Genomic DNA, 56532 nt, shown 5'->3' with positions numbered 1-56532 from the left:
CCGATATTTGGGTTTCCATGGGCGAGCCGGATGAAGTGTGGGCCTCGCGTATCGCGGAGCTGGAAGCCTACCGCGTCACCCAGGAACTCATGGACAAGGCCGATCCGGAAGCGATCTTCATGCACTGCCTGCCCTCCTTCCACGACACCAACACCACCATCGGCGCGGAAATCGCCAAGAAGTTCGGGGTGACGGAAATGGAAGTGGAAGACCGGGTCTTCGAAGGTCCGCGCTCGCGCGTCTTCGACGAAGCCGAGAACCGCATGCACACCATTAAGGCCGTTATGTACGCAACCCTCTCCTAGGAGGGTTCAGGCACGTGCCCGCGCGGCCGTGCCCAGGTAGCGCGGGCGACGATGCCGGGGAGCTGGCTGCAGGTAGCAGGGCCACCCCGCGGCGCGTCGCCCGCGCGTGAAAAGGACAGAAGATGACTCAGGAAAATACCCGTACCGCCGGCGAAAAAATTGTGGTTGCGCTGGGCGGCAATGCGCTCGGGAAAACCCCGGAGCAGCAGCTCGAACTTATTAAGGAAACCGCCCGCTCCATCGTGGATTTGGTGGCAACCGGCAATGACGTCGTTGTCACCCACGGGAACGGCCCGCAGGTGGGCATGATCAAGGTCGCGACCGATAATTCCGCGGCCGCCGGGGAAACACCGTCGATTCCCTTCGCCGAATGCGGTGCCATGTCCCAGGGCTATATTGGTTACCACCTCCAGCAGGCCATCGAGGCCGAACTCGCGGCGCGGCAGATTGCCCGCCCGGTTATTTCGGTGGTCACCCAAACGGAGGTCGACGCCGCAGATCCCGCTTTCGGGCGCCCAACCAAGCCGGTGGGGGCTTTCTTCACCGAGGAACAGGCCCGGGTCCTCATGGAGGAAACCGGAAACAAGTACGTGGAGGATGCCGGGCGCGGCTGGCGCTGGGTGGTGGCCTCCCCGCTCCCCGTCTCCATCGTGGAACGCGATGTTATTAGCTCGCTCGTGGAGGCCGGCACCATCGTGATCGCGGCCGGTGGCGGCGGCATCCCGGTGGTCAAGGAAGGTTCGGGATACCGCGGAGTCGCGGCCGTCATCGATAAGGATCGCACCGCCGCGCTGCTGGCGCGGGAGGTCGACGCCGATACTCTCCTCATCCTCACCGCCGTGGACGCGGTCGCCATTGATTTCAACAAACCCACGCAGCGCGATGTGCCCGAGATGACCGTGGCTCAAGCCCGCCAGTACATCGAGGAAGAACAATTCGCCCCCGGGTCCATGCTGCCCAAGGTCGAAGCCTGCCTCGAATTCGTGGACGGAGCGGCCGGCAAACGCGCCATTATTACCTCTCTGGAAAAGGCCGAACAGGGTATTTCCGGGGAGAGCGGCACCGCGATCATCGCCTAAGTCCGAAGGACACAATCATGACAACACGCACAAACGATGCCCCCGTCGGCAATGGGGCCGACGAAGACACCGGCACAACAACACCCCGCAAGAAGCGGCGCGGTATTACCATCCCGGGCGCTTTCACGATTCTCTTCTTCCTGACCATCGTGGCGGCTATCGCCACGTGGCTGGTGCCGGCCGGCTCCTACGCCAAGCTGAGTTACAGCTCGGATACCGGCACCTTCTCCGTGCTCAGCCCGCAGGGGGAAACCAAGGAATACCCCGGCACTCAGGACACCCTGAGCGAATTGGGCATGGATATTGACCTCTCCCAATTCACCTCCGGGGCCCTCAATAAGCCGATCTCGGTGCCGGGATCCTATGAGTCCCTCGAGCAGAATCCGGCCAGCGTCGCCGATATTCCGGTCGCCATGGTGCACGGCACGATCGAAGCGGTGGACATTATGGTCTTCATCTTCGTGCTCGGCGGCCTCATCGGGGTGGTGAGAAAAACAGGTGCATTCGAGTCAGGGCTGATCGCGCTGACGAAGAAAACTAAAGGCCACGAATTCCTCCTCGTCTTCGCGGTATCCGTCTTCATGGTGGTAGGCGGATCGCTGTGCGGCCTGGAAGAAGAAGCGGTGGCCTTCTACCCGATCCTGGTGCCTATATTCCTGGCTATGGGATACGACTCCATTATCTGCGTGGGCGCGATCTTCCTGGCCGGATCCATGGGAACCACCTTCTCTACGATCAACCCCTTCTCCGTGGTGATCGCCTCCAATGCCGCCGGTATCCCCTTCACGGATGGCATTATCTGGCGCGTGGGCGGCTGTATCGTGGGCGCCATCGTGGTGGTGTGGTACCTGCACCGCTACGCAAAAATGATTAAGAAGGACTTCACGAAGTCCTATGTTTACGAAGATCACGAAGCTTTCGAGAAGCAGTGGGCGATGACCACCCACGCCGATGATGTTCCCGCCTTCAACTGGCAGAAGAAAATCATCCTCGTTCTCTTCGTATCCGCCTTCCCGATTATGGTGTGGGGCGTTATGGCCATGGGCTGGTGGTTCCCGACCATGGCGGCCTCCTTCCTCACCATTACCATCGCGGTCATGGCGATTTCCCTCTTCGGGAAAGACCGGCTCAATGAGAAACAGCTGACGGACGCCTTCATTGAAGGCTCCTCCAGCCTGGTGGGCGTCTCGCTCATCATCGGGCTGGCGCGCGGCATCAATATCGTGATGAACGACGGCCTCATTTCCGACTCCCTGCTCCATTCGGCAACGAACCTGGTTTCGGGGATGTCCGGCCCGCTCTTCATCATCATTATGCTGCTGATCTTCTTCGTGCTCGGTTTTGTGGTGCCGTCCTCCTCCGGTTTGGCCGTGCTGGCCATGCCGATTATGGCGCCGCTGGCCGACGCCGTGGGTATCCCGCGGTGGATCATCGTTTGTGCGTATCAATGGGGTCAGTACGCGATGCTCTTCCTGGCACCCACGGGCCTGGTCATGGCAACGCTGCAGATGCTCGATATGAAGTACCAGCATTGGTTCCGCTTCGTGTGGCCGATGGTGCTCTTCGTACTCGGCTTCGGCGGGGTGGCCTGCGTGGCTCAGGTGCTTATCTACGGCGCGTAGGCGCGAAGAATACGGCTAAAAAATAGCCGAAACGCGCGGCTCCGGCGGGCGTGGTACCGCCGGGGCCGCAGCGTGCATTCCGCCGGCCCGGTATTTCGGCGTGGCGGTTAATGCTTTTATAATGTGACGGTGTGGCGCGAGACACTCGCGCTCGCGATCCCGCGTGGCGGGCAACCGTGGCGGAATCGCGTGGTGAAGGCAACGGAGCTATGCAATGACGATAGGACTGTTTTATTACACCTGGATGGTGGGACTCTTTATCCTCATGGGTTCAGCGACGGCGCTTGCGTGTTATCTCGTTTCGCGCCGTCGCATGTTTGTATGTTGCGCCGCCCTTTTCCTCGTGTATTTTTTCGACGTCGCAACCGTGGCCCGCACGGACTTCACCCATCCACGCAATATTGACAGCGTCTACCACATCACCGCGCCCCTGGAATCCATCACCCTGGGGGCGCTGCTCATGGGGCTGATCTGGCTGACCTACGCCACTTTCATGACGGAACCGGAAGCGAAAGTGGAGTGGCACAGCACCCTCATCCCGGCAGGGATTTTTATTGTGGGCAGTGCCGGGGCTTTGCTGATTCCCGATCCGGCCTGGCGGGAATTCGTGTTCTTCTCCATGCGCGGCATCGTGGTGATCGGGATCCTCAGCGTGGCAACGTGGAATTATCTGCATGCCACCACCGGGGTGGAGAAGATCCGCCAGCGCCGCCACCGCTGGCTTTACGTTGCTACCTGGGTGGCGGTACTGGGAACCTTCGCCTGGAATATAACTTTTATTTTCCTCGTGGCTCCCCACGCGGATAGCGCTTCTGCGCTGGCCTTCCTTCCTGAACGCAATTTCTTGGAAAACCTCATGTACATCTGCTGGGTGATCCACGTGATGCGTTTCGGGGTGCGGGTGCTGCGCATCCACTTCGACCGGCCCCCGGAAACCGTTAATCACCTGGAGGAGGATTTCATCGAATCCTCCCTGGTGTTCTATTCTCAGGCCCGGGGGCTATCGAAGCGCGAAGAAGAAGTGCTCGGCTACCTTATGCGCGGGAAAACAAATTCCCAGATTTCCACCGAGCTCTATCTATCGCCCTCCACGGTGAAGGTGCACGTGCACAATATCCTCAAGAAAAGCCAGGTGGCTAACCGCGAAGAGCTGGTCAAAGACTTCTGGCGCTCGGTTTAGCGGGCCGCTCGCGGGTCTCGCGGGCCGGCTGGTACACCCGCGCTATTTCGCGGAGTCCATTCCGGGGCGGTAGTCGATATCGGAGAAATCGAAATCGGCCTCATTGACCTCATCCGAAAAGTCGATATCTTCGTCTTCGTCGGCGTAGTCGTCGAAATCATCGTCCTCGTAGAGTTCGTAATCCTCATCGAGGTTCTCGAGTTCCTCCTCGCCAGCTGCGGCGTCGTCGTACGGATCATCGAATTCATCCGGAACCTCAGACTCTTCGTAGAAACCGAAGGCCTCCGAGGATTGCAGCTGCTCGACGCCCGCTTCGTCCATCTCCACGCGGGCCGCGGCCCCGAGTTCCGGGGAAGTGGGTACGGTGAGGTCGGAAAAAACGCGGGTGCGGAAACCGTTACGGACCGCGTCAATGGCGGTGGCGCGCACGCAATGCGATTCGGCAATACCCACCACATCCACATCCGTGACCTCGGCGGTGCGCAGCACGTCCTCGAGTAGATTACCTTGCGGATCGGTGCCCTCGAAACCGGAATAACCGGAGGCGTACTGGCCCTTCTTGAACTGCACGTCAATAGGAAGCGCCGCGATGGATTCGTGCAGCTCCGCCTCCGGAGTATCGGCCACGCCGTGCGGCGGCCAGCTATCCACAAAATCCGGGTTCTCGGAAAAATGCGGGCCCGGATCAATATGCCAATCCTGGGTGGTGGCGATGAGAGCGTATTCCTCGGCGTTATCGGTGACAAAATCTGCAATGCGTTCGGCAACGGCGTTACCGCCATCTACCCCGAGGCTGCCGCCTTCGCAGAATGTGGGTTGCACGTCAACAATGATGAGTGCGCGGGTCTCATCCATAGTCATCCTCCTGATGAAGCGGGTCATCACGCGGTGCGCGGCGGCCGGCTGGTTTCGCAATGGTGGCGCCGCGCCCTTATAGTTTAGGCGCGGGGATGCGGGCGCGCTAGCGGGCGCGCGTGGTAACCAGCTAGTGGGCGCGCTTGCTAGCCAACCAGCGGGCACGCGCGCCGGCACGCTAGTAGAATGGTGGCCATGACTCATATTCTCTCCGCTGTTGCCTGGCCGTATGCCAACGGCCCGCGCCATATTGGTCACGTTGCTGGATTCGGTGTTCCCTCGGATGTGTTCTCGCGCTATATGCGCATGGTGGGGGAGGATGTCCTCATGGTCTCGGGTACCGATGAACACGGCACCCCAATTTTGGTTTCGGCCGACGCGGAGGGAATCACCCCGGAAGAACTCGCGGACCGCAATAATCGCATTATTGTGGAGGACCTCGTGTCGCTCGGGCTTTCCTACGATCTGTTCACCCGCACCACCACGGTTAATCACGAGCGGGTTGTGCAGCAGATGTTTGAGGTGTGCCGGGATAACGGTTATATGGTGGTGCACTCCGCCCCGGTTGCCTTCGATCCGGAAACCGGGAATACCCTCCCGGATCGCTATATTGAAGGCACCTGCCCGCTGTGCGGTAACACCTCGGCCCGCGGGGACCAGTGTGATAGTTGCGGTAACCAACTCGATCCGCAGGATCTTATCGACCCGGTCTCCAAGGTCTCCGGGAAAACCCCGCAATTCCGCGAAACCGAGCATTATTTCTTGGATTTGCCGGCGCTGGCGGAGCGCCTGGGCCAGTGGCTTGATGAGGTGGAAGAATCTGGGAAGTGGCGCCCGAACGTTATCTCATTTTCCAAGCACCTCCTGGAAGATGTACGCCCGCGTGCCATGAGCCGGGATATTACCTGGGGCATTCCGGTACCCGGGTGGGAAGATCAACCCTCCAAGCGCCTCTACGTATGGTTCGACGCCGTTATCGGCTACCTATCCGCCTCTATTGAATGGGCACGCCGGCGTGAAGCGCGCGGAGTGGGAAGCCGGGAGGATTGGCGGGCCTGGTGGAATGATGCGGATGCCCGCTCCTACTACTTCATGGGGAAGGATAATATTGTTTTCCATTCCCAGATCTGGCCGGCCGAACTCCTCGCCTATAACGGGGAGGGGAGCCGGGGCGGCCAGCCCGGGGATTTGGGCACGCTCAACCTGCCCACCCAGGTGGTGGCTTCGGAATTTCTCACCATGGAAGGTAAGAAGTTCTCCTCGTCCAAGGGCGTGGTGATTTACGTGCGCGATGTGCTTTCGCGCTACCAGCCCGATGCGCTGCGCTACTTTATTTCCATTGCCGGCCCGGAAACTTCCGACGCTGATTTCACCTGGGCGGAATTTGTGCGGCGTAATAATTCCGAGCTGGTGGCCGGCTGGGGGAACCTCGTCAATCGCACCGCGGCCATGATTGCCAAGAACTTCGGGGAAATCCCGGCGGCCGGGCCGCTCGAGGATGTGGACCGGGAGCTCCTGGATGCGGTGGAAGCCGGGTTCGCTACCGTGGGTGATGCCATTGCCGCGCACCGCCAGCGCGCCGCGCTCACGGAAATTATGCGGCTGGTGGGCGAAGCCAATGGTTACGTTTCCGCTACCGAGCCTTTCAAGATGAAGGATCCTTCCCAGCGTGAACGCCTGGGCACGGTGCTCCACACCCTCATCCAGGTGGTTTCTGATCTTAATACCATGATGAGCGTATTCCTTCCGCATTCTTCGAATGCGGTGGACCGGGTGCTGGGCGGGGCCGGTGATATTGCCCCGATGCCGCGCCTGGAAGAAGTCACCGACCTGGATTCCGGTAAGCCCTACCCGATTATTACCGGGGATTATTCCGATCCGCACCCGTGGGCGCGGGTGGACGTGGCGGTTGGCAGCCCGATCTCGAAGCCGTCCCCGGTTTTCACCAAGCTGGATACCAGCGTGGTTGATGAGGAACTGGAGCGTCTCGATGCGGTGTTGAGGGCTAAGCGTGCGCAATGAATCGGTACGAGACGGGGCCGCGCGTGACGCGGCGCCGAATGGTGCGGTGCCGAACGGTGCCGTGCGCAATGAATTAGCGCCGGAAGAATTCGCGGCCCTCTCCGCGAAGGAGAAAAAGCGGGCCCGCCGCTGGTACCTGCCCGATGCCCCGGCCCAGCTTGCCGGTCCGGTCATCGATAATCACACCCATATTTGGGTGCCGGCGGGGGAGGCGCAGGCCGGCGGCTCGGGTTCGGCGCTCACCCCGCCGCGCGGGCGGATGCTGCCGAACGAGGAAGCCGCTGCCATGGACGCCGCCGGGGTATGCCACGCCATTACCTGCGCCTGCGAGGTCCCGGATCTGCTGCCGACGGTTGCGGTGGCAGAAGCGGACCGTGCGCATTTTTCCGCCGCGCTCGCGATTCACCCCAATGAGGCCGCCCGGCACCGCGGGATCACCGCGACCGGCCCGGATGGGTTAGCCCAGGAGCTCGCCGCCCACCACGCCCTCAGTCTGGAGGATGCCATCGGTCGGGTAGCGGAGGCGGCCCGCTCCAGCGCCGTCGTTGCTATTGGGGAAACGGGGCTCGATTATTTCCGCACCTCCGAGGAGGGCCGCGCCGCCCAAATCGAGGCGTTCCGCGCCCACCTCGCCCTCGCGCGCGAGCTCGACCTGCCCGTTCAGATTCACGACCGCGAAGCCCACGCCGATTGCGTGGAGGTGCTGCGCCGTGACGGCGCCCCGAGTCGCGTAGTTTTCCACGCTTTTTCCGGCGACGCCGCGCTTGCCGAGCTATGCAACCAGGAAGGCTGGTACGGAAGTTTTGGTGGGCAAATGACCTACCCGGCCAATGATGAGCTCCGCGCGGCCTTCCAAGCTTTTGATCCGGTGCTGCTCCTCGCGGAAACCGACGCCCCCTACCTGACGCCGGTGCCCTGGCGCGGCCACCCCAACGCCCCCTACGTGATGGCGTGGACGGTACGTTTCGGGGCCGAGCTGCGCGGCGTGAACGAAGCAGACTGGTGCGCCCAGCTCCTGAAGAACACCCGGGCGGTGTACGGGGAACTGGGCGCGGCCTAGTTAGTTCTGGGATTTAGTTGGTGCTGCGGCTGAGTCAGCCTCGCGGCTCGTTTAGTTCTGCGGGCTTTCCGATTCGGGACTTTGGGCGGACGGGCCGGATTTGGCAGCCGACTGGCGTGAAACCGTCTGCTGAGCTTGGGCTTGCGGCTGGCCGCTACCTTGCGGGTATCCCTGCTGTGCATAAGCCTGCTGCCCGTACGCTTGCTGGCCGTAGGGCTGGCGGTACTGCTGGGCATAGGGCTGCTGGCCCTGATACTGAGCTTGACCCGGGTAGCCCTGCCCGTAGCCCTGCAGGTACCCCTGCATCGGCGCGCCCTGGCTCGGGTACCCTTGCGCCGGGTAGCCCTGCCCGTAGGGCTGCGCTGCGGGATAGCCGGGATAGCCCTGATATGCGGGGCGTGCGGATTTCTTCGCGGCCGTTCCCGCAGCCACGCCCTGCGTGATCCCCACCAGCGCCAGAATGAGGGCCAACGCGCCGGTCACCCAGAAAAGCGGGGTGTACTGCGCCCCGAATTCACGGAGCGCACCCACCGAACTATCCAAGGAGAGCGCCACGAGCCCACCCAGGGTGACCGCCCCGCCCAGCGGTGCCAGCCAAGAAAAAGCCTGGGCTGCCCGGCCGGTGGTGAACAAACCGAGCACTCCCGCCAGCAACGCCAACAGAAGGCCCACGCCGTATAGGATCACGGGCAGCCACACGCCACCCGGATGCGCCAGCCCGAAGATCGAGGCATTATCTTCACCCAGGGCCAGGACCGGCGTGAAGCACAAGATAATAAGAGCGATGCTCAGCGTGGTGGTCAGAGCCGCCAGGCCGCGCAGCGCGCCGGTGCCACGCTTCGATGCGGAGGGAACGGGGTAGCTCGGAGGAACAGGCTGCTGTGCGTATCCGGGATATTGAGTGCTCATAGCCTTAAATGTAATCGATGTAACGCCCGCGCTGGGGGCGCGTTAGCTATGTCTCCCTGCCAGGGTCTCCCTGGCCCTCCTCGGCAGTGTGAAATAACGCTCAGATTACGATGTGCCAGCTGGCGGCGTCGTCGTACCGTACGCGTAAAAACCGCGAGAATCCGCGGAAAAATCGCGCGAGCACCATGTGAGCGTTCTTGAAAATCTCAAGAAAAGCGAGCCTTTCCCTCCGGATCATTGTCCAAATGTTACGAAATGATTACACTCGATATAGTTTCGTTATAAAAGCGGGGCCGGAGGGTACTCGCGCAAGCAACGGAGGAAGTTTAGTGGGGCGTCACAGCGCACAGGGAATGGGACTCGAGCAATTCGTTCGGGCTGAGGTTCGTACCCCGGGTCCGCGGTCGCGGGCTCTCATGATGGAACGCGGCGCGGTAAGTGAGGCAGTCCAGGCCGCGCTGGCCACTCGGCCGCAGGCCACCGGTACCGCATTCCAGGCACCCGCCGCGGTGGAGGATACCGCCGCGAACGCCCAGCTCAGTGCTTTCCCGCTCAGCCGGCGCGGGGTTGCCGCGCTCGGGGCCGTGCTGCTGGCCGGTAGTGGTATCGGCCTGATGTCGCATATGTCCATGCCCGCCAATGCTTATGCGGATGGTTTCCCGGTGGCGCGCGCGGCCGGCGCCACGGTTGCCGAATACTCTTTTACTGTTAATTTTGAAGGCGAAGAACGCACTCTCACCACCACGGCGGGCACCCTCGGGGAAGCCTTGCAGGAAGCCGGGATCACGGTTTCCGGGGACGACGTTGTTTCGCAGAGCCTCGCCGAAGCGGTCACCCCCGGCGCGAAGGTGACCATCACTCGGGTGGAAAAGCGCGTGGTCACCGAAGAGGTGGTGGACGCGCACGGTTCCACCAAGGTCGACGACGCCGCGCTTGCCAAAGGCACCACCAAGGTGGAAACGGAAGGCAAGGATGGCATTTCTGCCAATACCTACGAAATCCGGGTGGAAAACGGCAAGGAAGTTGCTCGCACCCTGACTTTCTCCGCGGTCAAGCAGGCCCGCGTGGATGAAGTGGTCAAGGTGGGGACCTCGGAAAGCGCCGCCGCGGTGGCGGGCGCGAGCAGTGACGGTGGTAGCGCGGCGCTCGGGAGCGCCAGCGTGGTTCCGGCCGGCACTGCCCAGGAAATCGCCTCGGGTATGCTCTCCGCTTACGGCTGGGGCCAGGACCAGTTCTCCTGCCTGGTGACGCTGTGGAACCGGGAATCGAATTGGAATCACCTGGCGGAAAACAGCTCCTCCGGGGCCTACGGTATTCCGCAGGCACTGCCCGGCTCCAAGATGGCTTCCGCCGGCGCCGATTGGCAGACCAATCCCGCCACCCAGATCCGCTGGGGCCTGGGCTATATTGAGGGCCGCTACGGCAGCCCCTGCGCCGCGCTCGGGCATTCCAATTCCCGCGGGTGGTACTAAGCCTGCAGCGCTAAGTCCGCAGCCATCAGCTTTAAGCCCGCGGCCCTCAGCCGTTACGCAAGCGGTACGCAACCGCCGCTACTCACGAGCGGTATTGCGCTGGTGCCGGGCGGATTATACGCTCATGATTATGAGCGCCACGATAACGATTAGTGACAAACTAGCGCGCGATATTGCGGATATCGCGGCTCGCTACGGAATGAACGAAGAGCAGGTGCTACGCGAAAGCCTGGCGGCTCTTCGCAGCGAGCTTGAGGTCGCGGACCAGCTTGATGCACTATATTCCAAGCGCGCTACCGCGATGGAGCGTTTGGGAAATTGAGGCGACTCAACGAAGTCGCGGTGGAACGCTGGCTGGCGCGGCGTGGATTTTATGTGCGCTCCCGGGCCGGACTGCGCTCCTGCTTCCAGGGTGCCTTCGGGAAAATGTACGGCGTGGAACTGTACTCGAGTCCGCACGAAAAAGCCGCGAAAATCCTGCTGGAAGTAGAAACCCAACACCCGCTTTTTGACGGAAATAAGCGGCTTGGGGCACTGCTATGCGAAGCGCTCCTCAACGAGTTCGGCTTCGAATTAATGATGAACGACGACGCGCTAGCTGACATGTGTTTCGCTGTCGCCGGAGGTCAATTACGGGATCTGGCGCAGATAACCGAGCTGCTCAAAGAGAATTCGCGGCCGGGGTTCGCCAATAGTTTGCAGCTGGCACCGGAAGCTGAATAAACGTGACTATCGGGGTATACAGTTACACCATGAATGTGGTGAGAAGCACGGTAGTGGCCGGCAGCAGCGCCGCACAATCGCCTTGCTCATCGCGGCGGTGGCGGCTGTGATGCTTATTCTGGTGTATCTCTTCTTGGTCACGTGGGCGTAGTGGTAAGAGCGCTGGGTTTCTTGGCGGATACGGATTTTCAAGGGCGCATGCGGACGGTATCCAGCAAGCCGGGTACACTGCATCTGTGGTCGCCAATCATATTGCTCAACAGGATTCGCCCGGCAACACGCAGCCCGGCAGCACACCGCCCGGTGATACCCCGGCTGGCAGCACCCCGGCTGGAACTGCCCTCCTCACCCCGGTGGACGTGCGCGCGCTGTGCACGGCCCTGAATACTCGCCCTACCAAAACCTTGGGGCAAAACTTCGTGCACGACGGCGGCACCGTGCGCAAAATCGTGCGGGAAGCCGGGGTGGGCCCGGGGGATAAGGTCCTCGAAATTGGCCCCGGCCTGGGCTCCCTCACCCTGGCGCTCCTGGAAAGCGGCGCCTACGTATCCGCGGTGGAGATCGACGCCGCCCTGGCCGCCGCACTCCCCGATACCGTGGCACGCCGCCACAGCACTCCGGAGAATTTCGCGCTGCTGCACGCGGATGCCCTGAGTATCACCGGGCCCGAGCAGCTCGCTTGCCCTCCCGCGCTCCGCACCGGCCAGACCGCAGCCGCGGCAATCTCCACCGTAACCGCCAGCATCGGCGCTCCCGGCAGCACGCAGCACTTCGCCCCCACCGCCCTGGTGGCCAACCTTCCCTATAACGTGGCGGTACCGGTGCTCCTCACCCTCATGGAAGCCCTGCCTAGCTTGGAAACCATCACCGTGATGGTGCAGCTCGAAGTCGCTGACCGCCTGGCCGCCGCCCCCGGCTCCCGCACCTACGGCGTGCCCTCGGTGAAAGCCGCCTGGTATGGCAGCGCCACCCGCGGCGCGAAAATTTCCCGCCACGTTTTCTACCCGGAGCCGAATGTGGATTCCGCCCTTGTCCACCTGCGTTTGCGGCCCGCGCCCGGTAACGATGAGCTGCGCGAACGCGTTTTTACGGTGGTCGACGCCGCTTTCGCTCAGCGGCGTAAAACCCTGCGCAGTGCCCTGGGTTCCTGGGCCGGCAGCCCGGCCGCCGCCGAAACTATCCTCCAGCGAGCCGGGGTATCACCACAGGCCCGCGGGGAAACCCTCACCATTGATGATTTTGTGCGGATCGCGCAGGCCCGCGAGCTCCCCAACTAAAAATCCCATTCCAAGGACCACCAGCTATGGCACATTTACTTTCGGTACATGATGTGGGCGTCAGCCTGGGAAGCCGCGATATTCTCAGCAACGTTTCCCTGAGTTTAGAGGACGGCAGCCGCATAGGCGTCGTCGGCCCGAACGGGGGAGGGAAAACCACGCTGCTGCGCCTCATCACCGGGGCGCTCGCGCCTACCAGCGGTGAGGTGATTCCCACCAATACCGCAAAATTTGCCACGCTCACTCAGGCCGATGAGCTGCCCGATACCACGGTGCTCGAGGCGATTCACGCCGGCACCGCCCGCCACGAATGGGCCAGTGACGCGCGGGTGCGGGATCTGCATGCCGGCATGCTTCCCGATATTCCCCTCGAGGCGCGGGTGCGTGAGCTCTCCGGCGGGCAGCGCCGGCGAGTGGCCCTGGCCCATACCCTCACGCGGGACGCGAATATTATTATTCTGGACGAGCCGACCAATCACCTGGACGTCGAAGGGATTACTTTCCTGGCGCATTATATTAAGGAACGTTTCGGTGGGCCGCGCCCGCGCGGGGCGCTGGTGGCCGTCACCCACGACCGCTGGTTCCTGGATGCGGTGGCCACGCGGCTGTGGGAAGTGGTGCCCGGGGTGGAGGGGCCGCGCGGGCAGATTCCCGGCCGGGTGGAAACCTACGAGGGCGGGTATTCGGATTATATTTTCCAGCGGGCCGAGCGGGAACGCCAGGCCGCGCTCGCCGAAGAAAAACGCAATAACTTATTGCGGAAGGAGCTGGCGTGGCTGCGGCGCGGCGCCCCGGCCCGCACCTCCAAGCCGCGTTTCCGCATCGAAGCGGCGGAAAATCTCATCGCGGATGTTCCGGCCCCGCGCGATACCGTGGAAATGACGCGCATGGCCGCCGCTCGCTTAGGCAAAGAAGTGGTTAATCTTGAGGACGTCAGCTTGCGCTACGGCGCGGGTCCGGAAATTTTACGCGGGGTGACCTGGCGGATTGCGCCGGGTGAACGCGTGGGGATCCTGGGCGCGAACGGCGCCGGGAAATCTTCGCTGCTCGCGCTCATCGCCGGGCGGCTCCAGCCCACCTCCGGGCACGTCAAACGCGGTGCCACCGTGAAACTCGCGGAACTATCGCAGCACACTCGCGAACTTGATGAGGTTGCGGATCTGCGGGTGGTGGAGGCCGTGAACGACGTCGCAGCTCGCGTGCAGGTGGGGAAGAAGGAACTCACTGCGAGCCAGGTGACCGAGCGGATGGGATTCACCCGCGAACGTGCCTGGACGCGGGTCAGTGAACTTTCGGGCGGGGAGCGGCGCCGCCTGCAATTCATGCGCCTGCTCATGGCCGAACCTAATGTGCTGCTCCTGGACGAACCGACGAATGACCTGGATACCGATACCCTCGCCGCGATGGAAGACGTGCTGGATGGTTGGCCGGGCACCCTCATTGTGGTCTCCCACGACCGTTACCTGCTCGAACGCATGACGGACCGCCAGATTGCGGTGCTCGATGGCCACGTGCGGGATCTACCCGGCGGCGTGGATCAATATTTGCGGCTGCGCGAAGAGGAACGCGAAGCGCGCGAGCGGGCCGGGGGTGCGGCTGGAGCGCGCGCGGGTGCTGGCGCTCGGGCTGGGGCTGGGACTCGTGCTGGTGCTCGTGCTGGCGCCGGCGGTGCAGGCGGCTCGGGCAACTCTGGGGCTGCGGCAGCCGCGTCCGGTGCATCGGGTGAGCGGGCTGAGAAAAGTGCGAGTGCCCTCCAGCGCGAAGCCCGCAAAGAAGTGCAGCGCATCGAGAAACGGATGAACCGGCTGCGCGAACAGATCACCAAGCTGGAGGAGCGCAGTACCGCCTGCGCGGCCAGCGGGGACTATGAGGAACTCGCGCGAATTGGTAAAGAGTTGAGTGAAGCAAGTGGCCAGCTTGACGAGCTGGAAGAACAGTGGCTGGAGGCGGCTGAAGTAGCCGAGGGATAAGGCAGGCGCACCCACCCAGCCAGAATGGCCATTTCGCCAGGCGTACACACACGCGGGGCCCGGGAGAATCCCGGGCCCCGCGTGCGTCGTCGCCGTACTACATCAGAATTTAGGCGGCCTTACGGAAAATCTGCGTGAGCTTGACGCGCTCACCCATCCGCAAAATCGAGCGTTCGTAAATCTTGCCGGCCAGGATCGCCAGCAGGAAGACCCCGAGCGCGTTGATGCCGACCGCCGCCAGTTCTTCCACGAGCGGGACCTCGCCGATGGCCGCGCGCATGGGCATCATGAACGGGCCGAAGAACGGCAGCACGGAGAGAATCTTCGTGACCGCGGCCTCCGGCAGCGCCGGAATGAGGTAGAGCGCGGTATAGAACGGGATGAACTGGAGGAACATGACCGGGGTGTTGATGCCGGCCAGGTCTTCCTGGCGGGACACCGTGGCCGCCAGCCCGCCCACCAGCGCGGTGGCGGTGAAGTAGCCGAGCACCATCCACACGACCGTGCGCGCCACCATACCGGCCAGCCCGAATTCCTGGAGGAAACTGAGGTCGGGAACCAGCCCGGAAATGGCCACGCCGGTAATAATCGCGCCGATATAACCGAAGAGGATCACCACCCAGCCGGCACCCAGGCCCAGCACTTTGCCGAGCAGGAGCGTGCGCGGGCGGACCGTCGTCAAAATAATTTCGACCACGCGGGAAGATTTTTCTTCGACGACGCCGGCGCCTACCGCGCCAATGCCACCCATCACCATGAAGAAAATCAGCATGGCACTCACCGAACCGATAAGGAAACCAATGGGATTCGATTCGAAGCCGGAGGGAGTGTAATTCACCGTCTGAACCCGGAGATTATTAATAGTATCCAGGTGGGCGAGAACCGTGGCATCCACCCCGGATTCCTCCAGCACATAGGTGCTGAGGACCTTCTTGAGAGCGGGAAGCTCCTTCGGATCCGGGGAAGTGGCCACGATCTGCGGCTCGAGGGCCGTGCCGGAAATGCCGATCTCCGCTTCCGGCTCTTCGGTGGCCAGCTCGGCGGCGATATTGGAGGTGGGGAGGGCGGCGAAACCGGCACTCTCCAGGTAGGGCTGGAGCTGCGCGGCGCTGGCCTCCAGGTAAATGCCCTGGGCTTGCGGGGCCGGGGCGGCGCCGGTGGCTTCATCGTCCCCGCCCAGGAAGACGCGGCCCGCGAAGCCGGCCACAATAGCGATGACCCACATAACCGCGAGGGAAATCATGGTGGCGCGGGAAGCGAAAACGTTCTTGAACTCGCGTGCGAAAACAATGCGTACCATTACTTAGCCTTCTTTCCGAACAGCGAGCCGAGCAGGCCACGCTTTTTCTTGGGGGCGGCCGCGTCATCTTCGTTTGCGGAGGGCACCTGAACAACATCGCGGAACAATTCCGTGAGGTGGGGGCGGCGCTGGGCGAATTCCACCACGGTGCCGGCACGCTGGGCCGCCGCGAGAAGCGCGGCGGTGGGGTCTGCGGTGGTGTTCTCCGGGTTAGTGGGGCTGTCGGGGTTAGCGGGCGTTGCGCTGGCGCCGGGTGCGGCCGGGCTTGTGGTGCCGGTAGCCGCAACCGTTCCGGGAGTCGCGGGCGAAGTTTCCACGAGCACCCGCGCAATTCCCGCGCTCAGCGGCGCCTCCGAGGTACCGGCCAGCGGATCGGGGTGGACGGTGAATCCGGCCTGGCTGAGGGCCGAGCGCAGCGCGGTTTCCTCCGCGCGCACCGCCAGCGCGTAAGGCGGATTACCGGAATTACGCAGCTCATCAACGGTACCGCGGGCCACGATATTTCCGCCCGCGAGGATCCCCACGCTATCGCAGAGACGTTCGACCAGGTCAAGCTGGTGGGAGGAGAAAATAACCGGAACGCCCTCATCGGCCTTTTGACGCAGCGTATCGCTCATAGTGCGCACCGCCACCGGGTCCAAACCGGAGAAAGGTTCATCAAGGATGAGGAGTTCGGGATCGTGAATGAGGGCGGCAGCCAGCTGCACGCGCTGCTGGTTACCGAGGGAGAGCTTCTGGACGGCATCCTCCCGGCGTGAGCCCACCCCGAGGCGATCCGTCCAGCGTTCCATGGCGGCCTGTGCCGCATCCGGGCTCATCCCGTGCAGGCGCGCGAAATACATCAGCTGCTTATCGACCTGCATCTTCGGGTAGAGGCCGCGTTCTTCTGGCATATAGCCGATGCGCTGGCGTGCCGCGAAATCAATGGGCTGGCCATTCCAGGTCACCTGCCCGGAATCTTTACTCAGGAGGCCGAGCATAATGCGCATCGCAGTGGTTTTCCCGGCCCCGTTCGAGCCGACGAAACCGAAGATTTCACCGGGGCGAACCGCGAAGCTAAGATCCTGCAACACTTTGCGCGACCCGAAACTCTTGGAGATGTTCTCGACGGAGAGCATAAAGGGTACGTCCTTGCTATTGTGCGATTGATGAATATTCTAGGGTAGCGTGCCACCCGCCCAGACACGGGCAACCGCCGCGCGTAAGACCGGTGACGTCACCTAGAGCGCCATCGTTCTATTTGCGTGTCGCCGTATAGTCTATGCCACAGCACTGGCGAAACCTAGAACTGAATTTCCGCACGCCCGAACGGTTAGTGCGTTTCCGCGCGCCTGCTCAGTGCGTTTCGACGTGCTTGTTCAGTACGTTTCTGCGTGCTCGCTCAGTGCCCGCCGCGGGTGAGGAGGCGCGGCTGCGATTCCAGCCCGCGCAAACCGTTCCACATAAAATTGACCACGTGCTCGGCCACCGTCTCTTTATCGGGTTGGCGCACATCCACCCACCACTGGCCCACCTGGCCGAGCGCCCCGGCCAGCGTTTGCCCGTAAATGCGGGCGTATTGCGGAGAAATACCATTGCGGCCGAGCATGGGCGCCAGCAAATCCGAGGCGTAATCAGCCACATCAGCGATGACGGTGGAGAAGGAATCCCCGCCCAGCGTGGCCGGCGAACGCTGCACGAGGAGGCGAAAACCGTCGTCGTTATGCTCAATATAATCCAGCACGGCGACGACGATGGACTCGAGCACCTCGCGCTCGGGCAGGCCAATGTTCATGCGCGCGGAAAGTAATTCCGTGAGCGTGACGAGCTCGCGATCCACCACCACGTTGTAAATGCCTTCTTTGGAGCCGAAATGTTCGTACACGACCGGCTTGGAGACCTGGGCGGCCGCGGCGATTTCTTCGATGGAGACCCCGTCGAAACCCTGGGCCGCGAAAAGTTCGCGGGCCACGCCCACCAATTGTTTGCGCCGGTCCGCTCGCGACATGCGCACCCGCTTCTTTTCCGGGGCGGGGGCAGGGTTGGTGAGCGTATTATCGGCGGCGCTGGCGGCATCGATGCCGTTCGTGCCCTCAGGCGAGGTCTGTTTCATACTTAGTATTATGCCAGGAGCGCTTCGGTCGGTTAGACTATACCGGTGCCGGCCCGCGCGTCGGCAGTTTTCCGCCATGGTGTAACGGCAACACAGCGGTCTTTGGAACCGTTATTCTAGGTTCGAATCCTAGTGGCGGAACGTTTTCGGGCGCAGCGTCAGCGCCCGTGGCGAAATATAGGGCGCATCGCCGCCAGAAAAGGGAAGGCATGGATCTCTCCGCTGTCGTCATCCTGGCTGCTGGCCAGGGAACTCGCATGAAATCAGCCACCCCGAAACTTTTGCATGAGGTGTGCGGCCGCACCCTGCTCGGGCACGCCATCACCGCCGCGCGCAGCCTGAATCCCCGCCACATTGTTGTGGTGGTGCGTCACGAACGTGATCGGGTGGCCGCCCACGCCCTTGAGCTGGACGATTCGGTCATGATCGCCGATCAAGATGAGATCAAGGGCACCGGCCGCGCGGTGTGGTGCGGGATGGAAGCCCTGGGTGCGGGCTTAAACGGCCCGGTACTCGTGATGGCCGGGGACACCCCGCTTTTGGGTGGGAAGATTCTCGGGGAGCTCGCGCGCGCCCACGGGAACAGTGTTCACGGCAGCGGTTCGTGCGGGAACACTGTTTACATGAACGACGACGCCGCTACCGCTCCGGCTGCCCCGGGCAACCCCGCTGTCACCGTGCTGAGCGCCCGGGTGCCTGACCCGGCTGGCTACGGGCGGATTGTGCGTGATAGCCAGGGCACCATCTGCGCCGTCGTAGAAGATAAAGACGCAAGTGCGCAGCAGCGTGCCATCGACGAAATCAATACGTCTACCTATATTTTCGATGCTGCGTTTTTGCGCGAGGCGCTGGCGACCCTGGGCACCGATAACGCGCAGGGGGAAATGTACCTGACCGATGTGGTGGCGCGGGCGTACCAGCTCGGCGCCGGGGTCGGTTCCTATGTAAGCAGTGATTACCTGGCTGTGGAAGGTGCGAATGACCTGGTCCAGCTGGCGGCGCTGCGCCGCGAAATGAATCGGCGCATCGGGGAGACTTGGATGCGCAGCGGGGTGAGCATTATTGATCCGGCCACAGCGTGGATTGATGTCCAGGTGGAGCTGGAGCCGGATTGCGTCGTCGAACCTAATACAATTTTGCGCGGAACCACGCGGGTAGCGCGGTTCGGGCACGTGGGGCCCGGGGAGCTGAGCAATGTCATCGTGGAGGAAGGCGCGCGGGCGCGGCATGTGCACCTGCACGATTGCCTCATTCCGGCCGGTAAATGTGCCCGGCACGCGATTGCGCTCGGGGAAACCGCCCAGCACCGCTGCGGCGGGTAAACACTGTTCCGGCGGTAAACACCGTTTACCGAGTAGCGGGTATCGCCGCGATCACATAAGCTGACAACGTCGAAAAACCCAAGCAGGCGAAACACATCGGGGGAGCACAATGAGCACGGGAATGCGGGTATCGAACGATAAGCGGCTGGTCCTAGCCACGGGCCGCGCCTATCCGGAGTTGGCGGAGGAGGTTGCGCGCTGCCTGCATATCAGCATGCTGCCCACCACCATCTACGATTTCGCAAATTCAGAAATTTACATCCGCTATGAGGAGTCGATCCGTGGGGCGGATGTTTTTATTATGCAGGCTTTCAGCAGCCCCATTAATAAATGGCTGATGGAGACGCTCCTCATGGTGGATGCCGCCAAGCGCGCCTCCGCCAAGCGCATCACCGTGGTCGCGCCGTACTATCCCTACGCTCGCCAGGACAAGAAGCACAAGGGCCGCGAACCGATTTCGGCGCGGCTGGTGGCCGATCTGCTCAAGACGGCCGGCGCGAACCGCATTATGAGCGTGGATCTGCACGCCGCGCAGAGCCAGGGTTTCTTCGACGGGCCGGTGGACCACCTGTGGGCGATGCCTACGCTGGTGGAATACGTCCGCTCCATTATTACTGGCGACGACGCCGTGATGGTCTCACCCGATGCCGGCCGTATTAAGGTGGCCGAGCAGTGGTCCTCGCGCCTGGGCGGAATTCCGCTGGCGTTCGTGCATAAGACCCGCAATATTGAGAAGGCCAATACCGCGAAGGCTAACCGGGTGGTCGGCGATGTGGCCGGTAAGACCGCCATTATTGTTGATGACATGATTGACACCGCCGGCACGCTGGTCGGCGCGATTCGCGTGGTCAAGGATGCCGGCGCGAAGGACGTTATTGTGGCGGCCACCCACGCGCTGCTGTCCGGGGAAGCGGTCGAGCGGCTCTCCAATGCGCCGATTCGCGAACTCGTGGTGACCGACACCGTGCCGATCCCCGACGAGAAGCGTTTTAAGGGCTTGACGGTGCTTTCCATTGCCCCCACCCTGGCGCGCGCCATCGACGAAGTCTTCGAGGATGGCTCGGTGACCTCGCTATTTGACGGCGCGTACTAAAGGTGAGGTAGCCTCACGAGGAGGCGCTGGTGCGATGAGCGCACCGGCGCCTTTCTTGTTGTGGTGGTAGCCGGGGCTTTGCGCGGTCGGGAGGGCGGTCATGGTTGCGGCTCGGGAGCCGGTATTTTGCGCGGCTGGGGGCCGGTACTATTTGCGGCTGGGAAGGAAGATAACGCACGTGGTGGTCACATCGAGCTGGGCGCTGTCCGTACTTGTTTTCGCCACCGGGTTGGTGGGCGGCATTGTTGGGTACCTGACCGGGGTGGCTTCGCTGGTCACCTACCCGGCGCTGCTGGCCCTCGGATTCCCGCCGATTACCGCCAATGTGACGAATGCGATCAATAATTTCGGGAGCAGCCTGGGCTCGGTGCTGACCGGCTGGCGCTCCATGCGGGCGGTGCAAGCCTATCCGCTGTGGCCGCAAATGTTTATCAGCGCGGTGGGCGGAGCTATCGGCGCGGTGCTGCTGCTGGCTTTCGACCCGAAAGTTTTCGAGTTCGTAGTGCCCTGGCTGGTTCTCATCGCTACCCTTTCCACGCTGGTCGGCCCCTACCTGGAGCGCCGTGGCATCCACGCGAATATTCCGGTTCCCACCTTCCTGGTGCTAGTGGGAGTGCTGGGCGTGTACGGAGGTTATTTCGGGGCGGCTTCGGCGGTTGTGTATCTTGGCATCGCCGCGATCCTCACCCCGATGACCACCCACGAGGCATTGCTGCTTAAATCCCCGGTGCTGGGCTGCGCCAACCTCACCGCGCTGCTGTTCTTCATCTGGTCCGGGGAAGTGGATTACGCGGCGGCGCTGACCATGATGCTCGGCGGGCTGCTGGGCGGGATGGTCGGTCCGCACCTCCAGCGTTTCCTTCCCGGTGGCGTGGTGCGCTGGCTGGTCGGCATCTTCGGGACGGCGCTCGCGATCTGGCTGTTGCTACGGGCGTTGGGGTAGGGCGGCACGTTGAGGTAGACGGCATCGAGCAAGCCCCGCGAGCATGCGTGCGGCTGCCGTTAGTTCCTTTTCCGCCAGTTTCTCAGTTCCTCACTCGCCGCCGGCTTAGTTCTTCACCCGCCACCCGCGCTGGCGGAATGCCTCGGCTAGGCGAGCGGTTGCGGGAATCTCGCCGCTCGCGATGCGAGGGAGCATGGGCTTGCCCGGGTTGAACATCGTGCGGACGAGCCGCCGAGGGAGGTGGAGGTCCGGGTGGAAAACCTGCAGTTCGATCCAGCCGTAGCTGGTGCGGAGCTCGCGTCGCTGGCGATCCTTGACCTGCTGAGAGGCATCTCGGTGAGGTGCGCCGTCGTACTCCACAATGATGCGCTGCTCCTCGAAGAGCATATCGGGTTGGCCGAGCGGGCAGCCGTCCGGGGCGAGAAGCCGCTGGTTGAGGCGCGGTTCCGGGAATCCCGCCATGGCGATAATGAGCCGCAGGAGGGTTTCCATTGGCGAATCCGCGCCCACCCGCGCCCAGGCCAGCGCCGCGCGGAAGTGCGCCACAAAATTCCAGCTCGGGTGTTCGGCCAGGAAAGCCTCCAGTCCCTCGCGGGTAGCATAGGGCGCTGATCTCCTCTCGAAGCGCCGGCGAGGAATGCGCAGGAGCGCGTCAATTGCCGCGATGAGCTGGTAAAACGATAGGTCCGGCACGCTCGCCAGTACAGCGCGGGGCCGGGAGGTGATGCGAAGATCCCCGCCGGGCGTGCGGATCGTTTCAATGTCGCTGTCCAGCAGCTGCGTGCGATCCCAGCGGATGAGGGGGTGTGGGGAACAGTATCGCTTCGAAGGAAAACCGCAGTCTAGCTGCATTTGTTCAGTCCACGAATTTACCCGATAAGGGAGCGGCAGCCCCCATAAACGCATCGCCGATAATCCAGTTACTACACTGCCCGGAAACTGATGTTGTACAGCCAGGAGTGCGTCAGCTTCCGTGATGTCACGCGTCGTGTCCCGGTAAATACCGTGTGCTAAACGCTGAAACTGACCGCGGCGGGTGAGGGTTCTGGGTAGCCCCAAATCGTCTAGCTGCGCGACGCTAAAAATAGGTGGGTGTTGAAGAAGTTTCGCCATAGAGCGAGTATTGAGTCAGACGGCGGTCTGGGCAAGGCGCTATCCACAGGCCGGATCGAGAATCCACAGGCAGGCTCGGTGTAGAGAGGCCACCAAGATCTTCGGGTGTGTAGTCCGGTGAGTGGGCAAAAACGTAGTGCAAATCTAAGCACCATTTTGGCCCGATTTCTGTCATGGGCTTGCACTTTGTGCCCCCTACGGTCGGGGATTTGCACTTTGCGTGTGGGGAAGGGGTGGTGCGACGACGGCGCCAGCTGGCGGGGCGGATTCTGGCGGGAAGGGTGCGGGGTGTGTGAGGAGCGGCAAAAAACTTTGTTTTTTGCCGCCGTAGCCCTAAAATTGACGGCGTTGCTTCGGCGAGGGAGGGAGCTCGAAGCGCGGAATTACCCGGTCGTTGAATTGGGGAATCGCCCGGTCTACGGGATGGCGATTCTGGTGAACCTGCGGAGCAGGGAGCTGGGATCGGAATTCGCGCTCGCGGACTCTTCCGTTATCGACGCGGCAGGCGCTCCTTCGGGTGGCCTGCTTTAACGAGGCCACCACCCGGCGCGGCGTGTGCGGCGCGGGTGTTTATATCGACAATATCGAGGTCAGCCCGCCACGTGGGCGACCGCTAATCTGACGAAGGAGAATCATGGCTATTGATGCTGCGAAGCTGACTGCCGAAACCCGTGATGAATTTGGCAAGGGTGCGGCCCGCCGCCTGCGCCGCGATGGGCGCGTTCCCGCGGTGCTGTACGGGCACGGAATTGAGCCGGTGCACGTGCACCTGGATGCTCACGATCTGTTCCTCGCGGTCAAGGGCAATCCGAATGCCCTGGTCAGCCTCACCATCGACGGTGAACTGACCCTCGCGCTGGTCAAGGACATTCAGCGCAACCCGCTTTCCCGCTCCATCGAGCACGTGGACTTCCTGCGCGTCAAGCGCGACGAAAAGGTCGAGGTTGAAATTCCGGTGGTCGTTGTGGGCGAACCGGCTCCCGGCCTCATCAACACCCTGGAACTCCTCAATATCCTGGTCTCCGCCCCGGCGATCGATATTCCGGAATCCATCGAGGTCAATGTGGAAGGTCTCGAAGATGGCGCCCGCGTGACCGTGGCGGACCTCAAGCTTCCCGAGGATGTGGAAGCCCTGGTCGATGGCGAAGAAATCGTCTCCCTGGTCATGGAGCCCCAGGTTGATAAGGCTCTGGAAGAGGCCGACGCCGCCATGGCCGAAGCTCAGGCAGAAGAAGCAGCCGAAGAAGCGGCAGCTTCCGAAGGTGCCGGCGAGTAATTCGGCGATGCACCTCACTCGCCACGAGTGACTCTCACGCGGCCGCGGACGCAATGTCCGCGGCCGCGTGCCGTGTCGGCGTCGTCGTAAAAAATACGAAGCACGCAGGGGCGGAACAATCCCGGGCAAGCGGGTACGGTTGAATATGCACAGGAGGAACGCATGTACGCTGTTGTTGGATTAGGCAATCCCGGTGCTACCTATGCCGGAACTCGCCACAATTGTGGGTATATGGTGGTGGCGGAGCTCGCCGCGCGCTGCGGGGGGCAGTTGCGCTCGCACGGCGCGACCCAGACGAATCAGCTTTCCGCGCGGGTCGGGGTGGCGCCCGGGCAGGCCGGTGAGCAGGTCATTCTTGCCACGTGCCAGTGCTATATGAATACGTCGGGCGGGCCGGTCAGCGCGCTGCTGCGCTATTACGACTGCCCGGTGGAGAATCTTATTGTGGTTCACGATGAGCTTGACCTGCCCTTCGGGACTCTGCGCCTCAAGCGCGGCGGGGGCGAAGGCGGGCATAACGGGCTCAAGTCGATTTCGCAGTCCACGGGCTCGAAGGATTATATTCGGCTGCGTTTCGGTATCGGCCGGCCGCCCGGGCGCCAGGACCCCTCCGATTTTGTGCTGCGCCCCTTTAGTTCGACGGAGCGCAAGGAGCTTGATGTGCTCATCGCGCAGGCCGCGGACGCCGTGGAAGATGTGCTGCGCAACGGACTGGTGAGCGCCACGATGCGTTTGCACACGAAGCATTAGCCGGCTGCGGTGTGGAGCTGCGGTGCCGCGGCATACGGCGCGGAGCTGCGCGAATGCGGTGTGCCGAATCGCCCGCGCTGCGCTAAACCGCCGGCACCGCGCCCGCGCCGCGCCGAGCGCGAATCGAAACCCAAGAAGGACGAGGAAGGAAACGAGCGTCCCGTGCAATTAGAATCCTTGCTGCCGCTCATCGGCGCTGATCCCGCCCTGAGCAGCGCTGCCGCCTCGACCGCCACCCGCCTGGATATTCCGATGCCGCGCGGGGTGGTGCCGCCGGCCCTGGCGTACCTCGCGCGCGCGAATGCCTCGGAAAGCGCGGCTCAGCAAACCGACACCGCCGCCCCGAAAAACCCCACCGCAGAAACCGCCCCCGCCCCTGAAACCGCGAATGCCTCGGAAAACGCCGCTCAGCAAACCACCACCCCCCTCCACGTGGCCGTCACCGCCTCTGGGCGGGAGGCCGAAATCCTTGAGGGGGCTATGCGCGCCTACCTTCCGGCCGAGCAGATCGCGGTGTTTCCCTCCTGGGAAACGCTGCCGCACGAGCGCCTGTCTCCGCGTTCGGATACGGTGGCTCGCCGCCTCCTCACCCTGCGCCGCCTGGCTCATCCGGAAGAATTCGAGCCGCTGCGCCTGCTTATTATGCCGGTGCGTGCGCTGCTTCAGCCCATTACCCGCGGTCTGGGTGATCTGGCGCCGGTGCGCATCCGCCTCAACGAGGACGCCCCCATGGAGGAGGTGGAAAATGCGCTGGTGAACGCTGCTTACACCCGGGTTGATATGGTGGAACGCCGCGGCCAATTCGCGGTGCGCGGCGGAATTCTGGACGTTTTCCCGCCTACCGAACGCCACCCGATCCGCGTGGAATTCTTCGGCGATACCGTGGACGAAATCCGCACCTTCTCCGTGGGCGACCAGCGCTCCATGGAGGAACGCGAAGAACTCTACGCCCCGCCCTGCCGCGAAATTCTCCTCACCGAATCGGTGCGCACCCGCGCCCGCTCGCTCATCAGCGAGCTGCCCGGCGCCACCGATATGCTCGACAAAATCGCCGCCGGCATCGCCCCGGAGGGCATGGAATCCCTCACGCCGGTGCTCGTGGACGGCATGGACGCCGTCGTGGACGTGCTTCCCGCCACCGCCCGGCTCCTCATTATCGAGCCGGAACGCGTGGACCAGCGCGCCGAATCGCTCATCGCCACCACGGAGGAATTCCTGGCGGCGGCCTGGAGCGCGGCGGCGGCCGGTGGCACGCCTCCGGTGCAGGCCAATGCGGCGAGTTTCGCGACCGTCGCGGCCACCCGGGCGGAAGCGCTGAAACGCGGCCAGGCCTGGTGGACGCTCGGCGGCTTTTCCGGCAACGCATTGTCCGGGAACGCTCCGTCCGGTAGCACCGTCGCCGAAAACAGCGCTTCCACCGGCACCAGTTCCGGCAACGTCGCTTCCACCGGGGGCACCACCAAGAACGACGACGCCGGCGCCGCTGTCGCGGCGCGCGAACCGCGCAAATTCCTCGGGAAAGTCGATGAGGCTCTCGCCGCTATCGGGGAGCAGGCACGGCGCGGGGTGCGCCAGGTGCTGGTGGTGGACGGGCCCGGCTTGGCGCGCCGCTACGCCGAACAGCTCGGTGAGCTGGGCGTTCCCGCCAGCGCGGTAGCGGAGCTCCCCGCCCACTTCGAACCCGGGGTGGTCTACGTGGTGGCCGCCCCCATCGCCGAGGGCTTCGTTATGGAAGGTCAGCAGCTCGGGGTGTACGCGGGCGCGGACCTGACCGGGCGGGGCGGTTCCTCCACCCGGGATATGCGCACGCTGCCCAAGCGGCGCCGCAAGAATGCCGTTGATCCGCTGTCGCTGACTCCCGGGGATTTTGTGGTGCATGACCGCCACGGGGTGGGCCGCTTCGTGCGGATGGAAAAGCGCGCGATTGGCGGTAAAGGCGGGCAGCGTGAATATATTGTGCTCGAGTATGCGCCGTCGCGGCGCGGCGGGCCGCCCGATCAACTCTGGGTGCCCACCGACCAGCTTGACCAGGTCTCGAAGTATTCGGGCGGGGAATCCCCGAGCCTCAATAAAATGGGCGGGGCCGATTGGGAGAAAACCAAGTCGAAGGCCCGGGCTGCCACCCGCAAAATTGCTTCCGAGCTTATTCGCCTTTACGCGCAGCGCATGGCCACTCCGGGTATTGCATTTTCGCCGGATACTCCCTGGCAGCGCGAGCTCGAGGACGCTTTCGCCTACGTGGAAACCCCCGATCAGCTGCACACCATCGACGAAGTGAAAGCCGATATGGAAAAGCCGGTCCCCATGGATCGCCTTATTTCCGGGGATGTGGGCTACGGCAAAACGGAGATCGCGGTGCGGGCGGCTTTCAAGGCGGTGCAGGATGGCCGCCAGGTGGCGGTTCTGGTGCCGACCACCCTGCTGGTGGAGCAGCATCGCGAGACTTTTGAGGAACGCTACGCCGGCTTCCCGGTGCGGGTGGCGGCGCTGTCGCGTTTCCAGAGCGCGCGCGAATCGGAGGAGGTCATCGCCGGGCTTGCCGATGGCAGTATCGATGTGGTGATCGGCACCCACCGCCTGCTCACGGGAAATGTGCGTTTCAAAGCCCTCGGCCTCGTGGTGATTGACGAGGAGCAGCGTTTCGGCGTCGAACATAAAGAGACCCTCAAGCAGATGTACCCGAATATCGATGTGCTCTCGATGTCGGCCACCCCGATTCCGCGCACGTTGGAAATGGCGGTCACGGGGGTGCGGGAAATGTCCACCCTGGCCACTCCGCCCGAGGAGCGCCACCCGATTCTCACCTACGTGGGCGCGCGGGAAAATCGCCAGATCAGCGCCGCGATTCGCCGCGAGTTGCTGCGCGACGGCCAGGTTTTTTACGTGCATAACCGGGTGGGGGATATGGGCCGAGTGGCCGCGCAGCTCGGCGAGCTGGTGCCCGAGGCGCGCATCGCCGTCGCCCACGGAAAAATGAGCGAACGCGATCTGGAAAATGTTATTCAGAATTTCTGGAATCATGAGATCGACGTCCTCATCTGCACCACCATCGTGGAAACAGGCCTCGATATTTCCAATGCAAATACGCTCATTGTGGATAATGCCGATAAGCTCGGGCTTTCCCAGCTCCACCAGCTGCGCGGGCGCGTGGGCCGCGGGCGCGAGCGCGCCTACGCGTATTTCCTTTACGACCCGGATCGCGCGCTCACGGAAACGTCCCTGGAACGCCTGCGCACCATCGCCGCGAATACCGACCTCGGGGCCGGCACCCAGGTCGCCATGAAGGACCTCGAAATCCGCGGGGCCGGCAATATGCTCGGCGGCGAACAATCCGGCCACATCGAGGGCGTCGGTTTCGATTTGTACGTGCGCATGGTCTCCGAAGCGGTCGCGAAAATGCGCGGGGAGATTCCTGGCGACGACGACGCCAGCAGCGATGTGCGAATTGAGCTGCCGGTGGAAGCCTACCTACCCGAGGATTACGTGCCTTCCGAACGGTTGCGGCTGGAAATTTACACCAAGTTGGCGGCTTCGCGCGGGGAGGCCCAGCGCGAGGAAATTCGCGCGGAATTGCGCGACCGCTACGGGGAGATTCCCGAGGTGGCCGCGCGGCTCTTCCGGATCGCGCAGCTGCGTGACCTGGCGCGCAGTGCCGGGCTGGAAGAAATCACCCAGATGGGGCGCAATGTGCGTTTCGCGCCGGTAGCGCTGCCCGATTCGCGGCAGGCACGGCTCAAACGCCTGTATCCGGGGGCAATGCTCAAGCCCGCGGTGCGAGTCCTCATGGTGCCTGTCCCACCCGCGCCCGCCGCGGGGAGCAGCGGGGGCGGCGCCGGGGGAAGCGCGCGCGCCGGGGCGGGTAGTGCCCGCCCGGTTTCGCTCGGGGTGGCGCAGACCTCCGCACGCCTCGGGAGCGGTGCGCCCATGGAAGGTGATGACCTGCTCGAATGGGTGTCCCATCTCATTACCGCGGTATTTATTTCCTCGGTGGGGTAACAGCTGGGGTAGCAGCGGGCTATTCCGGACATGCGGCCGGTGTTCCGGGGTTGTACTATCGGGCCCGTTTCGGGGGTGTCCCGGCGAGCTTCTTCACGCGGTGTACCCGGTGTTTCCGGCTCGCTGGCCTGCCCTCATGCTTACCTTTGTGATGATTGTGATTTTGAAGTACCTTTATCAATCCTGTCGTGATTTGATAAATTAAATCGTACGTTGTGGCGGTGGAATAGATGGGCTGAGCTGCGGGTACCCGCGTGGAAAGCTGGCGTGCTCGTGTGTTTATGTTCGTTAAGGGCGCCTAAATCCAAGAAATGGGATGACGCAACGGCACCGATGGTGGTGGCCCTGTGGAGTGGCTGCTCTTAGCGTAAGGAAGAATATGAAGAAAGTACTCAGAGGTGTCGTGGCTGCCGCGACCGCCTGCACGGTGATGCTGGGCGGTGCGGGCGCGGCTTTCGCGGATTCGACGAGCCCGAATGGAGCTACCGCGCCGGTTGCTTCAGATGCCTCGTCGGGTGCCGGAGCTGCGGGTGCTGCCGATGCGGGCGCGCCGGCAGATGCCGCCGCAGCTGATACCAGTACCGCCGACTACGCCGCGGGCAAGATTAACGAAGTCCTGGGGGCTACTCCGGCCGATCAGGCCGATGCCTGGATGGTCAGCGCGCTGCAGAATCAGGCCTCTCACTATTCCAAGGCCTATGTGGATCAGCGCTTCGTTGCGGCTGCGCAAGCCTATGTGAATGCCTATTCCAACGGGGTATCCGACCTGGACAAGGCCATTGTTGAAGTAACCAAGACGGCCAAGACCGTTGCTGAAATGGATCGCCGGGTCAACGAAGAATTCCAGAAGTCCGCGGCCGGAAATAAGAGCGAAGTCGTTCAGAAGATTCGTTCCTGCATCGACCTCGCCAAGCAGAGGAAGAGCAAGGAATTCAACCAGTGCCTCAACGGCATTATTGTGCTGCAGAACCTCGAAGCTTACGAGAAGATGATTATCGCCGGTGATGCGGTGCTCAACGGAGATGTTTCCTATATTGATGCGGAGACCCTCGCCCAGCTCAAGAAGGACGTTGCTTACCTGCGTGAAGCTACCGCGTACCGCCCTGAAGCTGAGAAGCTGACCGGTAAGACGTGGTGGAAGGATATTGATCCCGCCACCATTACCCCGCTTGGGGATGCCGATTATGCTCGCCTTGAGCAACTGCGCTGGATTATCTCCGGCGAAAAGGAATTCAATGGCGTGAAAACCACCTACGGGCAGAGCTCGGACCGGGTGCGTGACCTAGTCCGCAAGGCCGGCTCCCTCAAGGCCAAGGCTGATACCGCTACTCTCATCGCGGGCTTGCAGAACCCGGTGGTACGCAATGCGGCCCAGCAGCTTTTCGATGCTGCCCCGGATAACTACGCTGCCGATACCTTCTCTCACGTGCTTCCGCTCCTTGATGCTTGGGCTACCAAGCTTGGCGAGGCGAAAGCCGCTATCGAAGCCGAACAGGCCGCCCAGCTCAAGGCCCTGGCCGCGCTGGATTGCGCTCCGCAAGCCGCGCGCACCCAGGCCGAAGCCGATATTCAGGCAGCCACCGCTGCGGCACTTGAGAAGCTCAAGCCGGTTGTGGACGAAGGCGTACTCACTGAGATCACTGCCGAACACGCGGCAACCGCGCGCGGTGCTGTGCACAATGTCGCTTCCCTCAAGGAATGCGCGCCGGCCGACCCGGCACCCGCGCAGCCTGCGGAACCGACGCAGCCGGCCCAGCCGACTACTCCGGCTCAGCCCTCCCAGCCGACCGCTCCGGCTCAGCCCGCGCAGCCCACTGCGCCGGCTCCCGCGGACCCGGCCCCGGCAGGATCCGCCAAACCGGCCACTCCTGCTAAGCCCGGCAAGACCGTAGTGAAGAAGTCGGCGAAGAAGCTCCCGAATACCGGTGTGGAAGCCGCATCCTTGGCGCTCCTCTCCGGTGCCCTGCTCGCCGGCGGGGCGCTCGCGGTGCGGCGTCGTCGTGCCGCCTAAACGCGACCATTAAATGAGCTGATGCTCGGGCGGGCCCGGCACGTGCGACAGACAAGCGCGTGCCGGGCCCGCTTTTTCGAAAAACTAGTGACGTTTCATTTTTTTGCTCTAGGATGATAGAAAGCACAACAAAGGAGTTGTTATGACGATGAACGTGAGTCCGAATCTTCTCAAGAATTTTGCGCGGCGCACGTACGGCGTCGCGGGGGCGCTGCTGGTCATCGCGATTGTCCTCCAGATTGCGGGGCCGTTCGCCACGATGGAACTCAATGAGCTTCCCGCTGGCACCGCGGATCCGGTCAAGGTTGGCTTGGCCTATGTGGTCAATGTACTCATGCAGATTTTTACCTTGCAGCTGGCCGGGGTTGCCGCGCTCATCGCTTTCTTGGCTCACCCCGTGCTGATCTCGGTGGTGAAAGAGGAAGAAAGCGGGGCGGGCGGCGTCGTCGTACCTCTTGGTGACGGGGAAGAAACCGCAGCGCACTAAAACTCTTCGTGCAAGTGCGTGAGCTAGTTAGCACCCGGGCGGTTCGCGCGCGGTGCCAAAGTCCCGAGTGCGCGAAAATCTTCGCGGCTCAGGGCGAAAACGCCGAGTTAATCACGGCCTGAGCATGACGCGCGCGGGTGTTTTGAGAGACAATAGAAACAGCGGATATTCCGCGCAGGTAGCCACAACTATGTGGCACGGTCTATATGAAGGAGTACCTGTGGCATTCATTGAGGCAGTTAACGCCCGCGAAATTCTCGACTCCCGTGGCAACCCCACCGTTGAGGTTGAAGTTGTCCTGGATGATGGCACCTACAAGCGCGCATCGGTTCCCTCCGGCGCGTCCACCGGCGCCTTTGAAGCCGTGGAAAAGCGTGACGGTGATAAGGGTCGTTACCTCGGTAAGGGTGTCGAGCAGGCAGTGGAAGCGGTGAACGAAATCATCGCTCCGGAAATCATTGGCATGGACGCCAACGATCAGCGCGCTCTTGACGCGCTGCTCATTGACCTGGACGGCACGGATAACAAGGGCAAGCTCGGCGCGAACGCCATCCTGGGTGTGTCCCTCGCCGTGGCGCACGCCGCCGCCGAATCGGCCGGCCTGCCGCTCTACCACTACATTGGCGGCCCGAACGCCCACATCCTGCCCGTTCCCATGATGAACATCCTCAACGGTGGCTCGCACGCCGATTCCAACGTTGATATCCAGGAATTCATGATCGCCCCGATCGGCGCCGAAACCTTCAAGGAAGCGCTGCGCTGGGGTGCTGAGGTGTACCACACCCTCAAGAGCGTTCTCAAGGAACGCGGCCTGGCCACCGGCCTGGGCGATGAGGGCGGCTTCGCTCCCAACCTGGATTCCAACGCCGAAGCTCTGGACCTCATCGTCGAAGCTATCGAGCGCGCCGGCTACACCCCGGGCAAGGACTTCGGTCTCGCCCTGGACGTTGCCGCCACCGAATTCTTCGAGAACGGTGTTTACAAGTTTGAGGGCGGCACCAAGTCCTCGGACGAAATGATCGCCTACTACGAAGAGCTCGTGGAGAAGTACCCGCTCGTGTCCATCGAGGATCCGCTCTCGGAAGACGAATGGGACGCTTGGAAGAAGCTCACCTCCGAAATTGGTGACCGCGTCCAGATCGTTGGCGACGACCTCTTCGTCACCAACCCCACCCGCCTCCAGAAGGGGATCGAAACCAAGGCTGCGAACGCGCTCCTGGTGAAGGTGAACCAGATCGGTTCGCTGACCGAAACCCTCGAAGCCGTGGAGCTCGCGCACCGCAACGGTTTCCGCACGATGACCTCGCACCGCTCCGGCGAAACCGAGGACACCACGATTGCGGATCTCGCGGTGGCCACCAACTCCGGCCAGCTCAAGACCGGTGCTCCGGCCCGTGGCGAGCGCATCAACAAGTACAACCAGCTGCTGCGCATCGAAGACGAACTCGGTGAAGACGCAGTCTACGCCGGTCGCGCTGCTTTCCCGCGCTTCAAGGCCTAAGGTTCTGGAAGCTCCGGGCTGGCTAGCTTGGTAACCGGTTAGCCTGGTAATCAGGTAGCCGGGTGGCCTACGGATAGCGCTGAGCGCCGCTCTTTCCCTTTGGGGAAGGGGCGGCGCTTTGTTATGGGGGCGGGTGTGCGGCCGGTCGCTTTTTGTAAGCCTCGATGTCAAAGGGGTGTTTGTAGGGAGCCCTCGACAGGACTGCCCACCTTTCATCGGGCTGGTTCACAAAGTGGTACTGGAGCTACAGCCAACACCCGATTTTTTGTCGTGCAGTACCACTCTGTCAGACTCGATGTTCTCCAGTACCACTTTGTCCTCATGTCGCAGGATAGTATTCGGGTCGACTCGGTGGGCCGCCCCGCCGCGCCGGCCCACCGCGTAGGCTCGCCGCCGCGGCAGGTGTGGGGTGTTTTTCCGAGGTGTACTTCGCATGTACGACATCTGCACTACATCTCTGAAAACATATACCGCCCGGCTTGGGGGCGCGCCCTATTCGCGGGCGGTGATGCCAGGCGCCTAGACTGGTAGCCATGAGTGTTCGCCGTCCCCCCTCGCGCCCCGAGCGCAACCGCCGCATCTCCGCGCGCGGAACACAGGGAAATCAAAGATTTGAGGCGAACCACGGAAATCAGGCGAGCCGTCGTGATGCTGCGCTGAGCCCCCGGGACGCGGCGCTGAATCCCCGAGACGCCGGGGCAAACCCCCGCTCAAGCGGTACCCCGCGAAAAGCATCCGACCTCATGCCGCGCGGTAAAGCAGGTAGTCGGAAACCGAAGCGACCCGCTAGGGAAGCGGGCGGCGATGCGCAGGCGCGCTCAGTTCACTCGGATCGCGCGACTCGCTCGGCACGCTCAGCCCGCACAGCTCGATCACCTCACTCAGCTCCTCGTTCAGCCAGCTCTCCGGCTCGCGCGGGAGCGGCCTACCGCAGTGAAACGTCATCACGCCCGGGGGCTACCCCGCGGCCCGGAGCCAAGTCTCGCCCCGGAGGGAAGCCGTGGCAGGGCGGCAATCAGCGCCAAGCCACCATTAACCGCTCGGAGAAAACCAGCCATTCCGGGCAGGGCGGTTCGCGGGGGAACAAGGCCGGGCGGAAAGGCCAGCGCCGCGCCATAAAAGTGGAATCCGGCCAGCGCCAGCACACCGTGAGTTTGCGAGCGGTGGCCATCGCGCTTTTTGCGATCCTCGCCATTATTATTGTGACCCCCACGGTTTCGCGTTTCTCAGAACAGCAGCACGAATTGCGGGCGGTGCGCGCGGAGCTGGAAAACGTGCAGCAGCACACCCGCGAACTCGAAGTGGAAAAAGCCCTGTGGAATGACCCGGATTACGTGCGGGCCCAGGCCCGGGTGCGGCTCGGCTACGTTGTTCCCGGCCAGCGGCTCTTCGTGGGCGCGGATCCGAATGAGGGCACCGCCCAGGAGCAGCTGGAAGAACGCGTCGCCACCGTCAATCGAGAACGCCGCGCGAATACCCCGTGGTACATTACCGGCTGGGATTCCATCACCATCGCGGGTAATTCCGTGGACGGGCAGATCGATAACCCGGACGAAGCCCCGATGTATACGCCGCCCACGCCGCAACCCGATAGCGCCACGCAGCCGGAAGGTGAAACCCCTGCGGATGGCTCGGCTCCCGCCCCGGCAGAACAACCAGCCGAACAACCAGCCGAACCGCCCGCAGAACAACCAGCGCCGGAAGACGCCGCCAACCCGGCCTCCGATACCGCGCCCGCCCAAGATACCGCGCCCGCTCAAGATACCGCGCCTGCCGCCGAAGGAGAATAAGTATGACCGATGTCCTCACCGAGCGCGACGTCACCCCTGAGCTCCTCACCCGCATCGCCGCGAACGCCACCCCGCTGCGCCCCACCGACCGCGGCGAGGTAGCCGCCCAGCTCGGGCGCGTCCCGCGCGGCCTCGTCGGCATCGGGGCACGCTGCGCCTGCGGCCGCCCCGCGGTCACCATCACCCTGCCGCGCCTCGGCCACGGCGAACCCTTCCCGACCCTCTTTTACCTGTGCCTGCCCTACCTGGTCAAAGAGATTTCTCGCCTGGAAGCGCGCGGGGAAATGGCCACCATGACCGCTGCTTTATCCGACGACGCCGCACTGCGGGCCGCCCACCAGGCAGCCCACGAATCCTATATAGCGCGCCGCTCCCTGCTCGGCGAGGTCCCAGAAATCGCCGGGGTATCCGCCGGGGGCATGCCCGAGCGGGTCAAATGCCTGCACGCGCTGGCCGGCTACGCGCTGAGCGCGGGGCGGGGAGTATGCCCGCTGGGGGATCGGGCCCTTGACCTCGTCGGTTGGGATGGCACCACCTGCCACTGCGAGGACGTGCCTAATTCCCGCGATGATGAAACCAGCGCAGCAGCGCACTAGAAAGGACATAGAACCGACCATGGCGGTTTCAGCTACCCCCACGCCCACCGCGCCTTCGCAGCGGGTTGCCGGTATTGATTGCGGCACTAATTCCATTCGCCTCCTTATCGCCGACGTTCCCGGAAAAGATGGAAGTTCCCTGAGCGATATCACCCGCCAGATGGAAATTGTGTACCTGGGCCAGGGCGTGGATGCCACCGGGCACTTCGCCCCCGCAGCCCTTGAGCGTACCCTCAACCAGGTTGATATATACGCGCGCCTGTGCCGGGAAGCGGGCGTGACCTCCATTCGCTTCGCTGCCACCTCCGCCACCCGCGATGCCTCCAACCGGGCGGACTTCCTCGATGGGGTCGTGGCCCGGCTCGGGGTGCGCCCCCAGGTGCTCACCGGCACCCAAGAGGCCCAGACTTCTTTCTCCGGCGCGATCTCTGCGCTGAGCTCGCCGGCCTCCCCGGTGCTCCTCATTGACCTGGGTGGCGGCTCCACCGAACTCGTACTCGGGCGCGCGGACGGTAGCGTGATTGCCAGCCATTCCATGGATATTGGCTCGGTGCGAATGCGCGAACGCCACCTGCGCCACGATCCGCCCACCCCGGCCGAACTAGAAAGCGCTCGCGCCGATATTCGCGCGGCCTTGGACGAAGCAGAAAAACATGTTCCCCTCGCCCAGGCCGAAGAGGTGGTTGGGGTGGCCGGCACCGTCACCTCGGTAACCGCCACCTGGCTCGGGCTCGACACCTACGATTCGGCGGCGGTGCACGGCACCGCGATGCCGCTGGTCGATATTGAAAAAGTCACCGACTGGTTTATCCACGCCACCCTGGAAGAACGCGCCGCGCTCGGCTTTATGCACCCGGGGCGTGCCCCCGTGATCGGAGCCGGGGCGCTGGTCTGGCAAGAAGTGGTACGCCGCATCGCCCAGCGCCGCGCCGCCGCGGGCCGCCCGCTCGGCACCATCACCACCTCGGAACACGACATCCTTGACGGCCTAGCCCTGTGGGCCGCTCGGGAACCCCAGCCTCCCGCCCGGCCGGCCGCTTAGGCGGCAGAGTCCGCGCTGCCGCGGGCGGCGTCGTCGTGCAAGGTACCGGAAACGCGGTGGTGCCGCACCCGCACGCGAGTAGCGAGCGCTCCGAGAACCACAGAAAGTAGCGTGCCGAGGAGTACCCCCACGCGCGCGTGGGCTTCGTGCGGGTCGGTGGGCGCGAAGGAGAGCTGCGCGATGAGCAGCGAGACCGTGAAGCCGATGCCGGCCAGGATCGACATGGGGAAAATATCGCCCAGGTGCAGGCCCTCGCCCAATTTGAGGCGGAAAACTTTCACGAAAAGCCAGGTGCCGCAGAAAATACCGATGCATTTGCCCAGCGGGAGGCCCAGGTAGATGCCGATAGCGACCGGGTCGGCGAGCAGCGCGGTGATCCCGCCGGCCTCGGTAATATTCACGCCCGCGGCGAAGAACGCGAAAATCGGCAGCGCAATCCCGGCCGACCAAAAAATCAGCCGTTCGCTATAGCGTTCCGTGAGCGGGGTGTCGTCCGCGTCGGTGGTGGAGGTGGGGATCATGAAACCGAGGACCACCGCGGAAATCGTGGCGTGCACGCCGGCGCGGAAGAAGCAATACCAGCACACCAGCGCCAGCGGCCACAGCAGCCACCAGCGGTTCCAGCCTTTCCAGCACAGCAAGCCGAAGAACGCCGCCACCAGCAGGCCGGCGCCCAGGAAGAGGAAATTCACGCCGTCGGAGAAGAAAATCGCGATGACGATAATTCCGCCCAGGTCGTCGGCCACCGCGAGCGTCATGAGGAAAATACCGGCGGCTTTCGGCAGCCCCTTACCCACCAGCGCCAGCACTCCGAGCGCAAAAGCAATATCGGTGGCCACCGGAATGGCCCAGCCGTCATAAATATGCGCGCCGGAAATCGCCTGGGTGGCGCAATACACCCCGATGGGCCCCAGCATGCCGGTAAGTGCGGCCAGCACCGGCAGGGCCGCTTTGCGCGGGTCGTTGAGGGAACCGATAGTGAATTCCTGCTTGAGTTCCATACCCACCACGAAGAAGAAAAGCGCGAGCACGAAATCCGCGGCCCAGTGCGCCAGATCCAGGTGGAGCCCCAAACTTTCCGGGCCGATTTTTGTGGCGGCCAGCGCGAAGTAGGTATCGCGGCCCGGGGAATTTGCCCAGATGAGCGCCACGAGCGCGGAAATAACCAGCACCAGCCCGGCGAAAGATTCATTGCGCAGCGCCTGGCTGTAGCGGGTGACCGGCGCGGCAAGTTTCCCCACCCGGCGCAGTCCCGTGCGGAGCTTGCGCTGCCCGGTTTGCGCGGTGGTTTCCGGAACCGTGACGGTTTCCGGCGAGGCTCCGGTTTCCGCGGAGGTTTCGGCGGTGGTTTCGGCGGTGGTGGATTCGTGCGCGGTGGTGTCGCGGTTCTCGCGCTGTGTCATTCCCTCTCGATTCTGTCTGCCCAGGTTTTGGTGGTACGACGGCGCAGCTACCGGCGGGCGGCCCTCGACGCAGGTAAAGCCGGTGAAGCGACGCGCTTAGGATCCCTCCTACTCTACAGGGTGGCGCGACAAGGTAGTATTCTAGGGATGTTCATACGCGCCCGTTGGGCTCGCATGTACTGCCCCCGTAGCCCAATTGGCAGAGGCACCCGACTTAAAATCGGTTCAGTGTCGGTTCGAGTCCGTCCGGGGGTACTGATCGCGGAAACCGAGAAGTCTTTCAGGAAAAATTCAGGCAGGGGCTTGAGAATAACCCTGGAGACGATATTGGACGAGTTATAACCAAGTTTGTACATGACCTGGATGCTAACCGGACGATGGTCGCGTCTGACAGTAGGCGGGCCGCCTATCCGGCGGTCCACCACAATACAGGAGGGTATTTTGTCGAATCCCGTGATGAGTAACAACCCGTATTTCCGCAAGGGTGCTGCCACGCCGAACCAGCAGTTCCGCGGTGGCAATATTGCAACGGAACCGCGCCAGGGTTACCAGGCCGGCCCGGGTGTTTATGAACAGCCGAGCGGCTACGGTACGGAGCAGCCCGGCTGGTACAACCAGTACGGCTTCGATCAGCAGGGCTCTGGCCAGGCTTATCCGCAGCAGGGCTATGATCAGTACACGGGCGGCTACGGCCAGCCCGGTGCTTTCGGGGCTCCGGCTACCGCCACCATGACCTACGACGATGCCATGGTGAAAACCGCGATTCTGCTGGCGGTCTCCATTGTTGCCGGCGCGGCCACCATGCTCTTCGTGCCGCTGGATTCGGCGATGATGCTCGCGATCCCGGCTTCCCTCATCGCTTTCGCGGTGGGCATGTTCGGGGCCTGGCGCCCGATGGTCGGCCCGGGTATCTCCATTGCCTACTCCCTCTTCCAGGGTGTGGCCCTCGGCGCGATCACCAATGCTTTTGACACGCTCTACCCGGGGGTGGCCTTCCAGGCAATTCTGGGTACCGCGATTGTGGTGGGTGTAGCGGTGTTCCTCCACATGTCCGGGAAGGTCCGCACCACGGCCAAGGGCCGGCGGGTGGTCCTCACCATTATGATCGCCTACATTATCTTCGGTTTCGTCAATCTCATTCTGATGCTGACCGGCGTGACCAACTCGCTGCGTAATATTACGGTGGGTGGCTTCCACCTGGGGATCATCCTCGGGCTGGTCATGATCGCGGTGGCCGGCTACGTGCTCATCTCCGATCTGGAAACCGCCAAGCTCGCGGTGGAACGCCACGCACCGAAGGAATTCGCGTGGACGGCAGCTTTCGGCATCGTCATGACGGTGCTGTGGATCTACCTCGAAGTGCTGCGCATCGTGGCCTACCTGGCAGCTTCCTCGCGAAACTAAAAGAATCGCGGAACTAAGAGAAGCGCGGAACTAGCCAGTGCCGCGGGCAGGATTAGCGCCGGGAAACTGGCAGTACTGCGTAACCAAGGCTGATAGCTAGAACGAAGGCCGGGACGGATGTTTTTCCGTCCCGGCCTTCGTGTGGTTCCGTATGTCGTTATTCCGGGGGATGGCCCGGCTCGGTAGCGCTATGCGCCGGCCGTAGCTCTATGGCCCGCGCTAGCCGAGCTGCCGGCCGCGGGGCTGCTAGCCGAGCGGGCCAGCTCCCGGGAGCGGGCAGGCGATCCCGGTGCGCGCATGGCATTGGTAGCCGTTGGGCACCTTATGGAGATACCCCTGGTGCTCCTCTTCGGCCAGGTAGAAAGGCCCGGCGGCCAGCGCCGGCACCACTTCCGTGACAATGGCGCCGCGCCCTGCCTGGCGAAGCACATCTTCATAAGCAGCGATCATGGCCCGGGCGGTGCGCTCCTGGGTGTCCGTCGTCGTAAAAATAGCGCTGCGATACTGGGTGCCCACGTCGTTTCCCTGCCGGTTCAGCGAGGTGGGGTCATGGGACTCGAAGAAAAGCTGGAGCAACTTCTCCAGCGGAAGCTCGCGCGGGTCAAATACCACCCGCACCGTTTCCGCGTGCCCGGTGCGGCCCGTGCACACCTCCGCGTAGGTGGGATTCGGCGTGGTGCCGCCCATATAGCCAACCGCGGTGCTCAGCGCGCCCGCCTCCCAGGCCAGCTTTTCCGCGCCCCAAAAACACCCCGAGGCCAGGTAGATGAGCTCTTCGCCCGGGCCGGGTTCGGCAAGGACGGGCGTCCCTAGAACCACGTGCGGCGCCGGATTCGGATTAATCGGATCGGGCCGACCCGGCAGCGCGGGGGTAGCAGATAGATTCACGATCAGCTCCTTAGCTCTCTGGTGGCGCCCTAGCGTTCTGGCCTTCTAGCCTTCGTAGGGCTTGATATCGAGGATTTCCACCTTGACGGGGCGGCCCAGGCGGTTCTTGAAGGTGGTTTTCTCACCCTTCTTCAGGCCCAGGATGGCCTGCCCGAGCGGCGCGCTTTCCGGATACACTTCCATCCCCACAATATCCGCGGCTTCGCGCGAACCGAGGAGGAAGGTTTCTTCCATGCCGCCAATCGTGGCCGTCACAACCGTGCCGGAAGCCACCTCATCGCCCGAGGGCGGCTCGGATACATGGGCGTTTTCCAGCAGCGCGGTCAGCTCCACGATCCGCCCCTCCAGCTTCGACTGCTCTTCGCGAGCCGCCTGGTAGCCGCCGTTCTCCCGCAGGTCGCCCTCCGAGCGCGCCGCTTCGATCTTCTTGGCGATCTCCGCGCGCTGCACGGTAATCATGTCATTGAGTTCGGCCTTGAGGTGCTCGTACGTTTCGGGGGAGAGCCAAGCCCCCTTGGTGTTTTCAGACATCTCTTCTCTTTCTCGTCACGGCGGGCGGGTGCTCCGCGCACCTGCCCGGTTGGTCATTCTGTTATGAGCCCGCGCTCGCGCGGCGCAGCTCGGCACGCCTTCGTGCGGCGATGCGGTTGCGGGGGCCCGAGCGCTGGGCGCGGGTGGGACGCCCCACTCGGATAAAAAAATCATGCCCTGACAGGCATGTTTCTCCGGCTAAGCATACCAGCCTTCCGGGCGATGCAACATTCCCCTGGATTTTCTGCTGGCGGGGGCCGCGTTCCACTCCGCTACCATCGCGGGCCAGCGCGTGGGCCTCCTTGGTAGAGTAGCGCGATAAGCGCCAGCGCCAGCTGCGGAAGAGCGCCAGCTGCGGAAGAGCGCCAGCAGCGGAAGGAGAAGGATGATGGACGAACGCCGTCTCCTCTGCGTCCACGCCCACCCGGATGACGAATCGTCGAAAGGCGCGGCCACCATGGCGAAATACGCCCGCCTCGGCCGGGTACGGGTGGTCACCTGCACGGGTGGGGAACGCGGGGATATCCTCAATCCTTTATTCGACGACGCAGCTCTGGCCGGGCGCACCATGGCACAGCTACGCCGGGAAGAAATGGCCGCCGCTGCCCGCATCCTCGGCATTGAACACGTTTTCCTCGGCTTTGTGGATTCCGGGCTGCCCGAGGGCTACCCGGATGCGGAGCTTCCCGCCGATAGTTTCGCCCGGGCTGCGGACGCGGATGTGCATCGCGCTCTCGTGGCTCAGATCCGCGAGTTCCGCCCCCAGGTGGTGACCACCTATGACGAAAACGGTGGCTACCCGCATCCCGATCACCTGCGCACCCACACCGCCACCCTCGCGGCGGTGCGGCTGGCGGGGGAGCCGTGCTGGCCGGAGCTGGGCGAGCCCTGGCAGGTTTCCAAGCTGTATTACGATGCCAATCTTTCCTTCGCCCGGCTCACCACCTTGCACGAGGCGATCCTTGCCGCCGGCCGCACCAGCCCTTTTACGGAATGGCTGAAAGAGGCCGCGCAATTCCCGCGCCCTCGTCATGCCGCAAGCACACGGGTCGGCGTCGTCGCATATTTCCCGCAGCGTGACGCGGCCATGCGCGCGCACGCCTCCCAAATTGACCCGAACGGGCTGTTCTTCGCGGCGCCGCGGGACCTGGAGGCGCAGGTGTGGCCTCATGAGGACTTCTACCTGGCGGCTTCCACCGTGGGCCCGGCGCCCGCGGAGGGCGAGACGGATCTATTCGCGCGGGTGCCCGGGCTGGAAAGCGAAGAGCAGGCGGCGGCGCGGTACCGGTAGTTACTGTCCGTTCCCGACCCGCTCCCCGGCGTCCTTGCGAGCATCCTGGGTGATGAGCGTTTCCACGCCATTTCGGTAGTCCTCGGATTCGGCGGCGACTTCCTCCGCTTCCTGGCGCAGTTCGTCCGCGGAGAGTTGCGCGGTGTGCCGCGGCATGGTGGCCAGCACCTGCTCGGCCTGGGCGCGCGGATCCCAACGGACCTCCGGCCAGCGCGGGGCCAGCCGGGCGAGCGCTTGGGCGAGGAGCTCGGTCACCGCGAGGCGCGCGAACCATTTGCGATCCGCCGGCACCGCATACCACGGCGCGTATTCCGTGGAGGTGCGCTCGAACATGGCCTGGTAGGCATCCATATAGGCAGGCCACTGGGCGCGTGCCTCCACATCGGAGGGCGAATACTTCCAGTGTTTATCGCGGCGCGCCAGCCGGCGCAGCAGCCGCAGCCCCTGCTCCTCGTAGCCGATAAGCAGCGCCACCTTGACGAGCGTATAGCCCGCGCCCACCAGCTCCCGCTCGAACTCATTGATTTTTTCGTAGCGCTCCTCAATTTCCGCGGGCGTGGCGAGCTCATCGACCTTCCCGACCAGCACATCTTCGTAATGCGAGCGGTCAAAAACTCCGATCATACCGGCCGGTGGTAGCGCGCGCCGAATCCGCCACAGAAAATCATGAGACAGCTCCTCCGCGGTGGGCACCCCGAAAGAGCGCAGGTGCACGCCCTGCGGATCAACCATCCCGAGCACATGCCGGCAAATTCCGCCCTTCCCGGCGGTATCCATGCCCTGCACCACGAGCAGCACGCGCCGCTCACCTCCCTGGCGCGCTTCGGCATAGAGACGTTCTTGCAGCTCAGCCAGCAGCTTCCCGCGCTCTTTCATGGCGGCTTTCCCGGCCTTTTTATCCCCGTGCCAGCCCGGCGTGGATCCGGTATCAACGGACGCTATCTGAAAACCCTCCCGGACTCGCAGCGCAATCCCGGGCGCCGTGGTCCACGTGCCGGCGTGCTCGCGCGCCTCCGGGTTCTTCTTTTTGCTCATCTTCGCTCCTATGCATTGCCGTTTTCGTGTGGTGCTGGGCACCAGTCTAAAGGAGGGGTACGACGCCGCCGCGGCCCTCCGGGCCGCGAGGCCGGCCAAGCGGGCTTGGTAGTCATGCAAGCTGGGGAGTGCTCAGCGCGTTGAGCTCTGAGCTGACTGAGCGCGGCGGGCGCTCGTTAGGCGACGGCGAAGAGGGTGAGCCAGACCGCTACCGCATGGCAGGCATAACCCGCCACTGTTCCGGAGTGGAAGAATTCGTGGAATCCCCAGGTACGCGGCCAGGGATTGGGCCAGCGGAAAGCGTAGGCGAGCGCACCTACCGTGTAGCAGATCCCGCCGGCAATAATGAGCCAAACGATGCCCGGGCCGCCGGCCTCCCACATATCCGGGAGAAACCAGATGGCCACCCACCCGAGCGCAATATAGAGGGGAACATACAGCCAGCGCGGTGCGGCCGGCCAGAAATTAGAGAGCGCGATCCCGCCGAGCGCCCCGCCCCACACAATGGCCAGCACCAGGGCGGCGGTACTGCCCGGCAGCAGGGCGAGGGAAAGTGGGGTGTAGGTTCCGGCGATGAGCAAGAAAATATTCGAGTGATCCAGACGGCGCAGGATCGCGTGGACTTTCGGACCCCAGGACCCCAGGTGATACACCGCGGAATGCCCGAAGAGCACCACGGCGCTCAGCCCGAACACAATGACTCCGATGGTGAGCGCGGCGGTGGGTGCAAAAACAATCTGGACGATCATATTCGCCAGCGCGAGCGGGGCAATAATGGCGTGCTGCCAGCCGCGCAATACTGGTTTCGGTAGCGCCGATGCGGGCAGGCGCCGCCGGGCGCTGTGTGCGCTGGACCGCGCTACCGCGGGCTGTGCCGCCCCGGCGTTCGATGCGCCGGTTTTCTTCTCACCGCGAGTCTCACCGCGAGGCGCGGGGGAATCACTACCGCGCTGGCGTTCGCTAGTGGCGTGACAAAGACGGGTCATGGTGCTCCCACGTGATCGGTGATGCCTCCGGGGTCTCCGCAGGCCGGCACAACGCGGCGGCGGGTGAAGCAGGACCTGTGGCTCCGGTTCCCCGCACCGGTCTAAGCCGCTGGCGCAAGTGTACGCTGCTTGCCTGAGTATTTTCCGGGTATCTTTTCCTGTTCGCTCAGGATGGGCGGGCTACAGTTAAACGGTTAGGTATCTAGCCGCGGCGCGTGATCGGCGCGGCCTTGGCATAGGGTGGCTCAGGTTGCCGCGGTTCGGGCCGGCGCGGTTCGGGTTGCCGCGGCCCTGGCAGGGCACGGCTTAGATCGGCGCAGCTCGGGCCGGCGCGGCTAGAACGAGGGAGGGAGACAGCGTGGGGATGTCATCATGGCTCTACGCCGCATATGAACGCCGCTTGGTGCGGGAGCTGGCCGGCAAACGCATGCCGCAGCACGTGGCCATTATGTTGGATGGCAATCGGCGTTGGGCACGCGAGCTGGGTGAATCTGCCACGTTCGGGCATCGGGCCGGGGCCGAGCGCATCGCCGAGGTGCTCGGCTGGTGCGAAGATGCCGGCATCGAGGTGGTTACTCTGTGGCTGCTCTCCACTGATAATCTCTCCCGGGCGGCCGAAGAAGTAGGCCCGCTGCTCACCATCATTTGTGAAACTGTTGAAAATCTGGCGCGCTCGGGTCGTTTCCGGCTGGTCGCGGTGGGTAATCTTGATCTTCTTCCTGAGGAGTACGCCCAGCGCCTGCGTGCCGCCGCCGCGAGCACCGAATCCTGTCATGGTTTGCACGTGAATATTGCGGTGGGTTACGGCGGGCGCCAAGAAATTACCGACGCGGTGCGTTCCTACCTGCGCGATGAGGCGGAAGCCGGGCGCAGCCTCGCGGAGGTCGCGGAAGATTTTTCCCTCGCGGATATTACCGATCATCTCTACACCCGCGGCCAGCCCGATCCGGATTTGGTGATTCGCACGAGCGGGGAGCAGCGCATGAGCGGCTTTATGCTCTGGCAGTCCGTCCACACCGAGCTGTATTTCTGCGAAACCTACTGGCCGGATTTCCGGCGCGTGGATTTTTTGCGCGCGCTGCGCGACTATACGCAACGTGACCGGCGCCGCGGCCGCTAAGCTGCGAGCACGTGGCCGCGGGCGGAGCCGGAGTGGGGCGCTCACACCGAAAAGGTGCGCTAAATCAGCCCTTCGCGGCTTTGGTATTCGAAGAATCCTTCGCTCAGTTCGTTGCGGGTCAGTGGCTCCCAGCCGGCATGCGCGGTCATGAGGCTGCGCGCGGTGGTGGCGAAAGCACCCACGGTATACAGGTGTGACATGGACATGGTCGCAAGGCCGGGGCTGGCTTCCCTCCCGAGCAAGCTCACCCGGTCAAGAGTGTCGATGGTGGTGGCGATAAAAGCGCTGCGAGCCCCGGCCACATCCACGAAGGGGCGCGGGAGGGATGCCACGTGGAGTCGGTCACCCGAGGCGGTGATCATGAGCGCGGCACCGTCCTCAAGCAAAATGGCGACGAGCCGCGGCCCGAAACTAAACCAGTGTTCGGCCACCGCGGCAAATTCGTTTTCGGGGCCGCTAATACCGTAAAGCAGCCGGATATCTTTTGAGGTTGCGACGACGACGTCACTTAGCTGCAAGAAACTTTCGGCTTGAATACGTACTCGATCCAGGTTGCGGGCGCGGGGGTGGCGCAGCGCCGGCGAGTAAATAATTGTGGAGGTGGAGCGGCATACCCGCAGCCATTCGCGCACGGTGTGGGCCGCGGGCATGGCATGGCAGGCATCCCCACCGAAAATAGTGGCGGAGGGGCTGAAAAGATCAAAATCGAGTTTGCGGGCGCCGCGTTCCGGAGCTGGCAAAATATCCCAGCTTTCTTCCGGGTCTGCGTGTGCGTCCCCGTAATGAGCTTCGGTGAAAGCTGCCGGGGGCGGGGTGGGCAAGCCGGAGGTGAGAGCCGCGCTAACCGAGTTTGAAGCAGTGCTGATCGGGGCTGAAGTGCTGCTGATCGGGGCTGAAGCCGCGCTGACCGGGCTTGCGGCGGGGCGCAAGAGAAGCTCGACCCCGTGGGCAGCGGCGTAATCGCGTACGACTTGCGGATCGGAAGCCTCGGAAATATTGGTGACCATCCGAACTTCGCGAGCCAGGTGGGCTAGATTGACAGCCACCTTAAACATGGTGCCGGCGCGAAATGGGGTCTCCGCTTCACGCTGGTTGGCGATGGCATCGCCAATTACGAGAATCGTCATGCGAAATCCTCGGGGTGGCGGGTGAGCGGGGTGGTATCCAGGCCTGTTCCGTCCGCGAATTCTTCCGGATCGAAATCATCGTCATCCTCGCCGGCCGCGGGTTCCGCAGCGGAGGGCGGTGCGGCGGCAGGGGCACCAGCGGGCGCATCGGCGGGACTACCCGTGGGAGCAGAGCCGCCGCGCGGGGCAGCGGGGGCAGGCGTAGCTTCCGCCACGGCTTCCGGAGCTGGCTGAATAGCCGGTACATCTTCAGCGCGTACTTCACGGACCGCTTCCCGGAGGGCCGCCACTCGGTCCTCCTTGGAAGCCTGCGGCGGGATAGCGGGGGCGGGCGCCTGATAGCCACCCGTTTGTGCTGCGGCCGGCGCGGCCTGATTCACCGGCGCGGCCTGGTTCACAGGCGCGGCCTGATTAACGGGAGTATTCGCCGGGGCAGGAGCGGGAGCAGCCGCCGGGGCTGCTGCCGGTTGCGGGGCTGCCATCGGAGCGGCCGCGAGGCTTTCGCCGCGTTCGGCGGCATCGATCCGGGCCGCCGCGCCATCAAGCCAGCTTTGGCAGTGGCGGGCTAGGGATTCGCCAACTTCCCACAGTCGCAGGGATTCTTCGAGAGGAATGGAGCCTTGTTCTAGGCGGGAGACAATATCAACTAGCCGGGCCCGGGCATCTTCGTAGCTGAGGGTGGCCACGCGCGCCTCAATATCTTCGCGCGGGTGAGGTGCAGAGGCGCCGGGTACCTGAGGTCCGGACACCTGATGCCCGGGTGAGCCGGGTGCCTGGGGCGTGGATGCACCCGCTGCGTGGGGTTGGGATGAGCCCGGCGCTGGCGCCGGGGGTGTGAATCCCTCAGGAGTGGTTCCCTTAGCTGCCATGCGCGCTCCCTTTCACTTCGAGGTGGAGGCTTCCCGCGGCCAAAATGGCACGCAGGTGTTCTCCGATTCTGACATCGTTTTCTTGTGAGACTACTCTGTCATCCCCGCTTAGGATAACCGAATACCCGCGCTGCAGTGTCGCCTGGGGGGAGAGGGCCCGCAGCTGAGAAAGCAGCGAGGAAATATCTTGGGAATTGGAGGCCATATCGCGCCGAATATGGGCCCGCAGCCAGGAGCGCAGCGACTGAATATCTTGTTCGCGTACCTCCACCATGGTGCGGGGGCGGGCCAGTACCGGCCGGGCGCGTAATGCTTCGAGTTCCTTAGTGGCGCGTTCCACCCGGTGGCGCATGCCCTGGCGTAAGCGGCGCACCGCCGCCTGCACACCTTCACGTTCCGCTTCCCGATCCGGGACGATGCGTTTGGCGGCATCCGTAGGGGTGGAGGCCCGCAGATCAGCCACATAATCGCTGATGGGATTATCTCCCTCATGCCCGATAGCGGAGACTACCGGAGTGCGGGTGGCTGCAATAGCACGCACCAGGTGCTCATCAGAGAAGGGAAGGAGATCTTCCACGGAGCCACCCCCGCGGGCCAGCACAATAACATCCACTCCGGGATGGGCATCGAGTTCACGCAGAGCCGGAATCATCTGGGCCACGGCATCCCGACCCTGAACCGCTACTTCGCGTACCTCAAAACGAACCCCGGGCCAGCGCAGCGAGGCGTTAATAATGACATCCTCTTTGGCTTTGGTATTGCGCCCCACAATAAGCCCCACCGCGCGCGGTAAGAAGGGGAGCGGCTTTTTCCGTTCGGGTGCGAACAGGCCTTCGGCGGCGAGTTTAGCTTTCAGGGCTTCCAAACGGGTCAGAATATCACCCACGCCAACAGGGCGGATTTCCTGTGCCCACAGGGAGAGCGAGCCATTACCGGTATAAAAATCCGGGACCGCCCACACCACCACCCGGCTTCCGGAGGTGACGGTTGCGGGAAGTAGATGGCTGAGTATTTTCACCGTCATAGAGACGTTTTCTTCCAGATCCCGCAAGGTGAGGAACTGGACTTTGGCTCCGGGGCGGCGCTGGAGGGTAATGACTTCACCTTCCACCCAGAGGCGTGACATTTTCGCCACGTATTCCCGGATTTTGACCGAGAGGAGGCGCAGTGGCCACGGGTGATCCGGTGTTGTCTGCGCAGCCCGTTGCGGCAGGTTGGCGGGTACCGGAGTTGTTGAAGCCATATCAGTTATCGTGCCATGTTTTGCCCCGCACTGCTACGGGACAATCCGCGTTTCATGATCTTCTTCGCCGTCCAATGCTTCCCGCAAGGCGGCATCGTGGAAACGTTTGACCTGACCTTCTTCCGCGGCAATGGCCGGCGGGGTAGAAAAATCAGCATCCAGGCTTTCCAGGCGCCGCGCGGTGACCAGCACGCGCGTATCGAAAGAGGAGAGCGCCGAGTTGTAGTTTTTCACCGCTGAGGTGAGGGAATTCCCAAGCCTTTCCAGGTGGCCAGCCACCACCCGCAGCCGATCCGTCATTTCCCGGCCCAGCGCAATAATATGCCCGGCTTCCTCGCTGACTTTACTGGAGGCCCACAGCGTTGCCACGGTGCGCAGCAGCGCCAGCAGCGAGGCAGGAGAAGCCGGGATCACCCCGAGATTCAGGGCATCCTCCAGGAGTGGGGGATCTTCCCGCAGCGCTTCCGCGAGCAGGGATTCCCCCGGGAGGAACATAATGGTAATCCGGGGTGAGCCCGGGAAAAGCGCGGGGTAATCCCGTTTGGCTAGAGCGTTCACGTGAGCACGCACCGCCTTGGCGTGCTGTTTGAGTAGATCCTGGCGCCGCGCGATTTCCTCCGCCGTGGTAGCCGGAGCGGCCTGCGCCTGGAGCATCGCGGTGAGGGGAACCTTGGCATCGAGGGGGAGATGAGCACCTCCGGGCAGGTGGATAACCATATCCGGGCGCGCTCCCGCCGCGCGCCCACCACCCGCGGGCGCGGAAACCTGCTCCGAAAAATCAACGTGGGGGAGCATTCCGGCGGCCTCCACCACCCGGCGCAATTCCACTTCACCCCACATGCCGCGCGCCGAGGTAGAACTGAGCGCCCCGCGCAGCGCCTGGGTAGCCCGCGCCAGATCTTCCTGGGTGCGCGCCGCCGCGCTGAGCTGGGTGCGGATTTCGGTGCGCTGCTCGCCCTGAAGAACCTGCACATCCCGAACCCGCTGCTCCATCACCTCAAGCTGCTGGGTAATAGGAGCCAGGGAACGCAAAATATCGTTATCGGTTTTAGCGCGGGCGATGAGCCCGTTATTTTCCTCCTCTAAACGATCCGAACGAGCCTGGGCGGCCGCCAGCTGCGCCCGCACCGCTCCGGCATCGCGCTGCGCCTCCTCCAGTTGCTGGCGCACCAGTGCCAGCTCACGGGCCGAAACCGCCCCACCCGAGCGCACCCGCGCGCTCAAGAACCCCAGGGCGAAACATGCGCATCCCACCGCGATAAGAGCACCTAGAACAATCGAAATATCCATAGCGGTATTCAAACATCCACCTACGACAGAAAAATGGGAGGGAAGCGGACTGGCGGCGTCGTCGCCCCTTGTTCCCCGCAAAAAACTTTGATAGCTTTCAAAAAGCGGGGTATAACGCAACTCACACAACAGTTGGGACGTACGGCCCCGCGGGCGGTGCCGCGAGGAAGCGGCGCCGGGGAGAAAGGAACACCATGTCTACTATCGTCGTGACCGGAATGGGCTCGGGTATTGGCGCTGCTTGCGGGCAGATTCTGGAAGAACGCGGGCATACGCCCGTCGGTGTTGATTTGCGCGGGGCAGAATTTGAAGCGGATCTGTCCACGCCGGAGGGAATAGCGGATGCGGTTGCTCGGGTGGTGGAAAAGTACCCGCAGGTTGACGGGGTGATCGCGAATGCGGGCACCCAGAGCAATTCGCCTCTCGATCTCAAGGTGAATTACTTCGGCGCGCGCGATACGGTGCGCGCTTTCCTTCCCTACCTGGAGAAGGCGGACAATGGGCGCGCGGTCATTACCGCCTCGTGTGCAAGTTTGCAGCCCAGCGACCCTAAGCTCGTGCAGCTGCTCCTCGATGATCAGCGCGAAGAAGCCCTCGCCTACGGTAAGGAGCTGGCCGATCAGGGCCCGATGCAGGGCTACGCGAATTACGCCTCTTCCAAGCGCGCTATCGCCACGTGGGTGCGCCGCGCGGCCGTGAGTGAAGAATTTGCCGGGCGCGGCGTGGGGCTCAACGCGGTGGGGCCGGGCGTGGTCGCCACCCCGATGACGAAGGAACTTCTCTCCACCGAAGAGGGGCGCAAACAGGCTTTCGGCGCGCTACCCGCCCCGTACCACGGCGCCTCGGAAGCTCGCGATATTGCCGACGCCCTCGTTTTCCTCGTGACCGGACTCTCGCGGACCATCACCGGGCAGATTCTCTATATCGACGGTGGCGCGGATGCGATTTTGCGCGGCGAAGATATTTGGCACGCCCCGAAGTCCATGGACGCGCCCGTACGGTAGTGAACGGCCGGTAGCGCCGCACCTTACGGCGGTAGTGCAACGCCGCGGCCCGGTAGCGCCGCACCCGGATTGCGAGTCCGGGGAATAGCAGCCCGCCCTCCTTTCTCTTAGCTAGAATGGAGGGCGTGGCTTTAACAATTGGTATTGCAGGACTTCCCAACGTCGGAAAATCGACCCTATTTAATGCGCTCACGCGCGCAACGGTGCTCGCGGCGAACTACCCCTTCGCGACGATTGAGCCGAATGTGGGCGTGGTGCCGCTCCCGGATGCGCGGCTGACCAAACTCGCCGAAATTTTCGGGTCGCAGAAAATTCTGCCGGCGACGGTCGATTTTGTGGACATCGCCGGGATCGTGCGCGGGGCCTCCAAGGGGGAGGGCCTGGGCAACCAATTCCTCGCCAATATTCGCGAAGCGGATGCGATTTGCCTGGTCACCCGCGCTTTTGCGGATCCGGACGTGGTTCACGTGGAAGGCCGCGTGGACCCGAAGGATGATATCGAAACGGTCACCACCGAACTCATCCTCGCCGATATGCAAACCCTGGAAAAGGCGATCCCGCGCCTGACCAAGGAAGTGACGGGGAAGAAAACCCCGAAGGAAACGCTCGATGCCGCGCAGCGAGCCTACGCGCTCCTCGAGGCGGGGGAGGTGCTCTCCAACCACGCCGCCGAATTCGACGCCGACACCCTGCGTTCCTTCCAGCTCATGACCTCGAAGCCCTTCATCTACGTTTTTAATACCGACGACGACGGCCTCGCTGACACTGCCATGCAGCAGGAACTACGTGACTTTGTGGCACCTGCCCAAGCCATTTTCCTCGACGCCAAATTCGAGGCGGAACTGGTGGAACTCAGCGAAGAAGAAGCCCGGGAAATGCTGGAGGCCACCGGTCAGGAAGAATCCGGATTGGACCAGCTGGCTCGGGTGGGCTTCGATACCCTCGGCCTGCAAACGTACCTGACGGCCGGCCCCAAAGAAGCCCGCGCCTGGACCATCCACAAGGGCGATACCGCCCCGCAGGCCGCCGGCGTGATCCACACCGACTTCCAGCGCGGCTTTATTAAAGCGGAGGTGGTCTCCTTCGATGACCTGGTGGAATACGGCTCGGTAGCCGCCGCTCGCGAACACGGAAAACTGCGCCAAGAGGGCAAGGACTACGTGATGCAGGACGGCGACGTGGTCGAGTTTCGCTTTAATGTGTAGGGAGCGCGTGGGAATGGCTGTGAACGTTGATATTGCGCTGCGCCCGGTGCGTGAGGGCGACGCCGCAGCTATCGCGGCGGCCTTCGCTTCCCACCCGGATATGATTCGGCAGGGCAATATCACGGATATGGCCGGGGCCCGCCGCTATATCGCGCGTATCTTGGAGGCACCGGATTCGCAGCTGGCCTGGGTGATTGCGCGGGATGATACCGACGAACTCATCGGTATGGTCCGCATCAATGCGGATTGGGATGAGAAAAACGGGTGGTTTTCCTACTGGCTGCACCACGACTACTGGGGGCGTGGGATGATGTCGCGGGCCGCGGCGGCGGTGGCGGATTGGGCCCTGCGTGAGCGCGGCTTGGAACGCCTCGAACTCGGGCACCGGGTGAACAACCCCGCCTCCGGCGGGGTGGCCCGCGCGGCCGGATTCGTTAAGGAAGGCACCGAACGCGGGAAATTCTTGATCAACGGGCAGCGGATCGACGTTGATCTGTACGGGAGGCTGGCAAGTGATCCGTTCCCGCACTACCGTCCCGTTCCGTTTCGCGGATAACCAGCTCAGCACCTCTTCCCCTAAAAGTGTTTTTCGTTACACTTAAGGAGTTATGAATACCACGACACCTGAAGAATTTTCGGTGACAACTTCGCGGTTGCAGCTCCGGCTGCACCGGCCCGATGATGCGCCGTGGCTGCATAGTATTTACAGCCGCGAAGATGTCACCAGATACCTCATGACCGATGCCTGGAATCCCGAACGGGCGGTTAACGAAGCTGCCCAGCGCGCCCAGGCGCGGGATTTGCGCGGCCCGCAGGCCGCGCTCGCCGTCGTTATCGAACTTGATGCGCAACCTATCGGGGACGTGCGTCTGTGGATGACCGATCCGCAGCACGGCGTCGCGGAGATCGCTACTGTTCTCCACCCGGATTTTCGCGGGCACGGCTACGCTTCGGAGGCCATGCGGGCCATGATTCGCTACGCCTGTACCGAGTGCGGGGTGCATCGCGTTGCCGCGCAAATGGATGCGCGGGATCGGGTCTGTGAGCTCATGCTCCAGCACGCGGGAATGCGTAAAGAAGCGCATATGCGCCAGGATTTCTGGCTCAAAGGGGAGTGGACGGACACTATCGTCTACGCCGTGCTCGCCAGTGATCTGGACGAGAGTGCCGGTGGGATGGCTGGAAACGGCAGCGCTGCTGATGAACGCGGTGCTGCTGCTGAGGGTAGTGCCGATGCTGGTGTCGATGCTGAGGCGGGCGATGTTCGCACCGAGCTAAACGGGAGCGCCACATATCCGATTGAAAGGTAAATGAGTGATTGGTAATCTGGGTATCGCTCACCTAAACGAAAGGATACTTGTATGAAGATCGCCATTATTTCCGGATCAATTCGCGAGGGCCAGGCTACCGAGGGCGTGGCCCGGTACGTCGCCCAGCTCGCAGCCCAGCGGGCGGGGGAGGCCACTTACGAACTCGTGAATATCAAGGATTTTGATATTCCGCTGCTCACCAGCCCCGTGGTTCCGGCCGCGGCCAACGGCCAGTACGATCATCCGGCCATCCAGCGCTGGGCCGATAAAATCAGCGAATTCGACGCTTTTATTTTCGTGACCCCGGAATACAACCACGGGGTACCCGGGGCCTTCAAGAACGCAGTGGATGGGCTGGGTGTGGAGTGGATGAATAAGCCGGTTGCTTTCGTGGGGCACGGCTCCATCGGGGGCGTGCGCGCTATCGAGCAATGGCGCCAGATCACAGCTAATTTCAATATGCCCGCCATCCGCTCCGAAGTGAATTTCATGATGTTTGAGGATTGGGCGGACGGCGCATTCACCCCGCTGGAACGCCGCGCGGGTGAAGTGGAAGCCGTGTTGAGCGGCCTCGAAAAGCTCACCGCTCAGCTCGCGAAGTAAAAAGCAAGAGGAGCGATCAGAGGACCGACGATGACACGTGCCTGCGCCGCAGCGGTATGGCGGACGTGCGATTCCCCACTGGGGCAGTTCGCCGTTGCGGCGCAGGCGCATGCTCTTATCGCGGTAGTGCTTCCCGGGCTGTCGCGCCCGCAGGCAGTAACCGAACTTGAGGATGGCGAGGAGCGGCGCCGGGCGGAGGTGCTTGCCGCGCGGGTCTGCGCCCAGCTCACCGAGTATTTCGCGGGGGAGCGCACCCGCTTCACGCTCCCCACCGATCTGGTTCTCACCCGCGGGCCTTGTGCGGCCCGGGTGCAGCGAGCCCTGGCGGAAATTCCCTACGGGCAGACCCGTTCCTATGGCGAGCTAGCCGCGATGGTCGGCAACCCGCGGGCCGTGCGGGCGGTGGGCTCGGCGTGCGCGCGTAACCCGATCCCTATCGTGCTGCCGTGCCACCGGGTGCTTGCTGCGCACGGCGCGCTGGGCGGCTATGCGGGCGGGCTGGATATGAAAAAAGCGCTGCTGCGGCTGGAAAGTTTCCACACGGGCGCGCACCCGCTCCGCTAGCTCATCGGTCGAGATGCTAGCTCATCGGTCGAGATGCTCGCTCATCAGCCGAGAAGCGGGAGAACCTCGGAAAGGTCAGTGATGCGATAATCGGCATCGGCCTCCAGCTCAATACCCGGAGTTTCCAAGAGTACACCGGCCACGCCAACCTTATGCGCCGTCGTGATATCGATAGGCCGATCCCCAATAGCGAGGGTGCGGGCCGGATCCAAGCGATGCTTGTTGAGCATATGGGTGAACATCGCCGGATCGGGTTTACGCGGGAAGCCGTCCTCAGGGCAGACCATATCGGCAACCCGGAGATTCAAACCGTCCAGGAGCGTGCGGGCACTCGCGCGATCCCGGTGCGTGACCACCACATTGAGCCCCGGAACCGCGGCCAGCACCTCACGCACATGCGCCATCGCGGGCGGTGGCGTGATTTTCCACGAGTCTTTCAGTTCCTGTTCGCGCTTGCGAAACTCCGCTTCCGGAATCCCGAAACGGCGCGATAGCTCGGTGATGGCCAGGTTGGTGGAGCGGCGGGTGAGGCGCGCAACTTCCAGGAGGGAAACCTCCTGGCCGGAATCAAGAACTACCGCCTGCAAGGTGGCATCCACATGCGGGTAGGTATCCACCATGGTCCCGCCCATATCCCAAATAATATTGTGGAACATATTCCTCCTCGCCGGGGTGCTTCCACCGCGCGTATCGGTGTGCCTTGCCCGCACTTACCGGAGCTCTTCGCCCGCGCACTCCCTCCAGCCTAGCTAGTCACCGCCCCGGCCTGCCACGGACGTTCGGCGCGGCGCCCGGTTAGCCCGCCCGACAACCGCCGGACAACCGCCGGGGTTCCGCGCACATACCTGGGCGCCCGAGCGTCCGCACCGAGCGCGGCGCTAAAATAAACCAGGTGAGCGGCCCTGTGCGCCCCGCGCTACCGGGCCGTCCCCGCAGTTAGCATCGGATGAGAGGGAACGCCGTGCAGTATCTTCCCGAGGAATTTCACCTCAGCGCCTCGGACCGGGCCACTATGACCGCGGATTTCCAGTATTTCCACGCCAATCCCGAGCTGTCTTTCCAGGAAGTGGAGACTTCGCGCGCGCTCCGCGAACGCCTGGAAGCCATCGAGCTTTCCGGTGAGGTCACCCACCAGATCATCCCCGTGACCGACACCGGTTTTGCGTGCGTGCTGCGCAACGGCCCCGGCCCGGTGGTGGGCTACCGCGCGGATATGGACGGCCTGCCCGTTGCCGAGCGCACCGGCCTCGCCTACGCTTCACGGGCCACCGGAATTGACGCCTCCGGGAAAAATGTGCCGGTCATGCACGCCTGCGGGCACGATTCCCATATGACGATTGCGCTCGCCCTCGCCCGGGCTTTCGCGGCGCACCCGCAACTGTGGCGCGGCACCATCGTTTTTGTTTTCCAGCCCTCGGAAGAAAACGGCCTGGGGGCACGCGCCATGGTGGAGGCCGGTCTGTGGGAGAAATCCCCGCGCCCGCAGATCATGTACGGCGGCCACGTGGTGCCGCGTCCTGCCGGCTGGGTCAATCTCTATCCGGGTGGGGTGCTGCCCGGCTCGGACGGTTTCGAAATAATTGTGCACGGCGTGGGCGGGCACGGCTCGCAGCCCCACCGCGCCGTCGACCCTATTGTTATCGGTTCGGCCATCGTCACCCGCCTGCAAACAATCCGTTCCCGCATGACGGATCCGGACCGCAACGCGGTGGTGAGCGTTGGCGTATTCCAGGCCGGCAGTCAGGACAATATCATTCCGGACACCGCGCGCCTGTGCATTAATACCCGGTTCCGGGACGAGGAAACCCGCGCGATTATCAACACCGGTATCGAGCGGATTGCGCGGGCCGAGGCGCTCGCGGCCGGCGCCCCCGAACCGCTGATCCGCCAGATCCGCCAGGTGGATGCCACCGTGAACGACGACGCAGCTGTTGCAGCCTTGCGTGACGTGATCGGCGCGGAATTTGGGGAGGAACATCTGGCCAGCGAAACTTTCGGTTTCAGTGAGGATTTCGCGGTGCTCGGCCAGGCCGCTGGCGCACAATCGGTATTCTGGCTCTTCGGTGGCTTTTCACCCGAGCAGCTCAACCCGGCCAGCGGAGAGCCGGCCTCGAATCATTCCCCGGATTTCTATGCCGACCCGGAGCTTTCCCTGGAGCCGGCCTACCGGGTGGGAGCCTGCGCTCTCTATTCCCAGCTCACCGCCGCGCCATCCCATTCCCCGAAACACACCTGATCGGGGAAGCGGGTGCGCATGACCGCGATGGCTTCCGGATTCGCGTCAATGAGCAGGAAATGGCGCTCTAATTCGCGGGCCGCGGCCCCGGTGGTACCCGAGCCGGCAAAGAAATCAAGAACCCGATCCCCGGGGCGCGAGGACGCGGTGATAATCCGGCGCAGTATCCCGAGCGGTTTTTGGGTAGGATAGCCGGTTTTTTCTTTCCCGGTGGGGGAGACGATGGTATGCCACCACACGTCTGTGGGAAGTTTGCCCCGCGCTGCCTTTTCCTTAGTAACCAGGCCGGGAGCCATATACGGTTCGCGGTCCACGTCTTCCGAATTGAAGTAGTAGCTGGCCGGGTTCTTCACGTACACCAAAATGGTGTCATGTTTGGCGGGCCAGCGTTTCTTCGTGCGGGCGCCGTAATCGTAGGCCCAAATAATTTCGTTGAGGAAACACTCCCGCCCGAAAAGCGCATCGAGAAGCACCTTCGCGTAATGCGCTTCCCGGTAGTCCAGATGCAGGTAGAGGGTTCCGGAATCGGTGAGGAGCCGCCAGGCTTCTTCCAGGCGCGGCTCCAGAAAACCCCAATATTCGGCGAAGCTATCGTCGTAGCCGAGTACCCGCTCCACGATAGTTTCATAGCGTTGGC

51 protein-coding genes, 2 tRNA genes and 1 pseudogene (2 of these 54 cut by a window edge) are annotated in these 56532 nt (G+C 63.3%); 35 read left to right on the top strand and 19 right to left on the bottom strand.

The genetic code is table 11. The features are described 5' to 3' along the window. The 4 genes from argF to ACRQEC_RS05360 form a co-directional block, all read left to right on the top strand. On the top strand, positions 1-305 hold the 3' end of the coding sequence (gene argF, locus ACRQEC_RS05375; protein ID WP_284889424.1) for an ornithine carbamoyltransferase. 691 nt of this gene lie to the left of the window's left edge; only the last 305 of its 996 coding nucleotides appear in the window; its start codon lies off the left edge, out of view; it ends in the stop codon at positions 303-305. Positions 306-427: 122 nt separating this feature from the next. Further along, positions 428-1384 (top strand): carbamate kinase, encoded by a 957-nt coding sequence (gene arcC / locus ACRQEC_RS05370; RefSeq protein WP_087070425.1) that lies wholly within the window; start codon positions 428-430, stop codon positions 1382-1384. Between the two features lie 17 nt (positions 1385-1401). Beyond that, the gene (locus ACRQEC_RS05365) at positions 1402-3006 is read left to right on the top strand and encodes a YfcC family protein (RefSeq protein WP_284889423.1); all 1605 of its coding nucleotides are present in this window, start codon (positions 1402-1404) and stop codon (positions 3004-3006) included. 214 nt (positions 3007-3220) lie between these two features. After that, entirely contained in the window at positions 3221-4186 is a 966-nt protein-coding gene (locus tag ACRQEC_RS05360; RefSeq protein ID WP_284889421.1) for a helix-turn-helix transcriptional regulator, read from the top strand. Positions 4187-4228: 42 nt separating this feature from the next. Here the strand turns inward: ACRQEC_RS05360 and ACRQEC_RS05355 are convergent, their stop codons facing one another. Then, positions 4229-5041, bottom strand: a complete 813-nt coding sequence (locus ACRQEC_RS05355; RefSeq protein WP_284889419.1) for an isochorismatase family protein — start codon at positions 5039-5041, stop codon at positions 4229-4231. A 195-nt stretch (positions 5042-5236) separates the two neighbouring features. Here ACRQEC_RS05355 and metG point away from each other — a divergent pair, with 195 nt between their 5' ends. Beyond that, positions 5237-7063 (top strand): methionine--tRNA ligase, encoded by a 1827-nt coding sequence (metG, locus tag ACRQEC_RS05350; protein WP_284889417.1) that lies wholly within the window; start codon positions 5237-5239, stop codon positions 7061-7063. Positions 7064-7124: 61 nt separating this feature from the next. Beyond that, on the top strand, positions 7125-8123 hold the full coding sequence (locus ACRQEC_RS05345) for a TatD family hydrolase (protein WP_284889504.1): 999 nt from the start codon (positions 7125-7127) through the stop codon (positions 8121-8123). A gap of 51 nt (positions 8124-8174) precedes the next feature. Here the strand turns inward: ACRQEC_RS05345 and ACRQEC_RS05340 are convergent, their stop codons facing one another. Continuing rightward, positions 8175-9032, bottom strand: coding sequence for a hypothetical protein (locus tag ACRQEC_RS05340; protein ID WP_284889415.1), 858 nt, complete (start codon positions 9030-9032; stop codon positions 8175-8177). A 329-nt stretch (positions 9033-9361) separates the two neighbouring features. On the opposite strand from ACRQEC_RS05340, the gene ACRQEC_RS05335 reads away from it, so the two are divergent. The 5 genes from ACRQEC_RS05335 (at position 9362) to ACRQEC_RS05315 (ending at position 14474) form a co-directional block, all read left to right on the top strand. Then, positions 9362-10504 carry a resuscitation-promoting factor gene (locus ACRQEC_RS05335; protein ID WP_284889414.1) on the top strand — a complete coding sequence of 381 codons (1143 nt, stop codon included), beginning with the start codon at positions 9362-9364 and terminating at the stop codon, positions 10502-10504. 130 nt (positions 10505-10634) lie between these two features. Further along, entirely contained in the window at positions 10635-10826 is a 192-nt protein-coding gene (locus ACRQEC_RS05330) for a hypothetical protein (RefSeq protein ID WP_284889412.1), read from the top strand. Beyond that, positions 10823-11227, top strand: a complete 405-nt coding sequence (locus tag ACRQEC_RS05325; protein ID WP_284889410.1) for a Fic family protein — start codon at positions 10823-10825, stop codon at positions 11225-11227. The genes ACRQEC_RS05330 and ACRQEC_RS05325 overlap by 4 nt, the downstream gene beginning before the upstream one ends. Positions 11228-11463: 236 nt before the next feature. Continuing rightward, positions 11464-12504, top strand: coding sequence for a ribosomal RNA small subunit methyltransferase A (locus ACRQEC_RS05320; RefSeq protein ID WP_435713722.1), 1041 nt, complete (start codon positions 11464-11466; stop codon positions 12502-12504). A 26-nt stretch (positions 12505-12530) separates the two neighbouring features. Continuing rightward, a complete protein-coding gene (locus ACRQEC_RS05315; RefSeq protein ID WP_284889408.1) occupies positions 12531-14474 on the top strand; it encodes an ABC-F family ATP-binding cassette domain-containing protein in 1944 nt (647 codons plus the stop codon). Positions 14475-14583: 109 nt separating this feature from the next. Here the strand turns inward: ACRQEC_RS05315 and ACRQEC_RS05310 are convergent, their stop codons facing one another. From ACRQEC_RS05310 to ACRQEC_RS05300, 3 genes are all read right to left on the bottom strand, one after another. Further along, complete coding sequence (locus tag ACRQEC_RS05310) at positions 14584-15774, bottom strand: ABC transporter permease (protein WP_284889405.1); 1191 nt, start codon at positions 15772-15774, stop codon at positions 14584-14586. Further along, complete coding sequence (locus tag ACRQEC_RS05305; protein ID WP_284889403.1) at positions 15774-16892, bottom strand: ABC transporter ATP-binding protein; 1119 nt, start codon at positions 16890-16892, stop codon at positions 15774-15776. Before ACRQEC_RS05305 ends, ACRQEC_RS05310 begins: the two co-directional genes overlap by 1 nt. A gap of 263 nt (positions 16893-17155) precedes the next feature. Then, positions 17156-17866, bottom strand: coding sequence for a TetR/AcrR family transcriptional regulator (locus ACRQEC_RS05300; RefSeq protein ID WP_284889401.1), 711 nt, complete (start codon positions 17864-17866; stop codon positions 17156-17158). 70 nt (positions 17867-17936) lie between these two features. On the opposite strand from ACRQEC_RS05300, the gene ACRQEC_RS05295 reads away from it, so the two are divergent. The 4 genes from ACRQEC_RS05295 (at position 17937) to ACRQEC_RS05280 (ending at position 21224) form a co-directional block, all read left to right on the top strand. Then, positions 17937-18007, top strand: a tRNA-Gln gene (locus ACRQEC_RS05295). A 68-nt stretch (positions 18008-18075) separates the two neighbouring features. Then, a complete protein-coding gene (locus ACRQEC_RS05290; RefSeq protein ID WP_284889399.1) occupies positions 18076-19188 on the top strand; it encodes an NTP transferase domain-containing protein in 1113 nt (370 codons plus the stop codon). A gap of 109 nt (positions 19189-19297) precedes the next feature. Further along, positions 19298-20281 carry a ribose-phosphate diphosphokinase gene (locus tag ACRQEC_RS05285; RefSeq protein ID WP_016443229.1) on the top strand — a complete coding sequence of 328 codons (984 nt, stop codon included), beginning with the start codon at positions 19298-19300 and terminating at the stop codon, positions 20279-20281. A 181-nt stretch (positions 20282-20462) separates the two neighbouring features. Continuing rightward, entirely contained in the window at positions 20463-21224 is a 762-nt protein-coding gene (locus tag ACRQEC_RS05280; protein ID WP_435730128.1) for a sulfite exporter TauE/SafE family protein, read from the top strand. A gap of 105 nt (positions 21225-21329) precedes the next feature. Here the strand turns inward: ACRQEC_RS05280 and ACRQEC_RS05275 are convergent, their stop codons facing one another. Together ACRQEC_RS05275 and ACRQEC_RS05270 are read right to left on the bottom strand one after the other, a co-directional pair. Then, a complete protein-coding gene (locus ACRQEC_RS05275; RefSeq protein ID WP_284889395.1) occupies positions 21330-22076 on the bottom strand; it encodes a putative endonuclease domain-containing protein in 747 nt (248 codons plus the stop codon). Positions 22077-22229: 153 nt separating this feature from the next. Beyond that, positions 22230-22337, bottom strand: a pseudogene (locus tag ACRQEC_RS05270) (type IV toxin-antitoxin system AbiEi family antitoxin domain-containing protein); the annotation flags it as partial. 634 nt (positions 22338-22971) lie between these two features. Between ACRQEC_RS05270 and ACRQEC_RS05265 the strand changes: the two are divergent. The 6 genes from ACRQEC_RS05265 to eno all read left to right on the top strand — a co-directional run bounded on the left by ACRQEC_RS05265 (position 22972) and on the right by eno (position 32358). Then, positions 22972-23613, top strand: coding sequence for a 50S ribosomal protein L25/general stress protein Ctc (locus tag ACRQEC_RS05265; protein WP_087070445.1), 642 nt, complete (start codon positions 22972-22974; stop codon positions 23611-23613). Positions 23614-23775: 162 nt separating this feature from the next. Then, on the top strand, positions 23776-24363 hold the full coding sequence (gene pth, locus ACRQEC_RS05260; protein ID WP_284889394.1) for an aminoacyl-tRNA hydrolase: 588 nt from the start codon (positions 23776-23778) through the stop codon (positions 24361-24363). 162 nt (positions 24364-24525) lie between these two features. After that, positions 24526-28359 carry a transcription-repair coupling factor gene (mfd, locus tag ACRQEC_RS05255; protein ID WP_284889502.1) on the top strand — a complete coding sequence of 1278 codons (3834 nt, stop codon included), beginning with the start codon at positions 24526-24528 and terminating at the stop codon, positions 28357-28359. A gap of 379 nt (positions 28360-28738) precedes the next feature. Then, positions 28739-30370: an LPXTG cell wall anchor domain-containing protein gene (locus ACRQEC_RS05250; RefSeq protein WP_284889392.1), complete on the top strand. Its 1632-nt coding sequence runs from the start codon at positions 28739-28741 to the stop codon at positions 30368-30370. 142 nt (positions 30371-30512) lie between these two features. Continuing rightward, complete coding sequence (locus ACRQEC_RS05245) at positions 30513-30857, top strand: hypothetical protein (protein WP_284889390.1); 345 nt, start codon at positions 30513-30515, stop codon at positions 30855-30857. Between the two features lie 220 nt (positions 30858-31077). Next, the gene (gene eno, locus ACRQEC_RS05240) at positions 31078-32358 is read left to right on the top strand and encodes a phosphopyruvate hydratase (RefSeq protein ID WP_016443220.1); all 1281 of its coding nucleotides are present in this window, start codon (positions 31078-31080) and stop codon (positions 32356-32358) included. A gap of 786 nt (positions 32359-33144) precedes the next feature. Here eno and ACRQEC_RS05235 read toward each other — a convergent pair. Further along, a complete protein-coding gene (locus tag ACRQEC_RS05235) occupies positions 33145-33306 on the bottom strand; it encodes a hypothetical protein (protein WP_284889388.1) in 162 nt (53 codons plus the stop codon). Positions 33307-33479: 173 nt separating this feature from the next. Between ACRQEC_RS05235 and ACRQEC_RS05230 the strand changes: the two genes are divergently transcribed. Genes ACRQEC_RS05230 through ACRQEC_RS05220 form a run of 3 tightly spaced genes read left to right on the top strand, consistent with a single transcriptional unit; the run spans position 33480 to position 35786 of the window. Beyond that, positions 33480-34148, top strand: coding sequence for an FtsB family cell division protein (locus ACRQEC_RS05230; protein WP_284889385.1), 669 nt, complete (start codon positions 33480-33482; stop codon positions 34146-34148). Positions 34149-34150: 2 nt separating this feature from the next. Beyond that, a complete protein-coding gene (locus tag ACRQEC_RS05225) occupies positions 34151-34744 on the top strand; it encodes a DUF501 domain-containing protein (protein ID WP_284889383.1) in 594 nt (197 codons plus the stop codon). 19 nt (positions 34745-34763) lie between these two features. Next, positions 34764-35786, top strand: coding sequence for a Ppx/GppA phosphatase family protein (locus tag ACRQEC_RS05220; RefSeq protein WP_284889381.1), 1023 nt, complete (start codon positions 34764-34766; stop codon positions 35784-35786). Here ACRQEC_RS05220 and nhaA read toward each other — a convergent pair. Beyond that, entirely contained in the window at positions 35783-37189 is a 1407-nt protein-coding gene (gene nhaA / locus ACRQEC_RS05215; RefSeq protein ID WP_284889379.1) for a Na+/H+ antiporter NhaA, read from the bottom strand. The two genes, ACRQEC_RS05220 and nhaA, sit on opposite strands and share 4 nt — an antisense overlap. 181 nt (positions 37190-37370) lie before the next feature. On the opposite strand from nhaA, the gene ACRQEC_RS05210 reads away from it, so the two are divergent. Further along, positions 37371-37444, top strand: a tRNA-Leu gene (locus ACRQEC_RS05210). Between the two features lie 201 nt (positions 37445-37645). Continuing rightward, positions 37646-38593, top strand: a complete 948-nt coding sequence (locus ACRQEC_RS05205; RefSeq protein WP_284889377.1) for a Bax inhibitor-1/YccA family protein — start codon at positions 37646-37648, stop codon at positions 38591-38593. 246 nt (positions 38594-38839) lie between these two features. Here the strand turns inward: ACRQEC_RS05205 and msrA are convergent, their stop codons facing one another. Together msrA and ACRQEC_RS05195 are read right to left on the bottom strand one after the other, a co-directional pair. Then, positions 38840-39481: a peptide-methionine (S)-S-oxide reductase MsrA gene (msrA, locus tag ACRQEC_RS05200; protein WP_284889375.1), complete on the bottom strand. Its 642-nt coding sequence runs from the start codon at positions 39479-39481 to the stop codon at positions 38840-38842. A gap of 45 nt (positions 39482-39526) precedes the next feature. Next, entirely contained in the window at positions 39527-40012 is a 486-nt protein-coding gene (locus ACRQEC_RS05195) for a GreA/GreB family elongation factor (RefSeq protein WP_016443212.1), read from the bottom strand. Positions 40013-40397: 385 nt separating this feature from the next. Between ACRQEC_RS05195 and mca the strand changes: the two genes are divergently transcribed. Next, entirely contained in the window at positions 40398-41303 is a 906-nt protein-coding gene (gene mca, locus ACRQEC_RS05190) for a mycothiol conjugate amidase Mca (RefSeq protein WP_284889374.1), read from the top strand. On the opposite strand, the gene ACRQEC_RS05185 is transcribed toward mca, so the two are convergent. Then, on the bottom strand, positions 41304-42338 hold the full coding sequence (locus ACRQEC_RS05185) for a PPK2 family polyphosphate kinase (protein ID WP_284889373.1): 1035 nt from the start codon (positions 42336-42338) through the stop codon (positions 41304-41306). 176 nt (positions 42339-42514) lie between these two features. Beyond that, positions 42515-43324 carry a PAQR family membrane homeostasis protein TrhA gene (trhA, locus tag ACRQEC_RS05180; RefSeq protein ID WP_284889372.1) on the bottom strand — a complete coding sequence of 270 codons (810 nt, stop codon included), beginning with the start codon at positions 43322-43324 and terminating at the stop codon, positions 42515-42517. A gap of 364 nt (positions 43325-43688) precedes the next feature. Between trhA and ACRQEC_RS05175 the strand changes: the two genes are divergently transcribed. After that, positions 43689-44444: an isoprenyl transferase gene (locus ACRQEC_RS05175; protein ID WP_284889501.1), complete on the top strand. Its 756-nt coding sequence runs from the start codon at positions 43689-43691 to the stop codon at positions 44442-44444. 59 nt (positions 44445-44503) lie between these two features. Here ACRQEC_RS05175 and ACRQEC_RS05170 read toward each other — a convergent pair whose 3' ends face one another. Genes ACRQEC_RS05170 through ACRQEC_RS05155 form a run of 4 tightly spaced genes read right to left on the bottom strand, consistent with a single transcriptional unit; the run spans position 44504 to position 48973 of the window. Next, the gene (locus tag ACRQEC_RS05170) at positions 44504-45571 is read right to left on the bottom strand and encodes a hypothetical protein (RefSeq protein ID WP_284889370.1); all 1068 of its coding nucleotides are present in this window, start codon (positions 45569-45571) and stop codon (positions 44504-44506) included. Further along, entirely contained in the window at positions 45568-46440 is an 873-nt protein-coding gene (locus ACRQEC_RS05165; RefSeq protein WP_284889369.1) for an exodeoxyribonuclease VII small subunit, read from the bottom strand. The genes ACRQEC_RS05170 and ACRQEC_RS05165 overlap by 4 nt, the downstream gene beginning before the upstream one ends. Beyond that, positions 46430-47683, bottom strand: coding sequence for an exodeoxyribonuclease VII large subunit (gene xseA / locus ACRQEC_RS05160; protein WP_320756870.1), 1254 nt, complete (start codon positions 47681-47683; stop codon positions 46430-46432). The genes ACRQEC_RS05165 and xseA overlap by 11 nt, the downstream gene beginning before the upstream one ends. Before the next feature lie 33 nt (positions 47684-47716). After that, positions 47717-48973 (bottom strand): DNA recombination protein RmuC, encoded by a 1257-nt coding sequence (locus ACRQEC_RS05155; RefSeq protein ID WP_284889365.1) that lies wholly within the window; start codon positions 48971-48973, stop codon positions 47717-47719. Between the two features lie 194 nt (positions 48974-49167). Between ACRQEC_RS05155 and ACRQEC_RS05150 the strand changes: the two genes are divergently transcribed. The 6 genes from ACRQEC_RS05150 to ACRQEC_RS05125 all read left to right on the top strand — a co-directional run bounded on the left by ACRQEC_RS05150 (position 49168) and on the right by ACRQEC_RS05125 (position 53659). Then, complete coding sequence (locus tag ACRQEC_RS05150) at positions 49168-49977, top strand: SDR family oxidoreductase (RefSeq protein ID WP_284889363.1); 810 nt, start codon at positions 49168-49170, stop codon at positions 49975-49977. Positions 49978-50102: 125 nt separating this feature from the next. Then, a complete protein-coding gene (ychF, locus tag ACRQEC_RS05145) occupies positions 50103-51182 on the top strand; it encodes a redox-regulated ATPase YchF (RefSeq protein WP_284889361.1) in 1080 nt (359 codons plus the stop codon). A 13-nt stretch (positions 51183-51195) separates the two neighbouring features. Next, complete coding sequence (locus ACRQEC_RS05140) at positions 51196-51738, top strand: GNAT family N-acetyltransferase (protein ID WP_284889359.1); 543 nt, start codon at positions 51196-51198, stop codon at positions 51736-51738. Positions 51739-51790: 52 nt separating this feature from the next. Beyond that, positions 51791-52492 (top strand): GNAT family N-acetyltransferase, encoded by a 702-nt coding sequence (locus ACRQEC_RS05135; RefSeq protein WP_284889357.1) that lies wholly within the window; start codon positions 51791-51793, stop codon positions 52490-52492. A 51-nt stretch (positions 52493-52543) separates the two neighbouring features. After that, entirely contained in the window at positions 52544-53095 is a 552-nt protein-coding gene (locus ACRQEC_RS05130; RefSeq protein WP_284889355.1) for an NADPH-dependent FMN reductase, read from the top strand. Positions 53096-53125: 30 nt separating this feature from the next. Then, on the top strand, positions 53126-53659 hold the full coding sequence (locus ACRQEC_RS05125) for a methylated-DNA--[protein]-cysteine S-methyltransferase (protein ID WP_284889353.1): 534 nt from the start codon (positions 53126-53128) through the stop codon (positions 53657-53659). A gap of 44 nt (positions 53660-53703) precedes the next feature. On the opposite strand, the gene ACRQEC_RS05120 is transcribed toward ACRQEC_RS05125, so the two are convergent. Further along, a complete protein-coding gene (locus ACRQEC_RS05120; RefSeq protein WP_284889351.1) occupies positions 53704-54315 on the bottom strand; it encodes an HAD-IA family hydrolase in 612 nt (203 codons plus the stop codon). 290 nt (positions 54316-54605) lie between these two features. Between ACRQEC_RS05120 and ACRQEC_RS05115 the strand changes: the two genes are divergently transcribed. Beyond that, positions 54606-55895: an amidohydrolase gene (locus ACRQEC_RS05115; RefSeq protein ID WP_435722950.1), complete on the top strand. Its 1290-nt coding sequence runs from the start codon at positions 54606-54608 to the stop codon at positions 55893-55895. Here the strand turns inward: ACRQEC_RS05115 and ACRQEC_RS05110 are convergent. Then, positions 55847-56532, bottom strand: partial view of a DNA-methyltransferase gene (locus tag ACRQEC_RS05110; RefSeq protein WP_284889347.1) — the 3' portion only. The gene runs 184 nt beyond the window's last position; 686 of the gene's 870 nt are visible here — the last part of the coding sequence; its start codon lies beyond the right edge, outside the window — the gene reads right to left on this strand; it ends in the stop codon at positions 55847-55849. The genes ACRQEC_RS05115 and ACRQEC_RS05110 overlap by 49 nt on opposite strands.

It is taken from the genome of Actinotignum saccati, assembly GCF_051265055.1.
Taxonomy (GTDB): Bacteria; Actinomycetota; Actinomycetes; order Actinomycetales; family Actinomycetaceae; genus Actinotignum.
Note: the sequence above shows the minus strand (reverse complement) of the source record. Positions and strands in the feature narration are given on the sequence as shown.

Coding starts and splice junctions, on each gene's coding strand:
- arcC (WP_087070425.1), top strand. CDS start 428: ATGACTCAGGAAAATACCCGTACCGCCGGCGAAAAAATTGTGGTTGCG.
- ACRQEC_RS05365 (WP_284889423.1), top strand. CDS start 1,402: ATGACAACACGCACAAACGATGCCCCCGTCGGCAATGGGGCCGACGAA.
- ACRQEC_RS05360 (WP_284889421.1), top strand. CDS start 3,221: ATGACGATAGGACTGTTTTATTACACCTGGATGGTGGGACTCTTTATC.
- ACRQEC_RS05355 (WP_284889419.1), bottom strand. CDS start 5,041: ATGGATGAGACCCGCGCACTCATCATTGTTGACGTGCAACCCACATTC.
- metG (WP_284889417.1), top strand. CDS start 5,237: ATGACTCATATTCTCTCCGCTGTTGCCTGGCCGTATGCCAACGGCCCG.
- ACRQEC_RS05340 (WP_284889415.1), bottom strand. CDS start 9,032: ATGAGCACTCAATATCCCGGATACGCACAGCAGCCTGTTCCTCCGAGC.
- ACRQEC_RS05330 (WP_284889412.1), top strand. CDS start 10,635: ATGAGCGCCACGATAACGATTAGTGACAAACTAGCGCGCGATATTGCG.
- ACRQEC_RS05315 (WP_284889408.1), top strand. CDS start 12,531: ATGGCACATTTACTTTCGGTACATGATGTGGGCGTCAGCCTGGGAAGC.
- ACRQEC_RS05310 (WP_284889405.1), bottom strand. CDS start 15,774: ATGGTACGCATTGTTTTCGCACGCGAGTTCAAGAACGTTTTCGCTTCC.
- ACRQEC_RS05305 (WP_284889403.1), bottom strand. CDS start 16,892: ATGCTCTCCGTCGAGAACATCTCCAAGAGTTTCGGGTCGCGCAAAGTG.
- ACRQEC_RS05300 (WP_284889401.1), bottom strand. CDS start 17,866: ATGAAACAGACCTCGCCTGAGGGCACGAACGGCATCGATGCCGCCAGC.
- ACRQEC_RS05290 (WP_284889399.1), top strand. CDS start 18,076: ATGGATCTCTCCGCTGTCGTCATCCTGGCTGCTGGCCAGGGAACTCGC.
- ACRQEC_RS05285 (WP_016443229.1), top strand. CDS start 19,298: ATGAGCACGGGAATGCGGGTATCGAACGATAAGCGGCTGGTCCTAGCC.
- ACRQEC_RS05275 (WP_284889395.1), bottom strand. CDS start 22,076: ATGCAGCTAGACTGCGGTTTTCCTTCGAAGCGATACTGTTCCCCACAC.
- ACRQEC_RS05265 (WP_087070445.1), top strand. CDS start 22,972: ATGGCTATTGATGCTGCGAAGCTGACTGCCGAAACCCGTGATGAATTT.
- pth (WP_284889394.1), top strand. CDS start 23,776: ATGTACGCTGTTGTTGGATTAGGCAATCCCGGTGCTACCTATGCCGGA.
- ACRQEC_RS05250 (WP_284889392.1), top strand. CDS start 28,739: ATGAAGAAAGTACTCAGAGGTGTCGTGGCTGCCGCGACCGCCTGCACG.
- ACRQEC_RS05245 (WP_284889390.1), top strand. CDS start 30,513: ATGACGATGAACGTGAGTCCGAATCTTCTCAAGAATTTTGCGCGGCGC.
- ACRQEC_RS05225 (WP_284889383.1), top strand. CDS start 34,151: ATGACCGATGTCCTCACCGAGCGCGACGTCACCCCTGAGCTCCTCACC.
- ACRQEC_RS05220 (WP_284889381.1), top strand. CDS start 34,764: ATGGCGGTTTCAGCTACCCCCACGCCCACCGCGCCTTCGCAGCGGGTT.
- nhaA (WP_284889379.1), bottom strand. CDS start 37,189: ATGACACAGCGCGAGAACCGCGACACCACCGCGCACGAATCCACCACC.
- ACRQEC_RS05205 (WP_284889377.1), top strand. CDS start 37,646: ATGAGTAACAACCCGTATTTCCGCAAGGGTGCTGCCACGCCGAACCAG.
- ACRQEC_RS05195 (WP_016443212.1), bottom strand. CDS start 40,012: ATGTCTGAAAACACCAAGGGGGCTTGGCTCTCCCCCGAAACGTACGAG.
- mca (WP_284889374.1), top strand. CDS start 40,398: ATGATGGACGAACGCCGTCTCCTCTGCGTCCACGCCCACCCGGATGAC.
- ACRQEC_RS05185 (WP_284889373.1), bottom strand. CDS start 42,338: ATGAGCAAAAAGAAGAACCCGGAGGCGCGCGAGCACGCCGGCACGTGG.
- trhA (WP_284889372.1), bottom strand. CDS start 43,324: ATGACCCGTCTTTGTCACGCCACTAGCGAACGCCAGCGCGGTAGTGAT.
- ACRQEC_RS05175 (WP_284889501.1), top strand. CDS start 43,689: ATGTCATCATGGCTCTACGCCGCATATGAACGCCGCTTGGTGCGGGAG.
- ACRQEC_RS05170 (WP_284889370.1), bottom strand. CDS start 45,571: ATGACGATTCTCGTAATTGGCGATGCCATCGCCAACCAGCGTGAAGCG.
- ACRQEC_RS05165 (WP_284889369.1), bottom strand. CDS start 46,440: ATGGCAGCTAAGGGAACCACTCCTGAGGGATTCACACCCCCGGCGCCA.
- xseA (WP_320756870.1), bottom strand. CDS start 47,683: ATGGCTTCAACAACTCCGGTACCCGCCAACCTGCCGCAACGGGCTGCG.
- ACRQEC_RS05155 (WP_284889365.1), bottom strand. CDS start 48,973: ATGGATATTTCGATTGTTCTAGGTGCTCTTATCGCGGTGGGATGCGCA.
- ACRQEC_RS05150 (WP_284889363.1), top strand. CDS start 49,168: ATGTCTACTATCGTCGTGACCGGAATGGGCTCGGGTATTGGCGCTGCT.
- ACRQEC_RS05140 (WP_284889359.1), top strand. CDS start 51,196: ATGGCTGTGAACGTTGATATTGCGCTGCGCCCGGTGCGTGAGGGCGAC.
- ACRQEC_RS05135 (WP_284889357.1), top strand. CDS start 51,791: ATGAATACCACGACACCTGAAGAATTTTCGGTGACAACTTCGCGGTTG.
- ACRQEC_RS05130 (WP_284889355.1), top strand. CDS start 52,544: ATGAAGATCGCCATTATTTCCGGATCAATTCGCGAGGGCCAGGCTACC.
- ACRQEC_RS05125 (WP_284889353.1), top strand. CDS start 53,126: ATGACACGTGCCTGCGCCGCAGCGGTATGGCGGACGTGCGATTCCCCA.
- ACRQEC_RS05120 (WP_284889351.1), bottom strand. CDS start 54,315: ATGTTCCACAATATTATTTGGGATATGGGCGGGACCATGGTGGATACC.
- ACRQEC_RS05115 (WP_435722950.1), top strand. CDS start 54,606: ATGAGAGGGAACGCCGTGCAGTATCTTCCCGAGGAATTTCACCTCAGC.